Source organism: Mesorhizobium sp. M0830 (assembly GCF_040319965.1).
In the GTDB taxonomy this organism is placed as follows: domain Bacteria; phylum Pseudomonadota; class Alphaproteobacteria; order Rhizobiales; family Rhizobiaceae; genus Mesorhizobium.
Window position 1 is genome coordinate 56,581 of record NZ_JAMYOR010000014.1, and the last position, 53,561, is coordinate 110,141.

Annotated in this window: 63 protein-coding genes, 1 tRNA gene and 1 pseudogene (2 of these 65 only partly in view); 34 read left to right on the top strand and 31 right to left on the bottom strand. The window is 63.0% G+C overall.

From position 1 onward, the window contains the following. From NKI20_RS11235 to NKI20_RS11250, 4 genes are all read left to right on the top strand, one after another. Positions 1-484 carry the 3' portion of a tetratricopeptide repeat protein gene (locus NKI20_RS11235; protein WP_352599519.1) on the top strand. It extends 359 nt beyond the left edge of the window, so the window shows 484 of its 843 coding nt (coding positions 360-843); its start codon lies off the left edge, out of view; the stop codon is at positions 482-484. 192 nt (positions 485-676) lie between these two features. Then, positions 677-1,153 carry a DUF992 domain-containing protein gene (locus NKI20_RS11240; RefSeq protein WP_352830587.1) on the top strand — a complete coding sequence of 159 codons (477 nt, stop codon included), beginning with the start codon at positions 677-679 and terminating at the stop codon, positions 1,151-1,153. A gap of 90 nt (positions 1,154-1,243) precedes the next feature. Then, complete coding sequence (locus NKI20_RS11245) at positions 1,244-1,726, top strand: DUF992 domain-containing protein (RefSeq protein ID WP_352830590.1); 483 nt, start codon at positions 1,244-1,246, stop codon at positions 1,724-1,726. A gap of 203 nt (positions 1,727-1,929) precedes the next feature. Further along, entirely contained in the window at positions 1,930-3,366 is a 1,437-nt protein-coding gene (locus tag NKI20_RS11250; RefSeq protein ID WP_352830593.1) for an MFS transporter, read from the top strand. Between the two features lie 11 nt (positions 3,367-3,377). Here NKI20_RS11250 and NKI20_RS11255 read toward each other — a convergent pair whose 3' ends face one another. From NKI20_RS11255 to NKI20_RS11300, 10 genes are all read right to left on the bottom strand, one after another. Then, positions 3,378-4,070, bottom strand: a complete 693-nt coding sequence (locus tag NKI20_RS11255) for a response regulator transcription factor (protein WP_352830596.1) — start codon at positions 4,068-4,070, stop codon at positions 3,378-3,380. Then, entirely contained in the window at positions 4,067-6,796 is a 2,730-nt protein-coding gene (locus NKI20_RS11260; RefSeq protein WP_352830598.1) for a DUF4118 domain-containing protein, read from the bottom strand. Before NKI20_RS11260 ends, NKI20_RS11255 begins: the two co-directional genes overlap by 4 nt. A gap of 54 nt (positions 6,797-6,850) precedes the next feature. Next, the gene (gene kdpC, locus NKI20_RS11265; RefSeq protein WP_352830601.1) at positions 6,851-7,420 is read right to left on the bottom strand and encodes a potassium-transporting ATPase subunit KdpC; all 570 of its coding nucleotides are present in this window, start codon (positions 7,418-7,420) and stop codon (positions 6,851-6,853) included. An 11-nt stretch (positions 7,421-7,431) separates the two neighbouring features. Further along, on the bottom strand, positions 7,432-9,525 hold the full coding sequence (kdpB, locus tag NKI20_RS11270) for a potassium-transporting ATPase subunit KdpB (RefSeq protein WP_352830604.1): 2,094 nt from the start codon (positions 9,523-9,525) through the stop codon (positions 7,432-7,434). After that, on the bottom strand, positions 9,522-9,737 hold the full coding sequence (locus NKI20_RS11275) for a hypothetical protein (protein WP_352830606.1): 216 nt from the start codon (positions 9,735-9,737) through the stop codon (positions 9,522-9,524). The genes kdpB and NKI20_RS11275 overlap by 4 nt, the downstream gene beginning before the upstream one ends. A 7-nt stretch (positions 9,738-9,744) precedes the next feature. Then, entirely contained in the window at positions 9,745-11,448 is a 1,704-nt protein-coding gene (gene kdpA, locus NKI20_RS11280; RefSeq protein ID WP_352830609.1) for a potassium-transporting ATPase subunit KdpA, read from the bottom strand. Between the two features lie 20 nt (positions 11,449-11,468). Further along, positions 11,469-11,558: a K(+)-transporting ATPase subunit F gene (gene kdpF / locus NKI20_RS11285; RefSeq protein ID WP_023759665.1), complete on the bottom strand. Its 90-nt coding sequence runs from the start codon at positions 11,556-11,558 to the stop codon at positions 11,469-11,471. 468 nt (positions 11,559-12,026) lie between these two features. Then, the gene (locus tag NKI20_RS11290; protein ID WP_352830610.1) at positions 12,027-12,191 is read right to left on the bottom strand and encodes a hypothetical protein; all 165 of its coding nucleotides are present in this window, start codon (positions 12,189-12,191) and stop codon (positions 12,027-12,029) included. Positions 12,192-12,348: 157 nt separating this feature from the next. Further along, entirely contained in the window at positions 12,349-12,573 is a 225-nt protein-coding gene (locus tag NKI20_RS11295; protein ID WP_352599825.1) for an alkylphosphonate utilization protein, read from the bottom strand. Between the two features lie 193 nt (positions 12,574-12,766). Beyond that, a tRNA-Ser gene (locus NKI20_RS11300) sits at positions 12,767-12,856 on the bottom strand. Positions 12,857-13,255: 399 nt separating this feature from the next. Between NKI20_RS11300 and NKI20_RS11305 the strand changes: the two genes are divergently transcribed. The 3 genes from NKI20_RS11305 (at position 13,256) to NKI20_RS11315 (ending at position 15,460) form a co-directional block, all read left to right on the top strand. Next, positions 13,256-13,576, top strand: a complete 321-nt coding sequence (locus NKI20_RS11305) for a hypothetical protein (protein WP_023759662.1) — start codon at positions 13,256-13,258, stop codon at positions 13,574-13,576. Between the two features lie 22 nt (positions 13,577-13,598). Then, the gene (gene msrA, locus NKI20_RS11310; protein ID WP_352830611.1) at positions 13,599-14,258 is read left to right on the top strand and encodes a peptide-methionine (S)-S-oxide reductase MsrA; all 660 of its coding nucleotides are present in this window, start codon (positions 13,599-13,601) and stop codon (positions 14,256-14,258) included. Positions 14,259-14,470: 212 nt separating this feature from the next. Beyond that, positions 14,471-15,460, top strand: a complete 990-nt coding sequence (locus NKI20_RS11315; protein WP_023759659.1) for a BMP family lipoprotein — start codon at positions 14,471-14,473, stop codon at positions 15,458-15,460. Positions 15,461-15,518: 58 nt separating this feature from the next. Here the strand turns inward: NKI20_RS11315 and NKI20_RS11320 are convergent, their stop codons facing one another. Then, positions 15,519-15,902, bottom strand: coding sequence for a hypothetical protein (locus NKI20_RS11320; RefSeq protein WP_352830612.1), 384 nt, complete (start codon positions 15,900-15,902; stop codon positions 15,519-15,521). A gap of 24 nt (positions 15,903-15,926) precedes the next feature. Continuing rightward, positions 15,927-16,136, bottom strand: a complete 210-nt coding sequence (locus NKI20_RS11325) for a SlyX family protein (protein WP_352830613.1) — start codon at positions 16,134-16,136, stop codon at positions 15,927-15,929. A gap of 214 nt (positions 16,137-16,350) precedes the next feature. Between NKI20_RS11325 and NKI20_RS11330 the strand changes: the two genes are divergently transcribed. The 6 genes from NKI20_RS11330 (at position 16,351) to deoA (ending at position 22,590) form a co-directional block, all read left to right on the top strand. Continuing rightward, positions 16,351-17,883, top strand: coding sequence for an ABC transporter ATP-binding protein (locus NKI20_RS11330; RefSeq protein ID WP_352830615.1), 1,533 nt, complete (start codon positions 16,351-16,353; stop codon positions 17,881-17,883). Then, entirely contained in the window at positions 17,880-19,019 is a 1,140-nt protein-coding gene (locus NKI20_RS11335) for an ABC transporter permease (RefSeq protein WP_023759654.1), read from the top strand. The genes NKI20_RS11330 and NKI20_RS11335 overlap by 4 nt, the downstream gene beginning before the upstream one ends. Before the next feature lies 1 nt (position 19,020). Beyond that, positions 19,021-19,992 (top strand): ABC transporter permease, encoded by a 972-nt coding sequence (locus tag NKI20_RS11340; RefSeq protein WP_352830617.1) that lies wholly within the window; start codon positions 19,021-19,023, stop codon positions 19,990-19,992. 63 nt (positions 19,993-20,055) lie between these two features. Then, a complete protein-coding gene (gene cdd / locus NKI20_RS11345; RefSeq protein ID WP_352725142.1) occupies positions 20,056-20,448 on the top strand; it encodes a cytidine deaminase in 393 nt (130 codons plus the stop codon). 13 nt (positions 20,449-20,461) lie between these two features. Further along, a complete protein-coding gene (locus tag NKI20_RS11350; protein WP_352830620.1) occupies positions 20,462-21,271 on the top strand; it encodes a purine-nucleoside phosphorylase in 810 nt (269 codons plus the stop codon). Beyond that, entirely contained in the window at positions 21,271-22,590 is a 1,320-nt protein-coding gene (gene deoA, locus NKI20_RS11355) for a thymidine phosphorylase (protein WP_352830622.1), read from the top strand. The genes NKI20_RS11350 and deoA overlap by 1 nt, the downstream gene beginning before the upstream one ends. Here deoA and NKI20_RS11360 read toward each other — a convergent pair whose 3' ends face one another. The 3 genes from NKI20_RS11360 to NKI20_RS11370 form a co-directional block, all read right to left on the bottom strand. After that, on the bottom strand, positions 22,591-23,154 hold the full coding sequence (locus NKI20_RS11360; protein WP_352725138.1) for a TIGR02281 family clan AA aspartic protease: 564 nt from the start codon (positions 23,152-23,154) through the stop codon (positions 22,591-22,593). A 222-nt stretch (positions 23,155-23,376) separates the two neighbouring features. Continuing rightward, positions 23,377-24,006, bottom strand: a complete 630-nt coding sequence (gene upp, locus NKI20_RS11365) for a uracil phosphoribosyltransferase (RefSeq protein ID WP_023759649.1) — start codon at positions 24,004-24,006, stop codon at positions 23,377-23,379. Positions 24,007-24,152: 146 nt separating this feature from the next. Then, positions 24,153-25,127, bottom strand: coding sequence for an adenosine deaminase (locus NKI20_RS11370; RefSeq protein WP_352830625.1), 975 nt, complete (start codon positions 25,125-25,127; stop codon positions 24,153-24,155). A gap of 133 nt (positions 25,128-25,260) precedes the next feature. On the opposite strand from NKI20_RS11370, the gene ubiE reads away from it, so the two are divergent. The 3 genes from ubiE to coaBC all read left to right on the top strand — a co-directional run bounded on the left by ubiE (position 25,261) and on the right by coaBC (position 29,245). Beyond that, the gene (ubiE, locus tag NKI20_RS11375; protein ID WP_352725134.1) at positions 25,261-26,037 is read left to right on the top strand and encodes a bifunctional demethylmenaquinone methyltransferase/2-methoxy-6-polyprenyl-1,4-benzoquinol methylase UbiE; all 777 of its coding nucleotides are present in this window, start codon (positions 25,261-25,263) and stop codon (positions 26,035-26,037) included. Positions 26,038-26,107: 70 nt separating this feature from the next. Beyond that, positions 26,108-27,682: a 2-polyprenylphenol 6-hydroxylase gene (gene ubiB, locus NKI20_RS11380; RefSeq protein WP_352830627.1), complete on the top strand. Its 1,575-nt coding sequence runs from the start codon at positions 26,108-26,110 to the stop codon at positions 27,680-27,682. A 93-nt stretch (positions 27,683-27,775) separates the two neighbouring features. Continuing rightward, positions 27,776-29,245: a bifunctional phosphopantothenoylcysteine decarboxylase/phosphopantothenate--cysteine ligase CoaBC gene (gene coaBC / locus NKI20_RS11385; protein ID WP_352830629.1), complete on the top strand. Its 1,470-nt coding sequence runs from the start codon at positions 27,776-27,778 to the stop codon at positions 29,243-29,245. Positions 29,246-29,343: 98 nt separating this feature from the next. Here coaBC and NKI20_RS11390 read toward each other — a convergent pair whose 3' ends face one another. Further along, positions 29,344-29,919 carry an invasion associated locus B family protein gene (locus NKI20_RS11390; protein ID WP_023759644.1) on the bottom strand — a complete coding sequence of 192 codons (576 nt, stop codon included), beginning with the start codon at positions 29,917-29,919 and terminating at the stop codon, positions 29,344-29,346. Continuing rightward, positions 29,919-30,131, bottom strand: a complete 213-nt coding sequence (locus tag NKI20_RS11395) for a hypothetical protein (protein WP_156938556.1) — start codon at positions 30,129-30,131, stop codon at positions 29,919-29,921. The genes NKI20_RS11390 and NKI20_RS11395 overlap by 1 nt, the downstream gene beginning before the upstream one ends. Positions 30,132-30,286: 155 nt before the next feature. Here NKI20_RS11395 and NKI20_RS11400 point away from each other — a divergent pair, with 155 nt between their 5' ends. Continuing rightward, positions 30,287-30,556 (top strand): hypothetical protein, encoded by a 270-nt coding sequence (locus tag NKI20_RS11400; RefSeq protein ID WP_245266640.1) that lies wholly within the window; start codon positions 30,287-30,289, stop codon positions 30,554-30,556. Positions 30,557-30,682: 126 nt separating this feature from the next. Continuing rightward, on the top strand, positions 30,683-31,159 hold the full coding sequence (locus NKI20_RS11405; protein ID WP_352599467.1) for an NUDIX hydrolase: 477 nt from the start codon (positions 30,683-30,685) through the stop codon (positions 31,157-31,159). A 153-nt stretch (positions 31,160-31,312) separates the two neighbouring features. Here the strand turns inward: NKI20_RS11405 and NKI20_RS11410 are convergent, their stop codons facing one another. Further along, a complete protein-coding gene (locus tag NKI20_RS11410) occupies positions 31,313-32,413 on the bottom strand; it encodes an OmpA family protein (protein WP_352830633.1) in 1,101 nt (366 codons plus the stop codon). Positions 32,414-32,597: 184 nt separating this feature from the next. Next, positions 32,598-33,131: a GNAT family N-acetyltransferase gene (locus NKI20_RS11415; protein WP_352599463.1), complete on the bottom strand. Its 534-nt coding sequence runs from the start codon at positions 33,129-33,131 to the stop codon at positions 32,598-32,600. A 198-nt stretch (positions 33,132-33,329) separates the two neighbouring features. On the opposite strand from NKI20_RS11415, the gene NKI20_RS11420 reads away from it, so the two are divergent. Further along, complete coding sequence (locus NKI20_RS11420) at positions 33,330-33,785, top strand: DUF2214 family protein (RefSeq protein ID WP_352599461.1); 456 nt, start codon at positions 33,330-33,332, stop codon at positions 33,783-33,785. Positions 33,786-33,802: 17 nt separating this feature from the next. On the opposite strand, the gene nth is transcribed toward NKI20_RS11420, so the two are convergent. Then, a complete protein-coding gene (gene nth / locus NKI20_RS11425; protein ID WP_352599460.1) occupies positions 33,803-34,597 on the bottom strand; it encodes an endonuclease III in 795 nt (264 codons plus the stop codon). Between the two features lie 22 nt (positions 34,598-34,619). Here nth and NKI20_RS11430 point away from each other — a divergent pair, with 22 nt between their 5' ends. Continuing rightward, a complete protein-coding gene (locus NKI20_RS11430; protein ID WP_352599458.1) occupies positions 34,620-35,114 on the top strand; it encodes a DUF2244 domain-containing protein in 495 nt (164 codons plus the stop codon). 34 nt (positions 35,115-35,148) lie between these two features. Here NKI20_RS11430 and NKI20_RS11435 read toward each other — a convergent pair. After that, positions 35,149-35,247 (bottom strand): annotated as a pseudogene (locus tag NKI20_RS11435) (class I SAM-dependent methyltransferase); the annotation flags it as partial. A gap of 113 nt (positions 35,248-35,360) precedes the next feature. On the opposite strand from NKI20_RS11435, the gene NKI20_RS11440 reads away from it, so the two are divergent. From NKI20_RS11440 to NKI20_RS11475, 8 genes are all read left to right on the top strand, one after another. Further along, positions 35,361-36,236, top strand: coding sequence for a methylated-DNA--[protein]-cysteine S-methyltransferase (locus NKI20_RS11440; protein WP_352599456.1), 876 nt, complete (start codon positions 35,361-35,363; stop codon positions 36,234-36,236). 222 nt (positions 36,237-36,458) lie between these two features. Next, positions 36,459-36,929, top strand: coding sequence for a hypothetical protein (locus tag NKI20_RS11445; RefSeq protein ID WP_023759633.1), 471 nt, complete (start codon positions 36,459-36,461; stop codon positions 36,927-36,929). Positions 36,930-36,951: 22 nt separating this feature from the next. Then, a complete protein-coding gene (locus NKI20_RS11450) occupies positions 36,952-37,344 on the top strand; it encodes a hypothetical protein (RefSeq protein ID WP_352599454.1) in 393 nt (130 codons plus the stop codon). Further along, positions 37,311-37,823: a hypothetical protein gene (locus NKI20_RS11455; RefSeq protein ID WP_023759631.1), complete on the top strand. Its 513-nt coding sequence runs from the start codon at positions 37,311-37,313 to the stop codon at positions 37,821-37,823. Before NKI20_RS11450 ends, NKI20_RS11455 begins: the two co-directional genes overlap by 34 nt. Continuing rightward, entirely contained in the window at positions 37,798-38,280 is a 483-nt protein-coding gene (locus NKI20_RS11460; protein ID WP_023759630.1) for a hypothetical protein, read from the top strand. The genes NKI20_RS11455 and NKI20_RS11460 overlap by 26 nt, the downstream gene beginning before the upstream one ends. Before the next feature lie 155 nt (positions 38,281-38,435). Then, the gene (locus NKI20_RS11465) at positions 38,436-39,341 is read left to right on the top strand and encodes a ribokinase (protein ID WP_352599452.1); all 906 of its coding nucleotides are present in this window, start codon (positions 38,436-38,438) and stop codon (positions 39,339-39,341) included. A gap of 1 nt (position 39,342) precedes the next feature. After that, positions 39,343-40,794: an amidase gene (locus NKI20_RS11470; protein WP_352599450.1), complete on the top strand. Its 1,452-nt coding sequence runs from the start codon at positions 39,343-39,345 to the stop codon at positions 40,792-40,794. 159 nt (positions 40,795-40,953) lie between these two features. Continuing rightward, a complete protein-coding gene (locus NKI20_RS11475; RefSeq protein ID WP_352599448.1) occupies positions 40,954-41,568 on the top strand; it encodes a LysE family translocator in 615 nt (204 codons plus the stop codon). Between the two features lie 56 nt (positions 41,569-41,624). Here the strand turns inward: NKI20_RS11475 and NKI20_RS11480 are convergent, their stop codons facing one another. Next, on the bottom strand, positions 41,625-42,566 hold the full coding sequence (locus NKI20_RS11480; protein ID WP_352830637.1) for a nucleoside hydrolase: 942 nt from the start codon (positions 42,564-42,566) through the stop codon (positions 41,625-41,627). Positions 42,567-42,882: 316 nt separating this feature from the next. Here NKI20_RS11480 and NKI20_RS11485 point away from each other — a divergent pair, with 316 nt between their 5' ends. Together NKI20_RS11485 and NKI20_RS11490 are read left to right on the top strand one after the other, a co-directional pair. Continuing rightward, on the top strand, positions 42,883-43,308 hold the full coding sequence (locus tag NKI20_RS11485; protein ID WP_023760739.1) for an Hsp20 family protein: 426 nt from the start codon (positions 42,883-42,885) through the stop codon (positions 43,306-43,308). 65 nt (positions 43,309-43,373) lie between these two features. Then, positions 43,374-43,628 (top strand): BQ00720 family protein, encoded by a 255-nt coding sequence (locus NKI20_RS11490; RefSeq protein ID WP_023760740.1) that lies wholly within the window; start codon positions 43,374-43,376, stop codon positions 43,626-43,628. A 64-nt stretch (positions 43,629-43,692) separates the two neighbouring features. Here NKI20_RS11490 and ptsN read toward each other — a convergent pair whose 3' ends face one another. The 6 genes from ptsN to lptC form a co-directional block, all read right to left on the bottom strand. Continuing rightward, entirely contained in the window at positions 43,693-44,157 is a 465-nt protein-coding gene (gene ptsN / locus NKI20_RS11495) for a PTS IIA-like nitrogen regulatory protein PtsN (protein ID WP_013529589.1), read from the bottom strand. A 104-nt stretch (positions 44,158-44,261) separates the two neighbouring features. Next, a complete protein-coding gene (gene hpf, locus NKI20_RS11500; protein WP_352599444.1) occupies positions 44,262-44,846 on the bottom strand; it encodes a ribosome hibernation-promoting factor, HPF/YfiA family in 585 nt (194 codons plus the stop codon). A gap of 265 nt (positions 44,847-45,111) precedes the next feature. After that, entirely contained in the window at positions 45,112-46,638 is a 1,527-nt protein-coding gene (rpoN, locus tag NKI20_RS11505; RefSeq protein ID WP_352830639.1) for an RNA polymerase factor sigma-54, read from the bottom strand. A 201-nt stretch (positions 46,639-46,839) separates the two neighbouring features. Then, positions 46,840-47,658, bottom strand: a complete 819-nt coding sequence (gene lptB, locus NKI20_RS11510) for an LPS export ABC transporter ATP-binding protein (RefSeq protein WP_023760743.1) — start codon at positions 47,656-47,658, stop codon at positions 46,840-46,842. After that, positions 47,658-48,242: an LptA/OstA family protein gene (locus NKI20_RS11515; RefSeq protein ID WP_352599441.1), complete on the bottom strand. Its 585-nt coding sequence runs from the start codon at positions 48,240-48,242 to the stop codon at positions 47,658-47,660. Before NKI20_RS11515 ends, lptB begins: the two co-directional genes overlap by 1 nt. Then, positions 48,229-48,942 (bottom strand): LPS export ABC transporter periplasmic protein LptC, encoded by a 714-nt coding sequence (gene lptC, locus NKI20_RS11520; protein WP_352599439.1) that lies wholly within the window; start codon positions 48,940-48,942, stop codon positions 48,229-48,231. The genes NKI20_RS11515 and lptC overlap by 14 nt, the downstream gene beginning before the upstream one ends. Positions 48,943-49,346: 404 nt before the next feature. Here lptC and sppA point away from each other — a divergent pair, with 404 nt between their 5' ends. The 4 genes from sppA (at position 49,347) to lhpI (ending at position 52,095) form a co-directional block, all read left to right on the top strand. Continuing rightward, positions 49,347-50,303, top strand: a complete 957-nt coding sequence (gene sppA, locus NKI20_RS11525; protein WP_023760746.1) for a signal peptide peptidase SppA — start codon at positions 49,347-49,349, stop codon at positions 50,301-50,303. An 82-nt stretch (positions 50,304-50,385) separates the two neighbouring features. After that, positions 50,386-50,670 (top strand): integration host factor subunit beta, encoded by a 285-nt coding sequence (locus NKI20_RS11530; protein WP_006200394.1) that lies wholly within the window; start codon positions 50,386-50,388, stop codon positions 50,668-50,670. A gap of 56 nt (positions 50,671-50,726) precedes the next feature. Beyond that, complete coding sequence (locus NKI20_RS11535) at positions 50,727-51,092, top strand: DUF1049 domain-containing protein (RefSeq protein ID WP_023760747.1); 366 nt, start codon at positions 50,727-50,729, stop codon at positions 51,090-51,092. Between the two features lie 37 nt (positions 51,093-51,129). Then, positions 51,130-52,095 carry a bifunctional Delta(1)-pyrroline-2-carboxylate/Delta(1)-piperideine-2-carboxylate reductase gene (gene lhpI, locus NKI20_RS11540; RefSeq protein WP_023760748.1) on the top strand — a complete coding sequence of 322 codons (966 nt, stop codon included), beginning with the start codon at positions 51,130-51,132 and terminating at the stop codon, positions 52,093-52,095. Here lhpI and NKI20_RS11545 read toward each other — a convergent pair. From NKI20_RS11545 to NKI20_RS11555, 3 genes are all read right to left on the bottom strand, one after another. Next, positions 52,092-52,529 carry an EVE domain-containing protein gene (locus NKI20_RS11545; protein ID WP_352599433.1) on the bottom strand — a complete coding sequence of 146 codons (438 nt, stop codon included), beginning with the start codon at positions 52,527-52,529 and terminating at the stop codon, positions 52,092-52,094. The genes lhpI and NKI20_RS11545 overlap by 4 nt on opposite strands. Beyond that, the gene (locus NKI20_RS11550; protein ID WP_352725100.1) at positions 52,526-52,921 is read right to left on the bottom strand and encodes a VOC family protein; all 396 of its coding nucleotides are present in this window, start codon (positions 52,919-52,921) and stop codon (positions 52,526-52,528) included. Before NKI20_RS11550 ends, NKI20_RS11545 begins: the two co-directional genes overlap by 4 nt. Positions 52,922-52,995: 74 nt before the next feature. Further along, on the bottom strand, positions 52,996-53,561 hold the 3' portion of the coding sequence (locus tag NKI20_RS11555; protein WP_352830643.1) for a helix-turn-helix transcriptional regulator. 121 nt of this gene lie beyond the right edge of the window; only the last 566 of its 687 coding nucleotides appear in the window; the start codon falls outside the window, past its right edge; the stop codon is at positions 52,996-52,998.

Genomic DNA, 53,561 nt, shown 5'->3' on the forward strand with positions numbered 1-53,561 from the left:
CGAGGACTACAACCGTTCGATCCAGATCAATTCAAACTATGACGCCGCCTACATTGGGCGCGGCAACCTTTATCGCAAGGCGGGCCGCACCCAGGACGCTTTCAACGACTTCCAAAAGGCGATCCAACTCGACACGACCGACGCGCGCGCCTACCACAATCGTGGCCTGATCTATCAGAGCCAGGGTCAGCACAAATTCGCTATCGAGGACTTCTCGACGGCGATCTCGCTGGCGCCGGACGCTGCCGAACCCTACAATGGCCGCGGCCTTTCCTATCTGGCAACCAACGACGAAGACAACGCCTTCTCCGACTTCAACATGGCGATCAAGCTCGACGGCAACAATGCCGAAGCCTGGGCCAATCAGGCGTTGATCTACGAGCGGCGCGGCGACAAGGCCAAGGCGGCGAAATCCTATCGCGAAGCCGTTCGCCTGAACCCGGCCTACCAGCCGGCCAAGGACGGCCTCGCCCGCGTCAGCTGATCGGTTTCGGCAGCATTCCGACACAATCTGCGTGGCATCCAAGTGCCGCGGCGTCCTTTGCGTGTCAGGAAAGACGCACCTCGGCAACTGTGCGTTAACCCCGGCAGCAAGGGGTTGACCCGTGCCTTGTTCGCGCCAAGTTTTCTGCCCACCCAATCCGTTGTCAAAAAGCTATTTGCGAAAGGACCTCCCATGATCAAGAAACTCGCCTGCGCCGCTGTCCTCGCCATGACGGCATTTACCGTCGCCCCGGCCAGCGCCGGCAAGCTGCAACTCGGCACGCTCGACTGCACAATCGATGGCGGCACCGCTTATATCGTCGCGTCCAACAAGGGTGTGTCCTGCGTCTTCCGCCCCCATCATCACGGACCGTCCGAGGTTTACACCGGCGTGATCTCCAAGGTCGGCCTGGATGTCGGCAAGACGCATCAGGGCCAGCTCGTCTGGGCCGTGCTGGCGGCAACGCGCGACCGCGACGGAGGCGATCTCGCCGGCAGCTACTACGGCGTCAACGCCGAGGCGAGCGTCGTGACCGGCGGCGGCGCCAACCTGCTGGTTGGCGGCCTGGACAGCGCCTTCATGCTGGAGCCGCTCAGCGTCCAGGCGCAGACCGGCGTCAACCTTGCCGTGGCCGTGACCTCGCTCCAGCTCATCCACTCGTTCAAGTAAACGCAGGAGCCATGCGCTCCATGCCCCCTCACCCTGCGGCGCGGAACCAGATAGGATGGTTCCGCGTCGTTTGTTTTTGAGGGGACCGCCATGCCGAAGACAGCCATTGCCGCTGCCGTGATCGCCACTGTGCTTGTCGGCGCGGCGCGAGCCCAGGACCAGGGCATAGAACTCGGTACGCTTGATTGCGCCATCGGCGGCGGCACCGGTTTCATTTTCGGCTCGAGCAAGGATTTGAGCTGCACGTTCAACCCCGCCGACAAGAGCTTCGCGCCGGAAGCCTATTTCGGCGCCGTCAACAAATACGGCCTCGATATCGGCACGACGAAGCAGACGGTCATACAGTGGATCGTGCTAACGCCGCTGAAGAACATCTATGCGCCGGGCGCGCTGGCCGGCGACTATATCGGCGCCAGCGCCGAAGTGACGGCTGCCGTCGGAGCCGGCGCCAATCTGCTGGTCGGAGGATCCTCGCAGGCCTTCACCCTGCAGCCGCTCAGCCTGCAGACGCAGACCGGCATGAACCTCGCGATCGGCGTCAGCCAGTTCCAGTTGCGCAGCACCGAGAATTGACCGTGCCACCCGACCGCAATCCTATCTCGAAAAATTCGCTTGAGCTCAACCCCGGTTGAGGTTTTACAAGCCTGCCCCGACCGGAGCAGCGCGCCCGATGCGGTGCGCGATACACGCTCCTGCCTGCGCATGGTCCTGCCGGAAACCGGTACTGGCTTCTGGCGTCCTGCTCTGGCGTCAGGATATGGAAAGCAGGGGTGGACATGACCGAAATCAGCACAAACAGGGTCGACTGGCGCGCTTTGTGGGCAAGCGGCGACCTGGCGCGCTTCTGCTTCATCAGCCTCGGCATCCTGCTGCACGCCACCAACGAAACCATGGTGGCCACGGTGATGCCGGCCATGGTCGGCGAACTGGCCGGTGTGCAACTCGTCGGCTGGTCGCTGGCTATCTACGAACTCGGCGCCATCGTCGCCGGTGCGGCCGCTGGACGTCTGGTGAGCTATGTCCCGCTGCGCACCAACATGGTGGTCGCCGCGCTCCTTTACGCAGCCGGAGCGCTGATCTGCTCCACCTCGCCTTCCATGCAACTGTTCCTTGCCGGCCGCCTGATCGAGGGGCTTGGCGGCGGTGCGCTGGTGTCGCTGGCCTTCGTCTCGGTCGAGCGGCTGTTCTCGCGCGCCATCTGGCCACAGCTTTTCGGCATCATGTCGGCGATCTGGGGCGTCGCCGCCTTCAGCGGACCATTGCTCGGCGCGATCATGACCGAGCTGTTGTCATGGCGCTGGGCCTTCGGCGTCTTCACCCTCGGCGGCACCGCCATGGCGCTGGCAAGCTTCATCGTGCTCGACACGCCGGAGGCGACGAAACCCAGGACGAGCATAGGCAAGGCGCCGCCCTTCCCGTTCGCAGCCCTTGGCTGCCTTGCCGTCGCCGTGGTGCTGATCGCCTCGGCCGGCGTGGACATCGCCTTGCTGCGCTCCTCGCTGCTGATGGTCCTTGGCCTGGCTGGCCTGGTGCTGTTCTTCTCCATCGACGCGTTGAAGCCGCGCTCGCGGCTGTTTCCGGCGCGGCTGTTCTCGTGGCGCACGCCGGTCGGCGCCGGCATGACCATGGTTGCCGCCTTTTCGGTGGCGACCTGTTCCTTCGGCGTCTACGGCCCGCTGCTGCTCACCAGCCTGCACGACATTCCGCTGCTGACCACCGGCTACATCATCGCCGCCGAATCGATCGCCTGGTCGATCCTGTCGATCCTGGTCGCCAACGCACCACCGCAACGCGAGCGGCTGGTCATCGTCGGCGGCGCGGCGATGATCGCGGCCGGTATTGCCGGCTTTGCCTATACGATACCCCTAGGCTCCATCCCGCTGATCCTGATCTGCGCCCTGCTGCAAGGCGGCGGCTTCGGCGTCTCATGGCCCTTCCTGACGCGCGTCATCGTCGCCTCCGCGCCGGAGGGCGAGCAGACCATCGCCTCGGCCGCGGTTCCGACCATGCAGCGGATCGGCTATGCCGTGGGTGCCGCACTTGCCGGCATCGTCGCCAACGCCAGCGGCTTTTCGCGGGGTTTGAACCACGACGCGGCGGCGAATGTCGCGTCCTGGCTGTTTCTTGCCTTCGTGCCGCTCGGCATTGTCGGCTGCCTGGCGGCCTTCCGGGCATCCACGCCCTTCGGTCAGCCGCGGGAAGCGATCGGCTAGACCTTGGCCGCTCAGTCGACCTCGCGCAGACGGTAACCAACGCCGGTCTCGGTGGTGATATAGCGCGGCTGGTCGGGGGTCTTCTCGATCTTCTGCCTGAGCTGCCGGACATAAACCCTGAGATACTGCACGTCGGTCGAATCGCCCCAGACCTGCTTCAACAGGAAATGATGGGTCAGCACCCTGCCGGCGTGCTGCACGAGAATGCGCAGGATGTCGTATTCCTTCGGCGAGAGCTTTACGTCCTTGCCCTCGACCTTGACGATGCGCTTGACCAGATCGACGGACAGGTCGCCGGTCTGGAAAACAGGCTTCTCGCCCTGTTGCTGGAATTTGTGCCGCAGCGCCACGCGGATGCGCGCGACCAGTTCGTTCATGCCGAACGGTTTGGTGACATAGTCGTCGGCGCCGAGTTCCAGAGCCTGGACGATGCCGACCTCGTCGGTGCGGCTGGACAGGATGACCACCGGAATGTCGAGGCCGTCGTCGCGCCATTTGCGCAACAGCTCATGGCCGCTCATGCCGGGCAGGCCTAGGTCGAGCAGGACAAGGTCCGGCCTCTCAGTCTCCATCAGCTCGATCGCTGCTTTGGCGTTCGGCGCCTCGCTGATCGCGTAGCCCTGGCTGCCGAGCCCGACACGCAGCAGCTTTCGGATCGGCGGCTCGTCATCGACGACCAGTATCCTGACGTTCGAGTTTGTCATGCCAAGTCGCCCCCATCATCCGTGGCAGTGGCGTCGAGATCGGGCGTGTTGGCCGGCTTCGGCATCTTGATGGTGAAGACCGCGCCCGAGCGATCGGTCCGGTTTGCCGCCGTGATCGTCCCGCCCATCGCCTCGATGAAACCACGACAAATCGACAGCCCGAGCCCGGTGCCGGCGCGAACCTGGTCGCCCTTGCGCACCCGGTAGAAGGTGTCGAAAATCCGTTCCAGATCGCCGGTGGGAATACCCGGCCCTTCATCCATGACCTGCAGGAGGACAGAACCATTGTCGGTCCAGCCCTGAACGCGGATCGTCGAGCCGGATGGCGCGTATTTCGCTGCATTGTCGAGAAGATTGAACAGCGCCTGCTCGAACAGGACGGGATCAACCTTCAACATCGGCAAATCCGAGGTGATGTCCGTCTCGATCTTGTGCTCGGCGATGATCTTCCTGGCCCGCTGCAGGGCGGAGCCGACGATGTCGCCGACATAGTGGAAGGCGTAGTTCGGCTCCATCGCGCCGGACTCGATCTTGGTCATGTCGAGCAGATTGGCGATGAAGCGGTTCAGCCGCTCGGATTCGTCGAGCACGGTCGACAAAAGCTCCGCCCGGTCCTGTTCGGGAAGTGCCGGGGCGAATTCCCGCAGCGTACCGGCCGCACCCATGATGGCGGCGAGCGGCGTCTTCAAATCATGGGAGATCGAGGTGAGAAGGGCCGAGCGCAGCCTGTCCGCCTCGGCGGCAAGCTTTGCGCGGTCGACGTCGGCGACCAGCTGGATGCGCTCGATGGCGACCGCTGCCTGATCGGCCAGTGCGTCGAGCAGGCGCCGTTGTTCAGGCGTCAGCAGCGGCCCCTGTTTGTCATTGTCGAGGCCGACGACTCCGATTGCTGTGCGCCCCGTGCGCAAGGGAAGATAGAGGCGCTTGGCGCCGGGAAGCGTGTCGGCGCCACGTCCGGCGGCCCGATTGTGCTCCCAGGCCCAGCGGGCGGCGGCGATGTCGGCTTCGGCCAGCGTGTCGTCTGGCGGATAGCCGGCCTTGACGGTGATCGTTCCGTCTTCCGGCAAGAGCAGCACCACCCGCAGCTTCAGCATCGAGGCGATCTGGAAAGCGGTGGCCCAGAGTACGTCGTCGAGCGTGCCGGCACCGGCAAGCTTCTTCGAAAAGAGGTAGATGTCCTCGGTGGCCCTCGCCCGTGAGCGGGCGGCAACCGCCTGGCGCTGCACGCGCGCTGTCAGATTGCTGGCGATAACGGCGACAACCAGGAAGACGCCGAGCGCGACAATGCTTTCCGGATCACGGATGGTGAGCGTGTAGCGCGGTTCCAGGAAGAAATAGTTGAAGGCAAGGGCGCTGACGAAACAGGCATACAGAGCCGGCCATAGGCCACCGGTCACCGCCGATGCCAGCACCGCGATGAGAAAGATGATCGCCAGATTGCGAACGTCGAGAAACTGGTCGAGAACGACGGCGAAGGCGAGCGAGCCCATGAGATAGGCCGTGGCCTTGAGATAGGGCCAGATCTCGAACTGCCACTGCTCGTCCGCCGCCCTGACGCTCCTCGACGTCGCCTCGGTGCCGCGTTCGTTTCCCGAAATGACATGGACGCTGATGTCGCCGGCATTGCGGATGAGATCATACGTGAGCGAGCCTTCGATCAATTCCCGCCAGCGCGACCGGGTCGGCCTGCCGACCACGATGTGGGTGAAGTTGTTCGCCGTCGCGTAACGCACGATGTCCTGCGCCACATTCTGACCCGGTATGGTCGTCACCTCGGCGCCAAGCTGCTGGGCGAGGCGCAGGTTGTTTGCGAGCCGGTCTTTGTCCTCCTCGGGCATACTGGCCAAGCGCGGGCTATCGACATGCAGCGCCGTCCAGGGGGCACGCAGCCGGTCGGCCAGCCTGCGCGCATAGCGGACGCGGGCCGCTCCTCCAGGACGCGCGTCGAGGCAGACGAGAACCCTTTCCCCGGCTGCCCATGGTCCGGGAATGGCATGGGCCTGCATATGGATCAGCAACTGGTCGTCGACGCGCTGCGCGGTGCGGCGCAGCGCCAGCTCCCTGAGCGCCGTCAGATTGCCTGATGAGAAATAGTTCTCGATCGCGCGCTGGGCGGTGTTGGGGAAATAGACCTTGCCTTCCTCGAGCCGTTTGATCAGGTCGTCAGGGGTAAGATCGATGATCTCGACATCGTCGGCCTGGTCGATGATGGAATCGGGAACCGTTTCGCGCACCCTGACCTTGGTGATCTGGGCGACGACGTCGTTCAGGCTTTCGACATGCTGGATGTTGAGCGTCGTGTAGACGTCGATGCCGTGCGTCAGGATTTCCTGAACGTCGAGATAGCGCTTGGGGTGGCGACTGCCGGGCGCGTTGGTGTGGGCGAGTTCGTCGACGAGAACCAGCGCCGGGCGCCGGGCAAGGATGGCGTCGATATCCATCTCGTCGAGGATGCGCCCTTTGTAGTCGACCTTGCGGCGCGGAATGACCTCATAGCCCTCGACCAGGGCCAGCGTTTCCTTGCGGCCATGCGTCTCGACGATGCCGATGATCACGTCCACGCCGTCGGCCACCCTGGCGCGGCCAGACATCAGCATTTCGTAGGTCTTGCCGACGCCCGGTGCCGCGCCGAGGAATATCCGCAGACGGCCGCGCCCTTCCCGCTCGGCATGATCGAGCAGTGCGTCGGGAGAAGGTCTGGTGTCGTTGCTTCTGTCGTCCGGCATCATTATCGATCATGGATGGAGCCGGGGATACTGTCGATCCCCGGCCCGAGCCATTCACTCTTTCGCTGCGTCCAGTGCAAGATTGAGACCCAGCACATTGACCACCGGTTCGCCCATGAAGCCGAGCTCCCTGCCCTCGACACGGGCGTCGACCAGCGCCTTGATCCTCGCCTCGTCGATCCCCCTGGCCTTGGCCACCCTTGCGACCTGGAAGTACGCGGCTTCCGGGCTGATGTCAGGATCGAGGCCGCTGCCTGAGGTGGTTACAAGGTCGATCGGCACTGGCTGGCTCGGATTCTGCTCCTTCAGCTTTTCAGCATCGCCCTTGATGCGGTCGATCAGCTTGGGATTGGTCGGACCTAAATTGCTGCCGCCCGAGGCGGAAGCGTCATAGCCGTTGCTGCCGGCTGCCGAGGGGCGGCCGTGGAAGTAGCGGTCGCTGGCAAAGCCCTGGCCGATCAGTTCGGAGCCGACGACCTTGCCGTCCTTTTCGATCAGGCTGCCATTGGCCTGCCGCGGGAACAGCGCCTGGGCGATGCCGGTCATGCCGATCGGGTAGATCAGGCCGGTCAGCACCGTGAAGAAGACGATCATGATGATCGCGGGTCTTATCTGGGTGAGCATGGGGATATTCCTTAAGCGAGGCCGAGCGCTGTGACGATCATGTCGATCGCCTTGATGCCGACGAAGGGGACGATGATGCCGCCGAGTCCGTAGACGAGCAGGTTGCGGCTGAGCAGCGCGCCGGCGCCGATGGCACGATATTTGACGCCTTTCAGCGACAGCGGGATCAGTGCGATGATGATCAGCGCGTTGAAGATGATGGCCGACAGGATGGCGCTCTGCGGTGTCGCCAGATGCATGACGTTGAGCGCCTGCAACGGACCGGTGGTTTGGCCCGGCGCTATGTAGAAGGCAGCGAACATCGCCGGGATGATGGCGAAATACTTGGCCACGTCGTTGGCGATAGAGAACGTCGTCAGCGAACCGCGCGTCATCAGCAGCGCCTTGCCGATCTCGACGATCTCGATGAGCTTGGTCGGATCGCTGTCGAGGTCGACCATGTTGCCGGCTTCGCGCGCGGCGACGGTGCCGGTGTTCATGGCGACACCGACATCGGCCTGGGCAAGGGCCGGCGCATCGTTGGTGCCGTCGCCGCACATGGCGACCAGCTTGCCCTTGGCCTGCTCGTCACGGATCAGCTTCAGCTTGTCCTCGGGCGTCGCCTGGGCGAGGAAGTCGTCGACGCCGGCCTCCGCGGCAATGGCCGCCGCCGTCATCGGGTTGTCGCCGGTGATCATCACCGTGCGGATGCCCATCTTGCGCAGTTCGGCGAAGCGTTCCCTGATGCCGCCCTTGACGATATCCTTGAGGTGGACGACGCCGAGCAGGCGCCCGTCGCGCTCGACCGCCAGGGGCGTGCCGCCCGACTTGGCGATCTCGTCGGCGATCGCCTGAAGGTCGCGGACGGTATCGCTGCCGGGCCGCGTCGCGTGGGCGGCGAGCGTCGACTGGCTGACATGGGCAAGCACGGAATCGACCGCGCCCTTGCGCACCGAGGAGCCATCGATGTCGACGCCGCTCATGCGGGTCTGCGCGGTGAAGGGCACGAAGGTGGCGTGCAGCGTTGCCATGTCGCGGGCGCGGATGGCGTATTTCTCCTTGGCCAGCACGACGATCGAGCGGCCCTCCGGCGTTTCATCGGCAAGCGAGGCGAGTTGTGCCGCATCGGCCAGCTCCTGCTCGGTGACGCCCTTGACCGGGCGGAACTCGGTTGCCTGGCGGTTGCCGAGCGTGATCGTGCCGGTCTTGTCGAGCAGCAGCGTGTCGACGTCGCCGGCCGCCTCGACGGCGCGGCCCGACATGGCCAACACGTTGAAGCGCACCAGGCGGTCCATGCCTGCAATACCGATGGCCGACAGCAACGCCCCGATGGTGGTCGGGATCAGAGTGACGAACAGGGCGACGAGCACCGTGACCGAGATATAGCCGCCCGAATAGGTCGCAAAACTCGGGATCGTTGCGGTGGCCAGCACGAAGATCAACGTCATGCCGACGAGCAGAATGTTGAGCGCGATCTCGTTCGGCGTCTTCTGGCGCTCCGCACCTTCGACCAGCGAAATCATCCGATCGAGGAAGGTGTGGCCGGACGCCGCCGTGATGCGCACGCGGATCCAGTCGGACAGCACCTGCGTGCCGCCGGTGACCGCCGAACGGTCGCCACCGGATTCGCGGATGACCGGCGCGGACTCGCCCGTGATCGCCGCCTCGTTGACCGAAGCGACGCCTTCGATCACCTCGCCGTCGGACGGGATGATATCGCCGGCTTCGACCAGCACCGCATCGCCGACCTTGAGGCTGGTGCCGGGCACGAGTTTGTATTTCGTGCGGTCTTCGCCGGTCAGAAGCTTGGCCTGGGTCTCGGTGCGCGCCTTGCGCAGCGAATCCGCCTGCGCCTTGCCCCGGCCTTCGGCGACGGCTTCGGCGAAATTGGCGAACAGCACGGTGAACCACAGCCAGATGATGATCTGCAGCGTGAAGCCGAGATTGCCGCCGCCAGTGACCAGATCCTTGACGAACAGCACCGTGGTGAGCGCCGAGACGACGGCGACGACGAACATCACCGGGTTCCTGGCCAGCGTGCGCGGGTCGAGCTTGCGGAAGGCGCCGCCGATGGCGGGAAGCAAGATACGGGCATCCATGATGCTTGCTGATTTCGAGCGGCTCATTTTGAAGCTCCGGCTTCGGTGTTGTTGGACGGCACCCGATGATCGGATGCTGAAAAGAAGTGCGGCGGCCCGTAGGCCAGCAACCAGAGGACGAGCATGACCGCCGCGAGGCCGAGAAAGGTCGACAGGGTCGGGAAAGGAGGAGGTCTCTCCTCCTTCCCGTGATCGCCATTGTGGCTGGCGTTGCGGCGCTTGGTGCTGAACCAGGGCATGACAGCCTCAGAAGGTCTGCCCGTGAATGCCAGCCAGGTGCTCGATGATCGGCCCTACGGCGAGCGCCGGGAAGAAGGTCAGACCACCGACGATGAGGATGACGCCGACCAGCAGCCCAACGAACAGCGGGCCATCGGTCGGGAAGGTGCCGGCGGAAGCCGGAACCGTCTTCTTCGCCACCAGCGAGCCGGCGATGGCCAGCGCCGGGATGATGACCAGGAAGCGGCCCATCAACATTCCGATGCCGATGGTGATGTTGTACCAGGGCGTGTTGCCGCTGAGGCCGCCGAAGGCCGAGCCATTGTTCGCCGCAGCCGACGTGTAGGCATAGAGAACCTCGGAGAAGCCGTGCGGGCCGGCATTGCCCATCGACGCCACACCGGTCGGCAGCACGACCGCGATGGCGGTGAAGATCAGCATCGCCAGCGGCAGGCACAGGATGGCCAGCATCGCCATCTTGACCTCCTTGGCCTCGACCTTCTTGCCGAGATATTCGGGCGTGCGGCCGACCATCAGGCCGGCGACGAAGACGGCGATGACGATGTACATCAGGATGCCGTAGAGACCGGCGCCGACACCGCCGACGATGACTTCGCCAAGCTGCATGTTGATGATCGGGATCATGCCGCCGAGCGCGGTGAAGGAACCGTGCATGGCATTGACGGCGCCGCAGGAGGCGGCGGTGGTGATGACGGCAAACAGCGCCGACAAGGCGACGCCGAAGCGCGTCTCCTTGCCTTCCATGTTGCCGCCGTCGATGCCGAGCGCATGCACCAGCGGGTTGCCGGCGGCTTCCGCCCAGTAGCAGACGATGACGCCGGCGATGAACATGACGCCCATGGCCGACAGGATTGCCCAACCCTGGCGCTGGTTGCCAATCATGCGTCCGAAGACGTTGGTCAAGGCTGCACCAATGGCGAAGATCGACACCATCTGGATCAGGTTGGAGATCGCGTCGGGGTTCTCGAAGGGGTGCGCGGCATTGGCGTTGAAGAAGCCGCCGCCATTGGTGCCGAGCATCTTGATTGCAACCTGCGAAGCGACCGGGCCGACGGCGATGGTCTGCTGTGCCCCTTCGAGCGTGGTGGCGTTGACGTAGGCGCCAAGCGTCTGCGGCATGCCGAGCCAGACAAAGACCACCGTCAGCACGATGCTGAACGGCAACAGCAGATAGAGTGTTGAACGGGTCATATCGACCCAGAAATTGCCGATCGACTTGCCGGAAGCCCGGGCAAAACCGCGGATCAGAGCGATGGCAATGGCGATGCCCGTGGCCGCCGAAAAGAAGTTCTGCACCGTCAGGCCAGCCATCTGCACGAGGTAGGACATCGTGCTCTCGCCGCCGTAGTTCTGCCAGTTGGTGTTGGTCATGAAGCTGGCAGCGGTGTTGAAGGCCAGACCTGGCTCGACCGCGGTCATGCCGGCGGGATTGTAGGGCAGGCTGCCTTGCAGGCGCTGCAGGACATAAAGCACCAGGAAGCCGGCAAGGTTGAACAGCAGCAGCGCCGCCGCGTAGGCGGTCCAGTGCTGCTCGTCGCGTTCGCTGGTTCCGCACACGCGGTAGAGCCCGCGCTCGAGCGGGCCGAAGAGTGGCGAGAGCAGCGTGCGGTCGCCCTTGAAGACGCGGTGCATGTAGCCGCCGAGCGGCTTCACCAGCAAAATGATGATCCCGCAATAGACCAGGATCTGTATCCAACCGTTCAGGGTCATGGCTGTGGCTTTCCGTGCCTTCAGAAGCGTTCTGGACGAACGAGCGCGTAGGTCAGGTAGGCGAGCAGGAACAAGGTCACGCCACCACTGAGGATGTAGTCGAGAAGCATGGTCCTATCCTCAGCTCAAATTCTGTCGCATGCTTTGACGAAGGTGAAGAACAGGGCGAAAAACAAAACCCCGATCCCGAGAACAATGATGTCCATTGTGTTTGTTCCTTGCGCCTGTCTGTACTTTGCGCCCTTGACGAAAAGGTGCGCAAAATCGTGGCCCGCCGCACACTTTGCCGCCGACGAACCGGTTGTGTTTTCTCAAGGGGAATATGGACCCGATCGCCATAAAAGTTCGAGACGGAGCGGGGCGGAAAGAAATAGGAATTTCATAAAGGTTTTGGCCTGGCGACCATCCGAGGGGCCGCGGTCGGTGCGTCGTGTACGCTCTACCGGCTGGCCGTCACGCCGGCCATGCGGGGCATCATCGTGTAGCCGGCCCGAAACACCGAAAAGGCCCGGAGGCAAACCGAGCCGGGCTTTCCGTGGTCGGGATGTGGCTTTTACCCCCAACGATGGCAGGCGCCGTCATTGCTGAACGGATTTGGCCGGCATTCCAATGTCGTTCTGTATTCCTATGGCATCCGAGGCCCATTCCCGCATTTCCGGGGAAGCATCGCTGGACTTGAGGATCGACACCGCCAGCGCTGCCATATCGGCCGGCGGTTTTTGGTTGGCGGCCATAGCGGTCATATAGGCGAAATAGCCGACTGTGACGGCACACCCTATCGAACGATGTACTGCTCGCAGCCAGTGGGCTGGACGGAAGGCAGCAGACAGAGGCGATTAGCAACAATCACCCCGCCTTGTGCGCTGTTTGGCAGGGACGTGGCGGTTGCCGTCTTGAGGGTCACGCCTTCTTCACGAACTCGGTTTTGAGCACCAGGCCCTTCACTTGCTTGGTGTTGCATTCGATCTCGCCGGGATTGCCGTTGAGGCGAACGTTCTTCACCAACGTGCCCCGCTTGATCGTCTCCGAAGTGCCTTTGACTTTGAGGTCCTTGATCAGCGTGACGGAATCGCCGTCATTCAATTGAGCTCCATTGCTGTCGCGCACGACTACATCGTTTGGCATGCCGTCTCCTGTGATTTGGATCACCACTACCAGATCGCGCAACAATTCCAAAACCGGCTTGTGGGCGTTCACACATGCACCCTTGCTAGCCGACAAGATCACCGCGAATTTGGACACCAGAATAGGGCATTGATCCTTCTGGCGCCCCTTACGAAACGCAACGATATCAGACGATTCTACCATTTTTGTGGAATGGCGGAGAGAGCGGGATTCGAACCCGCGTTACGGTCTCCCGTAAACACACTTTCCAGGCGTGCGCCTTCAACCACTCGGCCACCTCTCCGTCCATGCATGTCACGCCGGCCGGTTTCGCCGCGCGGGTTGGGGAGATGCACCTCCCTTGGGGCGGAGGCGGAACTTCCGCCATCGGCGTCGCCAACCAGCGAACGCCCTTCCCCTGTACCTGAGCCGTCGAAGCAACAGGTGCGGGGCTCATCTAGTCGATCCGGCGCCGAATGCCAAGCCATAACGGCAGTCTATTCGCTTTGCCGGCCACACAGCGTTTCGCGAAGCCGCCAGCGCCGCGCAAACGCAAGCCGGCGGTATAGCTACGACCGGACAAAGCGCCGGAATTCGCACAGGACGATTGCGAAGTGGGCAGACCCATTCTATCTCTCGTTTCGAAACGTGCCGGAAGGCCCTCCGGAGGAGCTTGAGGACTGACCCGGGAGGAAGGTCGCTGATGTTTCGCTTCATCTTTCGTCTTGCCGCCATGGTCGCCCTGTCGATTTCCGTCATCATGGCGGTGCTCGACGCGACGCGTACCGTGGCGGCCTCAGCACTGGTGCTGACGCCGCTCAACACCAGTTGGCTGGCGGTCTCGCCGGACACTCGGGCCGAATTCGAAACCTTCGTGCGAACCAAGGCCAGCCCTCTGCTGTGGGATGGCGCCGTCGCCTGGGTGCTCAACCAGCCGGGCTTCGCCGTGTTCGCGGCGCTGGCCTTCCTGCTCTATGCGATCGGCTACAGACGGCAACCGCGCGGACGGTTCGCCGCGAACTGATTCACTCTGAGGAAACCCGCGCATGTTCTTTCTCAGCGACATGCTGAACAAGAAGCTCAATCTGCCTAAGCCTTCCGAGGCCCTGCCGGGCCGCGCCAGGGCGATCCCGACCGCATCAAGGCACAAGGTCTTGAAAAGACCGCTCAAAGGTCCCTATCCCGAGGGGCTGGAGACGGCGATGTTCGGGCTCGGCTGTTTCTGGGGTGCGGAGCGGCTGTTCTGGCAGATCGAAGGCGTCTGGGTCACGGCGGTCGGCTATGCCGGCGGCATCACGCCCAATCCGACCTACCAGGAAACTTGCACCGGCCTCACCGGCCATGCCGAAGTGGTGCTGGTCGTCCATGATCCCAGGATCGTCTCCTATGTAGCGCTTCTGAAGCTGTTCTGGGAAAGCCACGACCCGACACAAGGCATGCGCCAGGGCAATGATGTCGGCACCACCTACCGCTCCGCAATCTACACGCTCAGTGATGCGCAACTGCAGGCGGCGAGCGCCTCACGCGATGCCTATGAGGCTTCGCTGCGCGGCGCCGGCCACGGCGGGATCACCACCGAGATCGCGCCGGCGACCGAATTCTACTTCGCCGAAGGCGATCACCAGCAATATCTGGCGAAGAACCCTTACGGCACATGCAACTTGAAAGGCACGGGCGTCGCTTACAGCATTCCGGCCGCCGCCTGAGGTCTTTGGCGCAAAGATCAAGCTGCTGCGCGGCTGGCCTTCGCCATGCTTTTCCAAAAGGTCAAAATTCCGCGTGAATTTTGTTTCGGGCCGTGCCAGATTGCCGCCGAGCGGGAGGGGAATACACTCCTGGCTGATGTCGCATGCCTGCCGGAGAACCGGGCCGGTATGCGGTGCATAACGGAAAAAATAACCGACAGGGTGTGGATCACATGAAACGTATCGTTCTCGGCCTCCTGGCCGCAACCGCAATGGTTCTTCCGGCTTTCGCCGCGGATGTCCAGCCGGCCATCCTCTATGATCTCGGCGGCAAATTCGACAAATCCTTCAACGAAGCTGCCTTCCACGGCGCCGAAAAGTTCAAGACCGAAACCGGCACGGCCTATGTCGAGTTCGAGGTTTCCAACGCCTCGCAGCGCGAGCAGGCGCTGCGCCGCTTCGCCGAGGACGGCCGCAACCCGATCGTCATGGCCGGCTTTGCCTGGGAGGACGCGCTGAAGAAGGTCGCGGCCGAATATCCTGACCTCAACTTCGCCATCATCGACGACGCCGTCGATCTGCCCAATGTCCGCTCGCTGGTATTCAAGGAGAATGAAGGCTCCTATTTGGTCGGCATCCTGGCGGGGATGGCTTCGAAGTCGAAGAAGGTCAGCTTCATCGGCGGCATGGACATTCCGCTGATCCGCAAGTTCGAATGCGGCTATGTCGGCGGCGCCAAGGCGGCCGGCGCGACGGACGTCATCCAGAACATGACCGGTGACACGCCGGCCGCCTGGAACGACCCGGCCAAGGGCGGCGAGATCGCCAAGACGCAGATCGACCAGGGCTCCGACGTGGTCTACGCCGCGGCCGGCGGCACCGGCGTCGGCGTGCTGCAGGCGGCGGCCGATGCCGGCAAGCTTGGCATCGGAGTCGATTCCAACCAGAACGGCCTGCAGCCCGGCAAAGTGCTGACCTCGATGATGAAGCGCGTCGACGTTGCCGTCTACAACGCCTTCATGGACGGCAAGAACGGCACCTTCAAGGGCGGCCTGCAAAACCTCGGCCTCAAGGAAGGCGGCGTCGACTACGCCATGGACGACAACAACAAGGCGCTGGTGACCGACGAGATGAAGGCAGCCGTCGAAAAGGCCAAAGCCGACATCATCTCCGGCAAGATCCAGGTGCACGACTACACCGCCGACAACGCCTGCCCCTATTGAGCGGCATCCGGCCATGATCTGCAAACCGCCGGGCGCAAGCCTGGCGGTTTTTCGTTGCCTATAGTTTGCCCGCCAGATACCCCAGCGCAAAAGCCACGATCAGGCCGACGGCCACGGCAAATCCGCGCCGGCCGCCAAGCGCGTGCAAGCCGATGCCGTGCGGCCGCTGCGACAGGCTTTGGATCACGGCTGGCGACCCGGCATCGATGAGCCCAGAGCTGCGCATCTGCGGCAGGTCGCCGATGCGCTGCGTGATCTGCTTCCAGCGCTCTTCAGGTTCGGCATGGTCGAAGACATGCATGCGTTCGGCAAGCTGCACGACCGCGTCGCGGAAGGCCGGGTCGATTTCCAGATCGCGCTCGGCTCGTTCACGTTCCGTGTCGTTCATCAGGCCGAGGACATAGTCGCCGGCCCGCGCGATGCGATCGCTTTCACTGGCCACGGCGTGCACCCTCCCCCTCTTTCCTCACCAGTGCGGCGGCTTGGTTACAGGCACTTCGTCTCCTGCCTGCTCCTCCAGCGCCAGGAACCGTTCGGCCAGCGCATCGAGCTTTCGCTGCATGCGCTCGATCACCTTCCACTGCTCGGCAATCTGACCGGACAGTTCCTCGATGGTCTTCTCCTGTTCGGCTGCGCGGATCTCCAGCGTCGTCAGCCGGTCGGCGGGCATGGTCATTCAAATCCTCAGTCTTGCAGCGTAAAGCCTTTGCGCCGTGACGCGAATTTCGGCTTCGCCATATTAGCGAATGTGAAGGCCCCGGACACGTTGGAAATTGACAAGCGCACCGGGATTTGTCGAGAGTGGCCCTGCTCCAGCCAATTGGCACGGACGGAGCGTCATGCTAGGCGTTTTGACCAAGCGATAAAAAAATAAGAGTGGGACAGGCTGCATGGCGCAAGCCGCAATCGAGCTGATCGGCATCAACAAGAGTTTTGGCGCCGTGCGCGCCAACCGGGACATCAATCTGGAGATCGCGCGCGGCACCATCCACGGCATTGTCGGCGAGAACGGCGCGGGCAAGTCGACGCTGATGTCGATCCTCTATGGCTTCTACCAGGCCGATAGCGGCGAGATCCGAGTCGGCGGTCAGCCGGCGGCGATCAAGACGCCCAATGACGCCATCGCGCTCGGCATCGGCATGGTGCACCAGCATTTCATGCTGGTCGACAACTTCTCCGTGCTGGAAAACGTCATCCTCGGCGCCGAAAGCGATGCCCTGCTGAAGAAGAGCATCGCCAAGGCGCGCTCCGAACTGGAGCGGCTGGAGCGCGAATACGGACTGGAAGTCGATCCCGATGCGGTCATCGAGGAACTGCCGGTCGGCCTGCAGCAGCGTGTCGAGATCCTCAAGGCGCTTTATCGCGGCGCCGAGATCCTGATCCTCGACGAGCCGACGGGCGTGTTGACACCGGCAGAGGCCGACCATCTGTTCCGCATTCTCAGGCAGCTGAAGAACCAGGGCAAGACGGTGGTGCTGATCACTCACAAACTGCGCGAGATCATGGACATCACCGACACCGTGTCGGTCATGCGCCAGGGCACGATGGTGGCGACGCGCGAGACCGCCAAGACCACCGTCGAGGAACTGGCGGAGCTGATGGTCGGACGGCGGGTGCTCCTGAGGGTCGAAAAGGGCGCGGCGGAAGCCGGCGGCGTCAAGCTGGCGGTCAAGAACCTGACGGTGAAGGACACACGCGGCGTCACCATGGTCGACGACATCTCCTTCGATATCAGGGCCGGCGAAATCGTCGGGATCGCCGGCGTCGCCGGCAACGGACAATCCGAACTGCTCGAGGCTATTTCCGGCATCAGGCGAGCCGTCTCCGGCTCGGTCATGCTCGACGGCAAGCCGATCGACCTGACCGGTGCCGCCGATCCAGGCGAATTGCGTGACCGCGGGCTCGCGCACGTGCCGGAGGATCGCCATCACGTCGGGCTGGTGCTTGCCTTCGAGGAGAATGAGAATTCCATCCTCGGCTATCATGACGATCCGCGCTACCTGAAGGGTCCCTTCCTCAACATCGATGCCATCCGCAACGATGCCAAGGACAAAATCGCCAAATACGATATCCGCCCGACGGACTGCCGGCTCAAGACCGCCAATTTTTCCGGCGGCAACCAGCAGAAGATCGTGCTCGCGCGCGAGATGGAACAGGATCCCGGCGTGCTGATCGTCGGCCAGCCGACACGCGGCGTCGACGTCGGCGCCATCGAATTCATCCACAAGCGCCTGATCGCCATGCGCGACCAGGGCAAGGCAGTGCTGGTTGTGTCGGTCGAACTGGACGAGATCCGTTCACTCTCCGACCGAATCCTGGTGATGTTTGCCGGCCGCATCGTCGGCGAGCGCGGCCCGGAGGCGACCGAAGGCGAACTCGGCCTGCTGATGGCCGGCGTCGAACACCAGGAGGCCGCAGAGTGAGCACGCCTTACGCCAAGCTGCCGGCTTGGGCCGACTACGGCCTGATCCCGCTGATCAATCTGTTCGTTGCCTTCGTGGTCGCCGGCTTCGTCGTGCTTCTGGTCGGCGAAAACCCGCTGCGCGCCGCCGTCATCCTGGTCGAGGGTGCCTTCGGCAAGGGCACAGGCATTGCCTTCACCCTTTTCTATGCCACCACGTTCATCTTCACCGGGCTTTCGGTGGCCGTGGCGGCACATTGCGGCCTGTTCAACATCGGCACCGAGGGACAGGCCTACATCGCGGGCCTCGGCATAGCCGTCGTCTGCCTCAGCTTCGACACGACGCTGCCCTGGTGGTTGACCTTTCCGCTGGCCATCGTCGCGGCAGCGGTCGTGGGCGCTTTGTGGGCACTGATCCCCGCCTATCTGCAGGCCAAGCGCGGTTCACACATCGTCATCACCACCATCATGTTCAACTTCATCGCCGCCTCGATCATGGTTTACCTGCTGGTCGGCCCGTTGAAGCCGGCAGCCTCGCAAGCGCCGCAGACACGCAACTTCTTCGCCGGCGCGGAATTGCCGAAGCTCAACTGGATCATCGAACTGTTCGGCGCCAAGATCCGTTCGGCGCCGCTCAACATTTCCTTCCTGCTGGCGCTGGCCATGGCCTTCCTGGTCTGGCTGCTGATCTGGCGCACCAAGCTCGGCTATGAGATGCGCACCTATGGCCACAGCCCCAAGGCGGCGCGTTATGCCGGCATTTCCGAAACGCGCATCATCATCACCGCCATGATGATCTCGGGCGCGCTGGCCGGCATGATGGCGCTCAATCCGGTGATGGGCGACCAGCACAATGTTGCGATCGACTTTGTTTCAGGCGCCGGCTTCGTCGGTATCGCGGTGGCGCTGATGGGCCGCCTGCACCCGGTCGGCATCGTGCTGGCGGCAATTCTGTTCGGCATGCTCTACCAGGGCGGCGCCGAACTCGCCTTCGAGATGCCGGCGATCAGCCGCGACATGATCGTCATCATCCAGGGGTTGGTGATCCTGTTTGCCGGCGCTCTCGAGCACATGTTCAGGCCCTACATCCAGGCGCTGTTCGCCTCGTTCAACCCGAGGTCGGTCGGCATGGAAGCGATCAAGGGAAAGGGTGCCTGAGATGGATGTGTTCAACGCAATCGTCCAGACACTGGACTCGACCATCCGGCTCTCGGTGCCACTGCTGCTCGCTTGCCTCGCCGGCCTTTATTCGGAACGTGCCGGCATCTTCGACATCGGCCTCGAAGGCAAGATGCTGGTCGGCGCCTTCGCCGGCGCGGCGGCGGCTTCCGTGTTCCATTCGGCCTTTCTCGGCCTCGGCATGGCCATCCTGATCTCGGTCGCCTTTGCCATGATCCACGGCTTTGCCTCGATCACCCATCGCGGCAACCAGATCGTCTCCGGCGTGGCGATCAATTTCATCGCCGCCGGATCGACCATCATTCTCGGCCAGGCCTGGTTCCAGCAGGGCGGGCGCACTCCGGCGCTGCAACCGGCCGAGCGCTTCGAGGCCATCATCTGGCCCGGCGCCGATGCCATCCACGATGTGCCGATCATCGGACCGATCTATGCCGAGCTGCTGTCTGGCCACTCGATCCTGGTCTATCTCGCCTTCCTGATGGTGCCGTTCTCCTGGTGGGTGCTGTTTCGCACCCGATTCGGCCTGCGCCTGCGCGCCGTCGGCGAGAACCCGGCCGCCGTCGACACCGCCGGAATTTCGGTCGCCTGGCTGCGCTACCGGGCGCTGATCTGCACCGGCATCCTCACGGGCATTGCCGGCGCCTATCTGTCGATGGTGCAAAATGGCGGCTTCGTGAAGGACATGACCGCCGGCAAGGGCTACATCGCGCTGGCAGCCCTGATCTTCGCCAAGTGGAAGCCGGTCAACGCCATGTTCGCTTGCTTGCTGTTCGGCTTCCTCGACGCGCTGTCGATCCGCCTGCAAGGCTCGCCGCTGCCCATCATCGGCAAGGTGCCGGTGCAGTTCATGCAAGCGCTGCCCTACATCCTCACCGTCATCCTGCTCGCCGGCTTCATCGGCAAGGCGATCCCGCCCCGCGCAGGCGGCGTCCCCTACGTCAAGGAACGCTAAGGTCGAAACGCCGCTCGGCGCAAGCGCCGGTTTTTGGACATGATCCTCGGAGAGAACACCTGAATGTCGCATGATCTGTTCGAGGCCGCCAAGACCGCCATGGCCAAGGCCTACGCGCCCTATTCGAAGTTTCCCGTGGGCGCTGCCTTGCGCACCGAGGACGGTCGCGTCTTTGCCGGTGCCAATATCGAGGTCGCTTCCTATCCGGAAGGCTGGTGCGCGGAGACCACCGCGCTCGGCCATTACATCATGGGCGGCGGCGGCAAGATCGTGGAAATCGCCGTCATCGCCGAGCGTATGGCCAAATGCTCGCCCTGCGGCGGCTGCCGGCAGCGGCTGGCCGAATTCTGCCAGCCCGAAACCAAGCTCTATCTCTGCGACGATGCCGGCGTGGCCGAGACCGTGACCATGGGCGACATGCTGCCTTACGGCTTCCGGGGCGACATTTTGAAATGAAGAGGCGGCTGCGATGACGGAAAAGGCGCTGGATCATCTCATCGAAAGACTGGACGGCCTGGCGCCGTTGACTGCGCTTGTGCTGGGTTCGGGCCTGGGCGGGCTGGTCGACCGGATCGAGGATCCGATCCGCATCTCCTATGGCAAGCTGCCGGGTTTTCCCCGAAGCGGCGTCACCGGCCATGCCGGCGAAGTGGTGGCGGGGTTGTTTGCCGGCGTGCCGGTGCTGATGCTGTCCGGCCGCGCCCACTATTACGAGCACGGCAACGCGGCGGCGATGCGGCCGGTGCTGGAAGTGCTTGCCGGCATCGGCATCACGAAACTGATCCTCACCAATGCCGCCGGCTCGGTCGATCCGGAAATGCCGCCGGGATCGGTGATGCTGATATCGGACCACATCAATTTCTCGGGCAGCAATCCGCTGATCGGCGAACCCAGCGACCGCCGCTTCGTTGGTCTTACCGAAGCTTATGATGCCAGCATCCGCAGGGCGCTCGAACACGCGGCGAAGGCGACCGGCACCGCATTGCACACGGGCGTCTACATGTGGTTCTCCGGCCCGTGCTTCGAAACACCGGCCGAGATCCGGATGGCGCGCATCATGGGCGCCAACGCGGTCGGCATGTCGACCGTACCGGAGGTCATTCTCGCCCGCTTCCTCGGGCTGCGCGTCGCCGCCTGCTCGGTCATCACCAACCTGGCAGCCGGCATGACCGGGGCCGAGCTCTCGCACCAGGAGACCAAGGATATGGCACCGGTTGGAGGCGCGCGGCTGGCAACGATCCTGAAGCGCGTGTTCCGCGACGGCCTGCTGGAGAGCTGATGCTTCCGCAGGAAATCATCCGCCGCAAGCGCGATGGCCTGAGGCTGTCGGAGCAGGAGATCGCCGGCTTCGTCGAAGGCGTGACATCAGGCGCCGTTTCGGACGGCCAGGTCGGCGCCTTCGCCATGGCGGTGTTCTTCAACGGCATGAACCGAGACGAAGCGGTCGCTCTGACGCTCGCCATGCGCGATTCCGGCGATGTGCTCGATTGGTCGGACTTGCCCGGCCCGGTTACCGACAAGCATTCGACAGGCGGCGTTGGTGACAACGTCTCGCTGATGCTGGCGCCGATCGTCGCCGCCTGCGGCGCTTATGTGCCGATGATATCGGGCCGTGGCCTTGGCCACACCGGCGGCACGCTGGACAAGATGGATGCGATCCCAGGCTATGTCAGTCAGCCTGACATCGCCCTGTTTCGCAAGGCGGTGCTTGAAACCGGCTGCGCCATTATCGGCCAGACCGCCGACCTCGCACCCGCCGACCGCCGGCTCTATGCGATCCGCGATGTCACCGGCACGGTCGAATCAGTGCCCTTGATCACCGCTTCGATCCTGTCGAAGAAGCTGGCGGCCGGGCTGCAGTCGCTGGTGCTCGATGTCAAGGTCGGCAACGGCGCCTTCATGGAGAAGTCGCGCGACGCGACGGCTCTGGCCAACAGTCTGGTCGAGATCGCCAATGGTGCCGGGCTGAAGGCCTCGGCATTGATCACCGGCATGAACGAGCCGCTGGCCTCGGCCGCCGGCAACGCCGTCGAGGTGCGCAATGCCGTCGACTTCCTCACCGGCCGGTTTCGTGACCATCGGCTGGAGGACGTGACGCTGGCGCTGGCCGCCGAAATGCTGCAGTCGGCGGGACTGGTGTCGTCCAATCAGGATGGCATGCGGCGCGCCACCGAGACGCTCGCCAGCGGCCGTGCCGCCGCCACGTTCGCGCGCATGGTGGCCGCGCTCGGCGGCCCCGCCGATTTCATCGAGAAGCCGGAAAAATACCTCGCTCCGGCTGCGACCGAATTTGCCGTCAAGGCGACCGCGAACGGCTTCGTCACCGGCATTGCCACCCGCGACATCGGTCTCGCCGTGGTTGCCCTGGGCGGCGGACGCACGCGGCCGGACGACAAGGTCGACCCTGCGGTCGGCATCACCAGGCTGTTGCCTGTCGGAGCGGAGGTCAGGCTCGGCGAGCCCTTGGCTCTGATCCATGCCCGCACGATGTCGGATGCCGAGGCTGCCGCGGCAGCCGTGCTTTCGGCCTACGCGATCGGGGCCTCGAAGCCAGCGGCCGACAAGTCGGTCATCCGCCGGATTCTGCCGCGCGGCTAATTACTGAACAAGCAGCAGCGTGCCGTTCTCGACCTGGTATTTGTCGAGCCGGTTGAGGAAGCTCATGCCGATCAGGTTGGTGCGCAGCGCCTTGTCGTCGAGCACGATGGTCTGGACGTCGTTGACGGTGATGCTGCCGATCTGCAGGCGGTCGATCACTGCCACGGCTGCCTTGATGGTGCCGTTGGCGGTGCTGACCTCGTGCGTGAACTCGGAAGGGTTCAGCGACAGGCCGATCCTGCGCGCCGTCGAAATGTTGATGGCGACCAGCGTGGCGCCGGTGTCGATCATGCCGTCGATCTGACGTCCGTTGAGCTTGAAGGCCGACGAGAAGTGTCCGCGATCGTCTGCCGCAACGACCACCCTGCGGCCCATCGGCAGCGGCGCCGCCGGCTTGTCGGGCACCGAAGCCAAATTGACGTCAGGCCGGGCTCCGACCGCCTGTTTGCCCGGTGCCGCCGATCTCAGCAAATTTTCAACGAGTTGCGGATTCGACTGATACACGATCGGTATCGATGCCGACGTGCCGGCGAAAACGCCAAGGATGAGAAGTTTGCGCAGCATGGATCGGCCTCGCCGCATGACCCCGAAAATCGGGGGCGATTTTCGGAAAGGATCATGCACAAAATCAAAAGTGCTACGGCGTCCTTTGCGCACCGAATGAACGCGTGGCGCTGTAGTGAGAGCCGATCCTTAAGCCCGGATGGTTTTTGCCGCTTTAACGGTCGCCAAAACCGCGTCTTTGCGTAAACATTCGGTAAATCGCACCAGGCAAGTTGCCGGGTACTACTTGGTCCCGTACATGCGGTCGCCGGCATCGCCGAGGCCGGGCATGATGTAGCCCTTCTCGTTGAGCTGGCGGTCGATGGAAGCCGTGAAGACGGGAACGTCCGGATGCGCCTTGGTGAAGCGCTCGATGCCTTCGGGCGCCGCCAGCAGGCAAAGGAAGCGGATATTGGTGGCGCCGCGCTCCTTCAGCTTGTCGATCGCCGCGATCGCCGAATTGGCGGTTGCCAGCATCGGATCGACGACGATCACCAAACGGTCGGCGAGGTCGCTCGGCGCCTTGAAGAAATATTCCACCGCTTCCAGCGTTTCGTGATCGCGATAGAGACCGACATGGGCGACGCGGGCCGCCGGCACCAGGTCGAGCAGGCCTTCCAGCAAGCCGTTGCCGGCGCGCAGCACCGAGGCGAAGACCAGCTTCTTGCCCTCCAGCGTCGGCGCCTCCATCGTTTCCATCGGCGTTTCGATCGTCGTCGTCGTCAGTTCGAGGTTGCGGGTGACCTCGTAGCCAAGCAGCAGCGAGATTTCGCGCAGCAGCCGGCGGAAGCCGGCCGTCGAGGTCTCCTTCTTGCGCATGATTGTCAGCTTGTGCTGGACAAGCGGATGATCGATGACGGTGACGCCCTGCATGGTGCTCTCCTGATGCTGCGCCCGAAAGTGCGCGCATGGTCCTTGTGAGACGCGCCGCGCTTCAAGCTGTTTGAGCGAACCCTAGCGACAATGCGGCGGCCAAGGAACCGCCTGGCCTAACCCGACCACAGTTTTGTCGGCAGAAATCAGCGTGCCGCGCTGTTTAACCTGGCAAGAAGTGCTGACTTGGTTTTTTTGTCGACGAAAGCAGCTTCGATGGCGGTCCGGGTAACGGCGACCAGCGCCTTTTCGCTCATCGCGAAATGCTCGGCCGCGATGTCGTATTCGCGCTTCAGCGAGGTCCAGAAATAGGGCGGATCGTCGGAATTGAGTGTCACCTTGCAGCCGGCCGCCTGCAGCGCCGGAAACGGATGGTCGGCAAAACTGTCGAACACCTTGAGCGCGACGTTGGAGCCGGGGCAGCATTCGAGCACGACGCCCTCGTCGGCAATGCGCCGGACAAGGTCCGGATTCTCGATGGCACGCACGCCGTGGCCGATGCGAGAGGGACGGATGTGATCGAGCGCCGCCTGGACAGTCTCCCAGCCCGTCAGTTCGCCGGCATGGATGGTGATGCCGAGCCCAGCCTCGCGCGCGATCTCGAAAGCCCTGACATAGTCATCCATCTCGCCGATGCGCTCATCTCCGGCGACGCCGAAACCGGTGACCAGCGGGTGCTCGCAGCGCGCCGCGAAACGCGCCGCCTGTTCGATCGACTCGACGCCGACATGGCGCACGCCGGTGACGATCATGCGGCCCTCGATGCCGGTCTTTGCCTTGGCACGCGCCATGCCTTCGCCAAGCGCGTCGGTATAGGCCTTGGGCGAAAGCCCGGCCTTCCTTGCATGGTCCGGCGAGGTGAATATCTCGGAATAGATAGCCCCGTCGCGGGCAAGGCTGGTCAGATAATGATCGGCCAGCCGCGCATAGTCCTCCTCGGTCCGGAACAGATCGGACGAAAAGTCGTAAGCGGCGAGGAAGGACGTGAAATCGTGCCAGACGAACGAACCGTTCTGGATATAGGGCGAGGTGTCCTTGCCGTATATCTGCGCTTGGCGGATGACGAGCTCTGGCGACGCTGCCCCTTCGATGTGGCAGTGCAGTTCCGCTTTCAAAGGCATTCAATCATCCCGTCGGTCAGTCCAGGTCTCGAAAACCGCCACCTGGAAGCGCGGCTGAACACCGCGCCTTAAACAATAGCGCCCACACTATCGATCGGCTATGGTCCCGCCGGTTTTATGACGGATCAAAAAAATGTCAGTTGAGAGAACCACGGCCGCGGGCGGCATGGAAACCTCCTATGGTTTCAAGCGTGTAGGGGCTGGCGACAAGCAGTCTCTGGTCAACGATGTTTTCCACAAGGTCGCCAACCGCTACGACCTGATGAACGATCTGATGTCGGCCGGCCTTCACCGGCTGTGGAAGGATGCCATGGTGACATGGCTCAATCCTCCAAAAAGGATCGGCTGGCGCGTGCTCGACGTTGCCGGCGGCACCGGCGACATCGCCTTTCGCATCGTCGATGCCAGCCACGGCAATGCCCATGTCACGGTGCTCGACATCAATGGCTCGATGCTGGCCGTCGGCCGCGATCGCGCCGAAAAGAAAGGCCTGTCCGGCAACACCGATTTCGTCGAGGCCAATGCCGAGGAACTGCCCTTCCCTGACGCCTCATTCGACGCCTACACCATCGCTTTCGGCATTCGCAACGTGCCGCGCATCGATGTCGCGCTCAGCGAAGCGTTTCGGGTGTTGAAGCCGGGCGGGCGATTCCTGTGCCTTGAATTTTCCGAAGTCGAGATGCCGCTGCTCGACAAGGTCTACGAAGCCTGGTCATTCAACGCCATTCCGAAGATCGGCAGGATGGTGACCGGCGACGGCGAGCCCTATTCCTATCTGGTCGAATCGATCGCCAGGTTTCCCAACCAGCAGAATTTCGCGACGATGATTTCCCGCGCCGGCTTCGATCGCGTTTCCTTCCGCAACTATTCCGGCGGTATTGCCGCGCTTCATTCGGGCTGGAAGCTTTGAGGCCGGGGCGCATTTCTCACATTCGATATGCGCTGTGCCGGTTCGAAGAGCCGGCAGGACGAGCGCGGCCATGAGCACCGCCGGCGCTGGATTTCGGCTTATGCGCGCCGGCTGGGTGCTTATGCGCGAGGGCGTCGTTGCCGCCTTGCCAGGCGAGGAACTGTCCGGCCTGCCGAAATTCGGCTGGCGACTGGCGCGGCTGTTCACCCGCCGCCGCGCGCTTGCCTATGAGCGCAGCGACCGGCTGGCCAAGGCGGTTGTCCGGCTCGGACCGTCCTATGTCAAGCTCGGCCAGTTCCTGGCGACACGGCCCGACGTTGTCGGCAACGACATGGCTCTCGATCTCGCCATGTTGCAGGACAAGATGCACACCTTCCCGAAGGTCGAGGCTATCGCGGCTATCGAGGCTTCGCTCGGGCGCAAGATCGGCGATCTCTATTCGCAGTTTGGTGATCCGGTCGCTGCCGCCTCCATCGCCCAGGTCCATGCCGCCGACGCGGTCCATGACGGCGTTGCCACCAAGGTGGCGGTCAAGGTGATTCGGCCGGGCGTGCGCCGCCGCTTCTTCCAGGATCTCGAAAGCTATTTCCTCGCCGCCCGCCTGCAGGAAAAATACATCGCGTCGTCCCGTCGTCTGCGGCCGGTCGAGGTCACCGAGACGCTGGCGCAGACCACCAAGATCGAGATGGATCTTCGCCTCGAGGCGGCCGCGCTTTCCGAGCTCGGCGAAAGCACCAGGAACGACCCCGGCTTTCGTGTGCCATCTGTCGACTGGGAGCGCACCGGCCGCGATGTGCTGACGATGGAATGGGTCGACGGCGTCAAGATGAACGACATTGCTGGCCTCGAAGCCGCCGGCCATGACCTGAAGGCGATCGCCGCCAACCTTATCCAGTCGTTCCTGCGCCACACGTTGCGTGACGGCTTCTTCCATGCCGACATGCATCCGGGCAACCTCTTCGTCGAGGCAAACGGCACCATCGTCGCCGTCGATCTCGGCATTGCCGGACGCCTCGGCAAGAAGGAGCGCCGGTTCCTCGCCGAAATCCTCTACGGCTTCATCGTGCGCGACTATCTGCGCGTCGCCGAGGTGCATTTCGAGGCCGGCTACGTGCCGCGCCAGCACAATGTCGCGGCCTTCGCGCAAGCGATCCGGGCGATCGGTGAGCCGATCCATGGCCAGCCGGCCGAGACCATTTCGATGGCCAAGCTTTTGACGCTGCTATTCGAGGTGACCGAACTCTTCGACATGGCGACGCGGCCGGAACTGATCCTGCTGCAGAAGACCATGGTGGTGGTCGAAGGTGTCGCGCGCACGCTCGACCCGGCCTTCAACATGTGGAAGACGGCCGAACCGGTGGTAAGCGGCTGGATCGCCGGTAACCTCGGGCCGCGCGGCATGATGCTCGATGCGCGCGACGGCGCCAAGGCGCTGCTGACGCTCGCCCGCCAGGCGCCCGAGCTTGCGGCGCGCACCGATCGCCTGTCGCGCGAGATCGATCTGATGGCCGAGCACGGCCTGCGCTTCGACGAGACCACCGCGCGCGCCATCGGCAAGGCCGAGGCGCATTACAGCCGCTCCGGCCGTCTGGCGCTGTGGGTGATCGCGCTGGCGCTGGTCTATATCGCTTGGAAGATCGTCTAGTACTTAGTCGCTTCGGACTCCGAGGCTGCAATTTGCGCCAATTTGATTGCATTGCTATCATTGCATTCGCCCATCTCAGCCGAGTGCAATCACATGGCCAGCATCACGATCCGCAACCTAGACGATGAGGTCAAGGGGCTGCTGCGCCGGTTGGCGGCGGAGAACGATCGCTCCATGGAAGAACAGGCACGGGTGATGATCCGTGCCGCCGTTGATGGGCAGATCGGCCCGGTGGGTCGCATCGACCAGATCGAGAAGACGCTGCGCGAACTGACCAGCGCGCACGGAGCGGCGGTCCCCGCTAACGCACCGGCAGGCAAGAGGCTGCAGCACGGTCTCTCCGGCAAGCGCATCCTGCTCATCATCGGCGGCGGCATCGCCGCCTATAAGGCGCTCGATCTGATACGTCGGCTGCGCGAGCGTGGGGCTGCGGTTCGGGTGGTTATGACATCCGCTGCACAGGAATTCGTTACCACGCTGTCGGTCGGCGCGCTCTCCGCCGATCATGTCTTCGCCGACCTGTTCGACCGCCAGGACGAGCACGATGTCGGTCATATCAGGCTGTCGCGCGAGGCCGATCTGCTGGTGGTGGCTCCCGCCACCGCCGACCTTATGGCCAAGCTTGCCAATGGCCACGCCAACGATCTTGCCTCCACCGTGCTCATCGCCACCGACAAGCCTGTGTTGATGGCGCCTGCCATGAACCCCAGGATGTGGGCGCATCCGGCCACCCGCCGCAACCGAGCGACGCTGCAGAAGGACGGCATTGCCTTCGTCGGCCCGGCCAAGGGCGAGATGGCCGAAAGCAACGAGGCGGGCGAAGGCCGCATGGCCGAGCCGCTGGAGATCGTCGCCGCCATCGAGGCGCTGCTCGATGTCGGCCCCAAGCCGCTGTCGGGGCGCAAGATCATCGTCACCTCCGGCCCGACGCATGAGCCTATCGACCCGGTGCGCTATATCGCCAACCGTTCCTCCGGCAAGCAGGGCCATGCCATCGCCGCGGCACTGGCGAGACTCGGCGCCGATGTCCGTCTCGTCTCCGGCCCGGTCGGCATTGCCGATCCCGCCGGTGTCAAGACCATCCATGTCGAACGAGCGCAAGAGATGCGCGATGCGGTCGAACAACTCCTGCCCGCCGACGCGGCGGTGTTCGTCGCCGCGGTTGCCGACTGGCGCAGCGAAAATTCGGCCGGTGAGAAGATCAAGAAGGTTGCGGGCGAAGGGCCGCCGGTGCTGCGCATGATCGAGAACCCCGACATTCTCGCCGGGATTGGGCATCACAGCCAGCGACCCGGCCTTGTGATCGGCTTCGCCGCCGAGACACAGGATCTCTTGCGCAACGCCGAGGCCAAGCTGCGGAAGAAAGGTGCCGATTTCATCGTTGCCAACGACGTGTCGCAGTCCAGCGGCGTTGGCCCTTCAGGCGTGATGGGCGGCGATCGCAATCGGGTGCGGATCGTATCGAAGTCCGGCGTCGAGGAATGGCCCGAGATGAGCAAGGACGAAGTGGCGGCGCGGCTCGCCGCCCTGATCGCCGAAAGGCTGAAAACGATCGTCGTTTGAGCCGACGCGAAGACGTCCGGCCACTGCGTTCTGCTGCGGCGACGCACCGCCTTCAAGCGCCGCGCTTCAGGTCCTGCGGCTCCACATGACCTTTGCGGTCAATTGGTCAAAAGCTCCGCGGTTCGGGCAAGCGCGCCGGCGAAGCCGTTGAGCGGAATGGAAAAGCTCACCGCCTGTCCGGTGTCGGCCGCGAAGGCATCGATCTTCAGTGTGGTGCCTGACTTCAGCAGCGGCGTGACCGTCGCATCGAGCGCCACCGGCACCAGACATCCGACGACCTGGCAGGTGTTGAATGCCAGGGTGCCGTCCAGCTTCTGGTCGTCGATGGACAGACTGACCCCCTTGGCCAACGCCAGCCCGAACGGCAGTGCAAGCGTTCCCGTGGCGTCCTCGCCGGTCTTGCTCGACAGCTCGATCGCCAGCAGGCGCTGGTTGGTTTGCTTGTTGAATTGCTGATGCGACAGACTGCAGATCTTGGTCGTGCCTGATATCTGGCAATTGACGGTCCAGTCGCCATGGGTTTCGGACAGGGCGGACGCTCCACCAGGCAACTGCGGCGCATCGGCGGCGGGCGGCGCCGCCACCTTGTCGCCCTTGGTCTGCGCCGCCGCGGCCGGCACGCCGATGGCACAGGCAACACCCAGCATCGCCATGAGATACGCGTACTTCCTCATCAAGTCCTCCCGCCCGGCTCCGCCTCGGGCCAGAAGCTGACCTTGAGAGACGCGCTGATCGCGTTCTGTTTAACCGTTTCGCCGAAGGCGCCATCATACCCGACGGCCACCATTGACGCATCCAGCACAAGGCTGACGCCGACCCGATAGAGCGGCGAATCGACGGCCTCCGTCAAGTGCAATGCGGGGTTGCCGGGCAGATTCTCCGCCACCGAGCGGGGTCACCCAACGGTCGACAAGCCGATGTCGCTTGGAACGGCGCCTGGATATGGCACGGCCGGGCAGATGCCCTATATTAAGGCGAGGATTTTTGCGCGGGAATGAATGGATGTTAGCACTTCGACCATCAATGATTTTCAGGTCGGCAATGCTGGCCACGGCAATGCTGGTGGGCGCTTGCCTGCCCACTTTCGCGCAAGCCATCGATTCCGCCGCCGGCGACAACGCGTTGATTCGGCAGAACGACCTGCAAATTCTGGAAAACAGGATACAGCGCCAACAATTCCAGCAGCAACAGCAGCAGTATCGCGCCCAGGACCGCCAGATCGTTCAGCAACCGCCACCGATGGTGCAGCAACTCAATCCAAGCTGCCAGACGCAGATAATCGGCACCACCGCGGTGCGCAATTGCCGCTGACATCCAGTCGTTTTTCGTTTATTTAGCCGACTTATGTATTCGGAGTGCCCTGCGGCACAAGCGAAATGTTTGGTTTGCAACGATGCCTGGTCGCGGCTATGCGGCATTGCATCGACTGGATGACGAATGGCAGCCCCCAAGAAAAAGGCCGTCCGCAAGGCAAAGAAGGGCGACAGGATCCGCCAGGTGGCGGCTATTCCCTTTCGGCTGAACGCGCGCGGCGATATCGAGGTCATGCTAGTCACGTCGCGAACCACCAGGCGCTTCATCGTCCCCAAGGGATGGCCTATGAAAGGCAAGAACGGACGCAAGGCGGCGACCATCGAGGCGCAGGAGGAAGCTGGCGTGCTCGGCAAGACGCTGAAGCAGCCGGCGGGCATCTATTCCTACTGGAAGCGGCTGGCCAACCGCTTTGTCCGCGTCGACGTCATCGTCTACCTGCTTGAAGTGACCGAGGAACTGGGCGACTGGCAGGAAGCAAAACGACGCCAGCGGGCCTGGCTGACGCCGGCCGACGCAGCCATGCTCATCGATGAACCCGACCTTTCGACGCTGGTGAAAACCTTGAAGGTCCCCCAGCCCGTGGCGGTCGATCAGGCCTAGATCAATCAGGCCCCGAGCAAAGAGCTCCGAGCCTCACTTGTCGGCCGCCGCCCGCGCCACCCGCGCCTTCGCGCGGACGCCTCCATGCTCGAGCAGGCGAGCCTCGCGGCGGACGCGCTGTCGTAGAACGCGCTTCTCGTTGGTAAGGCTCGCTCAGTTCAACTTGACCAGAACCACTCGGCGGTTCTTGGCGCGGCCCGCGTCGTCATCATTGCTGGCGACAGGCGCCATCATGCCGGCGCCGGCCGCGGTGAGCCGCGCCCCGTCGATGCCGTATTTCGCCACTAGCGCTGCCTTGACCGCTTGTGCCCGTCGCGACGAGAGGTCGAGATTGTAGTCGAAGGCGCCCTGGTTGTCGGTGTGGCCGACGACGATCACGGCCATCTTCGGCTCGTTGGCCAGCAGCGTCGAAATTTCCTTCAGTGTTGGTTCCGACTCCGGCTTGATGTCGGCCTTGTCGGTGTCGAAGAAGATGCCGTAGAGCGAAATGCTGCCGGTGGCGGAAAGGGAATCCGCCATCTTGGCCGCCTCGATGACCAGCATCTTCTTGTCGCGTGCCTTGGGTTCCAGCACCTGGACAATCGCTATGGTGCGGCCGTTGAGCTCCTTGCAGTAGAGATCGCCGGTCATCGAATAGGTCTGCACGGTCACATAGGCGTCGCCGCCTTCCTGCGGCACCTTGGCCGAGAAATAACGCTGGTCATTGATGCCGGAGGTCAGTGCGCAGGCGCCATTGGAGAAGGCTGCATCCTTCAGATCGCTCTCATGAAAGGAATACATCGTCAGGCTCATATCGCCACCGCCGCCACTCGACGAACGGTCGGCAGCGCCGCCGCATTCCTCCTTCTTGCATTCGAACAGGATTTCGCCGCCAGCTGCTGCAATCACATCCTGATAGTTGCGCAACACTTCGAGCGGCGAGCGCTCGGCCGGCAGCACATAGGCAATGCGGGTCAGGGCGCCTTCGACCTCGGCCTTCTTGTCAGGTGCGAAGACACGATTGTTCATCGCATCACGCGCGTCCGGGTCGGCGCTCGGCTTAAGTGGCGACAGCGGCACGCTGAAATCGGTGAAGGCTAGTTTCTCATAAGAGACGATGAATGAGCCCTCGTAGCGCTTGGCGAGATGGTTGTCGGCGGCGCCCTTGATATCGGCCGTCGGCACCGTCGCGTCGGCAGCGGCCAACCGCAATGTCAGCACGAGAACAAACCCCGCCCAGAAAAACACCATGGCTATCGTCTTGAATGCACGCATCGATCATCCCCCTTCGCACTATGATCGATGCTAGCAGACCGGGTATGTCCAGTCGATGACGCCGCCGAGAGCATGATGCCGAAAAGTGCGAAGCGGTTTTTCGGGCGACATCATGCTCTATCCCTTTAGCGTCAGATTCAGACCTCAGGTCGATTCGACCTGAGGTCTGACTCTGACGCTAAGGTCACCGCGCCAGCAGGATGGTCGGGGCGTTATGGTAAGTGGTCTGCACCACTTCCCGGTAGCCGCACTTTGCCGCAACCCTCAGCGAAGCGGCGTTCTCCGGATCGATGATGCAGACGGTCTTCGCCCGCCCGAACGCCTCTTCGCCCCATGCCAGCACGCGGCCTGCCACCTCGGTGGCGAAGCCTGCTCCGTGAACAGTCGGAACCAGCGCCCAGCCGGCCTCGGGAATGCCTTCGATGGACGGCTCCATATCGCGCTTCAGATCGTGAAAGCCGGCCTCGCCGATGAAACGGCCCGTCGCCTTCTCCTCGATTGCCCAGAAACCGTAGCCGAGCAACGACCACAGGCCGGCGTGACGCAGGAAGCGCATCCAGCTCTCTTCGCGCGTGCGCGGCTTGCCTCCGATGAAACGGGTGACGACGGGCTCGGTCCACATCGCGGCATAGGTGTCGAAATCGCCCAGCCGGTGCGCTCGCAGGATGGTTCGCTTCGTCTCGATGACCGGAGCGCTGGTCGCTTGTGGATTGTTCATGAGATCTGTCTCGCACGGATAGTCAGCGCTTAGCAAATAGCCGGCGCGGTGCAAGGGCCAGGGGCGATACGGGCCATCATCCACGCGCCGCTGCTGGGATTTTCGCGCGACGGTGTTACTTTGACCGCAGGCTGATTCAGCACCTGCCGACGCCTCCCCTTTTAGGCGCGGCGGTGCCGTCAAACCAAGGGATAGAGCATGGACACCACCGATCTTGTGCTTGCCATTGCCCATCATGTGCTGGTGTTTTCGCTGGCGGGGATCATCGGCGCCGAATTCGTACTGACCCGTGGCGATCTGGCCGCCGCGACGCTCAAGCGGCTCGCAGGCATCGACCGCCACTATGGCATCATCGCCGTGCTTATCATCGTCGTCGGCATCGGCCGTGTGTTCTATGGCCTCAAGGGCTGGGAATTCTACGTTTACAACTGGGTGTTCTGGGCCAAGATGACGGCGTTTGCCGTCGTCGGCCTGTTGTCGATCATCCCGACGATCCGCTTTGTTTCCTGGAACAGACAGGCGAGCGCCAGTCCCTCGTTCCAGGTGCCGGCGGCCGAGCTTGTGTCCGTGAAGAGCTACATCCGCGCCGAGGCCTTCATCTTCCTGCTCATCCCGGTCTTCGCGGCGGCGATGGCGCGCGGCTACGGCTATTAGAATCGCCGTTTGGGGAGTTATGCCGTTAATGCGAGCGGCGCGAGTTCGACCAGCGGTGCCGGCACATCGGTCGTCTTTACCTCTGCCTTGCAGATGTCGGCGATGATGCAGGCTGGGCAATCCGGCTTGCGCGCCTTGCAGACATAGCGGCCATGCAGGATCAGCCAGTGATGCGCGTGCCGCATATATTCGTCCGGGATGATCTTGAGCAGCCCCTGCTCGACCTGTTCCGGCGTATTGCCAGGGGCCAGCCCGAGCCGGTTGCCGAGGCGTAAAATATGGGTGTCGACCGCCATCGTGTGCTGGCCGAAGGCCATGTTGAGCACGACATTGGCGGTCTTGCGCCCGACGCCGGGCAGCTTGACCAATTCATCGCGCTCGTTGGGCACCTCGCCGCCATGGTCGCGGATCAACGCCTGCGACAGCGCAATCACATTCTTGGCCTTGTTGCGCCAGAGCCCGACGGTGCGGATATGCTCGCCGACCTTGGCTTCGCCCAGTGCCAGCATCTTCTGCGGCGTATCGGCGGCCCTGAACAGCGCCCGCGTCGCCTTGTTGACACCGGCGTCGGTTGCTTGCGCCGACAGCACCACCGCGACCAGCAGCGTGAACGCATTGACATGTTCGAGCTCACCCTTCGGCTCCGGCCGCTGGATCGAAAAGCGCCGGAATATCTCGTGCACTTCCGCCGGGCTGTAGCGCGAAGTGCGCCGCACCGGCTTCGGGCGCGGCTTGGCGTTCGACCCCTCGCGCCGGCCGGGCAGCAATTCTTTTTTGGACATGGAAGAATCTTTGGACTTGGGGCTCGCCATTTCCCTCCTATAATATCCTGCCATGAGCGACACAAACGCCTCGTTTCAGGCCGACGAACCATTCTTTCGCGCCCTGCTGACCCCGCACCGGTCGCTGGGCCGGACAGGCTTCTTCATCCTGATGGGCGCGCTGCTGTTCGGCTGGCTGGTGACAGGCGCGTTTTTCCTGTCGCGCGGCGCCTGGCCGGTGTTCGGATTCTTCGGCCTCGACGTGGCCGGTGTCTACATCGCCTTTCGCCTCAACTACCGTGCCGCCCGTGCACGCGAGGAAGTGTCGGTTTCGCGCACCAGCCTCGACATCCGCAAGACGGCACCATCCGGTAGATCGGAAGCGCATCGCTTCAATCCGTTCTGGACGCGGTTTTCAATCGCCCGTCATGCCGAGATCGGCATCACAAGGATGACGGTGGAAGGCCAAGGCCAGAACGTGCCGATCGGATCTTTCCTGGACCCGGACTCCCGAGAAAGCTTTGCCACTGCCTTTTCACGCGCGCTGGCCACAGCCAAGGCGCGCTAAAGCAACTCCGGGGAAAGCGTTGCGCGCTTTCCCCGAGCAGCGAATCCGGCATCCGGCTCTCCAGCGCCTTGGCGTAGAGCGTAATCAGCAAGGTTTCCTTGGCCCCGGTGAGAGCTACTTTTTCGCCAGCCATGAGCGACTCCTGGCTCAAAATCCGAGTCGATCTGGGTATGCGCGGCCAGAAGGCAAGTTTCGGGTGGCGGTCACCGCCCCAAGGGGCGATATTCCGGCTCAAGGAGATAGTCCATGAGCACACACACAGCGGTCCTCAAAAAGGACATCACGCCTGAAGGTAGCGACTACGAAATCGTGCGCCGCGCCATAGAGAAGATCAGCCTCGACTATCGCGATCAGCCTTCCCTAGAAGAGCTGGCAGAGGAGGTCGGCGAGACGCCGACCGGCCTGCAAAAGCTCTTCACCCGCTGGGCCGGCCTGTCGCCCAAGGCCTTCCTGCAGGCGGTGACATTGGATCATGCCCGCAGGCTGCTCGATTCAGGCATGCCGCTGCTTGAAACCTCGTTCGAATTGGGCATGTCGGGCCCTGGCCGGCTGCATGACCTTTTCGTCACCCACGAGGCGATGTCGCCGGGCGACTACAAGACGCGCGGCGCCGGGCTCACCATCCGCTACGGCTACCATTCCTCGCCGTTCGGCACGGCCCTGATCATGGCCACCGACCGCGGGCTTGCCGGCCTCGCCTTCAGCGACCCCGGCGAGGAACGTGCCGCCTTCGCCGACATGTCCAGCCGCTGGCCGAACGCCATCTACGTCGAGGACATGGCAGCCACCGGCCCCTATGCCGCGCGCATCTTCGACCCGACGCTGTGGCGTCCCGACCAGCCGCTGCATGTCGTCATGATCGGCACCGACTTCCAGGTTCGCGTCTGGGAGGCGCTGCTCAAGATTCCGATGGGCAAGGCGCGCACCTATTCCTCGATTGCCGCCAGCATCGGTGCGCCATCCGCCAGCCGTGCGGTCGGTGCGGCGAACGGCGCCAACCCGCTCTCTTTCGTGGTTCCCTGCCACCGCGCTATCGGCAAATCCGGCGACCTCACCGGCTATCACTGGGGATTGACGCGCAAGCGCGCTATCCTGGGCTGGGAAGCGGGACAGATGTCGTGAAATATCGATTTTTCGAGCTTTGCCGGAGAGATATATAGATACTGATAAATTGCCAAGTATAAGTGCGATATCCGCGTCAATTTTATTTCTTGCAACCGGGAGCAACCTCCGGTTTTCCTGTTTGTTGTTTTTAGCATTTATTTCAGTTAACTCAAAATTAACTACGACAAAGTGATGATGACCCCTATTAATTCGGGCGATCCGAATTGATAGGAGGTCTCGATGACATGGTTTCGCGCCGCCCTCGGCGCAGCAATGCTGTTTGCCTGTCTTGACCAACCCGTATTGGCCACGACGCAAAATGTCATTTTCAACGGCACGATCACGCCAACCTGCACGCTTGTCATTGCCACCAATGGCACGATGACAGTCAGCCCCGACCTGCAGTCACTCAGCTCTCACAACAGCGGCGGTTCTGCCGGAACCGTGACGCTGACGACAACCGGAGGCGTGTCGCTCAGCGTCGATCCGGTCACCACGACGACGGTACCTTCGGCGGACGTAACGTCGACGACCTGGACACCGACCTACTCCGCTGCGGGCACGCATTCTATCGTTGAAACCGGCTCGGCCACCAGCATCGGAACACCCGGCGCCGACCTCGTCTCGGTCAATCTCGCCGGCACCAAGGGTGGCAGCAACCGCTTCGCCTCCGGCAACTATCAGGCAACGGTAACGCTGCGCTGCGAATGACGCCGTAGCGATGGAGGGGTCCTTGAAACATGTTCGAATCCTGACGACGGCACTGGCCGTCGGATTGGCACCCATTGCCGCCGAAGCCCAGTCGATGTCGCCGATGCGTGGCGAGGTCAACAGCTTCAGTGACGCCTTCGCTGTCCGCATTTTCCCCGCCAATCCCTATGACCGGAAGATCCGGGTCGAAATCCACGTCTACGATCAGGATTTTCAGCCAGTAGACGCCAGGATCTCTCCGAAAGTCTTCCAATTGGCTTCGCAGGCTTCACGTCCTGTCCTTGTGGTCGTGCCTTTCGACGGTGCCCCCGAGCGTAAAGTGCGTATCTGTACCGAAAGCATCCCCTTCCCCAATCAACAGACGCAGATAAGGGCACAGATATGCGGAAAGTTCTTTGGGCGCCGCAAATCCTGATAGTCGCGCTCGCGGCTGCTTCGGCGGGCATCTCGCCTGCGGTGGCCGAGGATGTCTACAACCTCAACCAGAACGAGAGCGGTTTCAACCTGCCCGGCGTCACCTTGCCCCAGGGCCAGGACGAGGTCCATGCCGCGGACGGCACCACTTGCCGTTCCGCAGTCTCCGGCACCGGCGCCTATGTTGATCTCGGCGTCATCAGAGGTAACAGTCAGTCGGACAACAGCGTTGCCACCTATGGCCGGGTTGTGATCCCGATCGGGCGTACGCCGAAGCGCGTCGACTGCAGCCGGCTCTACGAACTCGAGGTCGACCGCCTGCAACTGGAACTGAAACTGCTGAAGATGGGCCTTGGCGCCGACGGCCAGACGGCGAGCGTGGCCGCCAGCGCTCCCGCGGCCGCATCACCCGGATGGGCAAACGAAGGCTGGAGCATCAGGACCGGAAACGGCGATGGCAAGAAAAAGAAGAAGAAATAACCGTGCGCTGCTTGCGATGGCAGCATTTGCCGGCTTCTGCCTTCCGGTGCAAGCGGCGATCACCGGCACCTGCACCATCATGGTCGGGACGTCGGGAACAATGACCGCAAATCCCGCTATCGGCATACTGGGCTCCAAACAGGCGGGTGGATCCAGCGCCAGCGCCACCATCGTGGCAAACTCACTGCTGTGCTCCTTGCTCAATCTGCTGGACTGCTATTCGGTTTCGGCGCCGGCGCCGGCCGCATTCACGTCCGCACCGAGCGGCGGCGACACCAACGTGACCTTCGCCTCAGTCTTCCGCCTCGATGGCTCGGGGGTCGACATCAACGGAAGTGCGCCGCAACGGGTCGTCAACGGCACTCACACCATGCAGGTCGACCTCACCGCCACCAAGTCGAGCGGTATCTTTCCCGCCGGCAACTATCAGGGAGCGGTCACTGTGCGCTGTGAATAGGCCATGACGCATCAAATCGAGGCGGACCCTTCGCGCGGTCTGGCAAGCTGCGGCCTTACAGGTTAGCTTTCGCGCACGATTGGAAACGACCTTCGCCCGCGCGGACCAACGAGGACGCTCCGACACTTTGAATTTGTACTGCCAGGAGGCCTTGCTTGATTATCGTCATCGGCTCGATAAACCTCGACCTTATCGCCAATGTCGACCGCCTGCCGCGCCCCGGCGAGACGGTGGCCGGCTCGGCCTTCACCACCGCGCCCGGCGGCAAGGGCGCCAACCAGGCGCTGGCCGCCGCGCGCGCCGGCGCCTCGGTGCGCATGGTGGGAGCCGTCGGCAAGGACAGCTTCGCTGCCGACGCGCTGGCGCTGCTGCGCGACGGCAAGGTCGACCTGTCCGGCGTCGCCGAGACCCACGCCTCGACTGGCACGGCGCTGATCATGGTCGGCGACGACGGCGAGAACATCATCGCCGTGATACCGGGCGCCAACGCGTCTGTGGTGCCCGGCGATCTCTCAAAGGCCTTTTTCAAACAGGGCGATGTCGTGCTGCTGCAGCATGAAATTCCGCTGGCGACCGTCGCAGCCGCCCTCGACCAGGCAAGAGCGGCCGGGGCCGTCACCGTGCTCAACACAGCACCCTTCCAGGGCGAAGCAGCCGGCTTTCTCGGCAAGGCGGACTATGCCGTCGCCAACGAGACCGAATTCGATCTCTATGGCGAAGCACTGTCACTGCAAGGCCGCGACCGGGCGGCGCGCATGCGCGACTTTGCCGGGAAAACCGGCCGCACCATCGTCGTCACGCTTGGCGGCGACGGCGTGATGGCGGCGACGCCAAGCGACTTCCTGACCGTTCCGGCACTGAAGATCACGCCTGTCGACACGGTCGGTGCCGGCGACACGTTCTGCGGCTATTTCGCCGCCGGTCTGTCGTCCGGCCTTACGCTCGAACAGGCACTGGCGCGCGCCGGCGCGGCCGGCTCGCTAGCTTGCCTGAAGCCGGGCGCTCAGCCGGCGATCCCGCTGGCCAAGGATGTCGATCAGGCGCTGCAGGAAACCCGTTGAGATGCTGCGCCCTCGGACAAAGCATGCCGTGACGCCGGCCGGTGACATCTGCCGCCTGTCCGCCATCGAGCTCGCCGACGCGATCCGCCGGAAGACACTTTCCGCGCGCGAGGTGGTCACGGCATTCCTCGACCGCATCGAGGCGGTCAATCCGCTCGTCAACGCCATCGTCTCTTTGCGCGATCGCGGCGACATCCTGCGCGAAGCCGATGCGGCCGATGCCCGGCGGCAAGCAGGTGTCGAAACCGGGGCGCTGTTCGGCCTGCCTATCGCCATCAAGGACCTCGCCTCGACCACGGGCCTCAGAACCTCCTTCGGCTCGCCGATCTTCGCTGACTTCGTGCCGCAAGACGACGATTTCTTCGTCGAACGCATCCGCGACGCCGGCGCCATCATCATCGGCAAGACCAACGTCCCCGAATTCGGGCTTGGCTCCAACACCTACAACACCGTGTTCGGGCCGACGCTCAACGCCTTCGATCCGGCCCTGACAGCCGGCGGCTCGAGCGGCGGCGCGGCGGTGGCGCTGGCGCTCGACATGGTGCCGGTCGCCGATGGCAGCGATTTTGGCGGCTCGCTGCGCAACCCGGCCGCCTGGAACAATGTCTTTGGCTTCCGCCCGTCACAGGGACTTGTTCCCGGCGGACCGGACTTCGAGGTCTTTCATGCGCAGATGGGCGTCGACGGACCGATGGGCCGCAGCGTTCGCGACATGGCGTTGCTGCTCGATGTGCAGGCGGGCTACCATCCGCAGGCGCCTTTGTCCTATGAGAAACCGACGTCATTCCTCGGAGGGCTTGCAGCAAAAGCGACTGGCGGCCGCATCGCCTGGTTTGGTGACCTCGGCGGTTATCTGCCGGTCGAACTCGGCATCCTCAGCCTGTGCGAGGCAGCACTTGGCCGCTTTGCGGATGCGTCCTTCCCCAGCGAACCCCTGCTGCCGGATTTCGATTTCGAAGCGTTGTGGCAGGCCTTCGTGACGCTGCGGCAAGCCAGCAGCGGCTGTGCGCTCAAGACACACTATGACGACCCCGCGAAACGCCGCCTGCTCAAGCCCGAAGCCATCTGGGAAGTGGAGAACGCGATACGGCTGACGGCGCCGCAGATCCGCGCCGCCTCCGTCATCCGCACCTCCTGGCATCGAACGCTGCTGTCGCTCTTCGACCGCTATGATCTCATTGCGCTGCCGACCGCGCAGGTCTTCCCGTTCGATGTAAGCACGCATTGGCCCCGTGAGGTCGCCGGACGCGCGATGGACAGCTACCACCGCTGGATGCAGGTATCGGCGTTCGCCACGCTGGGCGGCTGCCCGGCGGTCAACGTGCCGGTCGGCTTCGACGACAAGGGCCGGCCGATGGGCATGCAGTTGATCGGCCGGCCGCGCGGCGATCTCGCCGTGCTTAAGGCGGCGGCGGCCTACGAGGCAACGATGCCCTGGCAGGCCGGCGCCTGAGCAGCATCGCGGCGTTTCGCGCACCGGCTTGCACCGTCAGCGCTGCCATGCATTGATTATCCTCAGCTGCGCCGCATCGGCGGCATTCCTAGAGCATGATCCCGAAAAGTGGGAACCGGTTTTCGGAAAAGATCATGCTCCAACAAACAGGGAAAAATCATGTCGCTCGAACTCTACGCCGCCTATGTCGTCGCTTGCATCGTCATCATCCTGGTGCCCGGTCCGACGGTCACGCTGATCATCGCCAACAGCATCCGCCATGGCACCCGCGCCGGTCTCGCCAATGTCGCCGGCACGCAGGCCGGGCTTGCCGTGATGATCGCCATCGTCGGCATCGGCCTTAACACGCTGATTTCGGGCATGGGCCACTGGTTCGAATGGGTGCGGCTGATCGGCGCCGCCTATCTGATCTGGATGGGTGTCCAGATGTTCCGCTCAAAGGGCAAGTTGAACGCTGACGGGACCGCCAAGAAGCCGCGCGGGGGCTTCTTCCTGCAGGGTCTGCTGGTGGCGCTCAGCAACCCCAAGACGCTGATTTTCTTCGGCGCCTTCTTTCCGCAGTTCATTTCGCCACAAGGCAACTATTCGCTGCAGATCGCCGTCATGGGCCTCACCGCCATGATCTTCGCGGCCATGTCGGATTCGACCTATGCGCTGGCCGCCGGCCGCGCCGGACGCCTGCTATCGGCCAGCCGCATCAAGCTCATGTCCAGGATCAGCGGCAGCTTCATGGTCGGTGGCGGCCTGTGGCTGGCGTTCTCACGGTCGAAGTAGGACCGCCTCACCTTCTCCCCTTGTGGGTCCCATAAGGGGAGAAGGCAAAGAGGGCCCTAAAGCCGCCCCAATCTCTCCACCAGCAGGGCGAAAAACCCATCATGGTCGATGTCGCGCATCACCATGGCGTTCTTCGGCCGTTTGGTGACGCCCCACCAGTCGATCACGGTCATGCCCATGGTCAGTTCCGAGGCGGTTTCCACGCTGACATTGCAGTTGCGACCCCTGAAGAGTTCAGGCTTCAGAAGATAAGCGATGACGCAGGGGTCGTGCAGGGGTCCGCCATCGGTGCCGTATTTCTCCTCGTCGAAGCGCTCGAAGAATTCCAGCATTTCCGCGGTTGCGGTGCCGACCTTTGTGCCGAGCGCACGGAAAGTCTGCGTGCGCTTGGCGGTGGTCAGCGCCTTGTGGGTGACGTCGAGCGGCATCATCACGATCGGAATGCCGGATTTAAGCACGACATCGGCGGCATGCGGATCGACATAGATGTTGAATTCGGCGGCCGGCGTGACGTTGCCCCCTTCGAAGAAGCCGCCCCCCATCAGCACGATTTCCTTGATGCGCGGTGCGATGCGCGGCTCGCGGATCAGCGCCAGCGCAATGTTGGTCAGCGGACCGAGCGGGCAAAGCGTGATCGTGCCGCTCTCTTCCTTCATCAGCGTCTCGACGATGAAATCGACCGCATACTGGTCCTGCAGCTTCATCGTCGGTTCGGGGAGTTGCGGGCCATTGAGACCGGTTTTGCCATGCACTTCCTCGGCGGTGACCAGTTCGCGCATCAGCGGTCGGATAGCGCCGGCATAGACCTTGATATCCGGGCGGCCAGCCAGCTCGCAGATCTTGCGGGCACTCTTTTCGGTAAGTTTCAGCGGCACGTTGCCGGCAACGGCGGTGATGCCGACGATCTCCAGCTCGGAGCTGCCGAGCGCCAGCAAAATGGCGACGGCATCATCCTGGCCGGGATCCGTGTCGATGATGATCTTGCGTGATTGGGGCATTTCAATTCCTTGTTTGGCGAGGCCATGGACTTTGAATGGATCTGATCGAAACATCCAAACGACGCCGAAGCGGCCGCGAGCTGCCACGTCGAACCGCTCGACCTGGGAAGACAATCCCGGCCTGCGCGCTTCTCCCTGCATCTGCTCGCCGTTTCAAGCGCCATGCCGATCATTCCTGTGAGTCCACGACCTGGTCTTTTTGGGCGGGTCTATTGACGGCTTGAACTTGGTCGCGGGGCGGACCATATCAAGGCCATCGGGAAAAATGCCCTCTGGGTTTTTCCACTTGATGTCGCTCTTGAGAGGACAGTGTAACATGAGCCGAATGACGCCTTTTTCCAGCCCGCTTCTCCTTGGTTTCGACGCCATGGAAAAGACCCTGGAACGTTTGGCGAAGTCCGGTGACAGCTATCCTCCATACAACATCGAACGCCTCAGCGGCGCCGACGGCAAGACCGAAAGGTTACGCATCACATTGGCGGTCGCCGGTTTCGCCGAAAGCGATCTCGATGTCACAACGGAGGAAAACCAGTTGGTCGTGCGAGGCCGTCAGACTGACGACACCGAGCGCGAATTTCTTCATCGCGGCATCGCCGCGCGCCAGTTCCAGCGCTGTTTCGTGCTAGCCGACGGCATGCGGGTGATCGCGGCGGAGCTGAAGAACGGCCTTTTGTCGATCGATCTCGATCGGCCGGAGTCCGAACGGCTGGTACGGAAAATAAATATATCGGTGAAAGACTAATCTTTACCGATGGCTCTCATGCGGGATGGCCTTGAGCGGCGTCCTCGCGCCAAGGAGGCTTTGAAATGACCAGAACTGAAAATATCACCATGACCAATGGCGAATTCGCGCATCTCGGCGAGGGCTCGGTCGCTTATCTCAGAAAGGTCTCGAGCGACGAATTGCTCGGCCGGTTCCCCAACCTCGGCGAAATCGCGCCCGGCATGGAACTGTGGGCGCTGTTTGCCGCCAATGGTCAGCCGATCCTGCTTTCCGATGCGCGTGACCGTGCACTGGCCGGCGCCATGGAAAACGACCTGACCACGGTCGCCATTCACTGAGGTGATCCCAATCGAAACGAGCAGGGCCGTCCGTGGCGGCCCTTGCGAGGGTTTCGTCCTGAATTCAGGCCGCGTGTGAGGCCTGGGTGTCCGACAAAAGCGCGTGAATTGCCGCGGCGTCGCGCGTACCCCTGATCTTGGCCACAGTGTCGGCGTCGCGCAGCACCCGCGCGATGCGCGACAAGGCCTTGAGATGATCGGCCCCGGCACCTTCCGGCGCCAGCAGCAGGAACACCAGGTCGACCGGCTGATCGTCGAGCGACTCGAAATCCACCGGCGTCTCCAGCCGCGCGAAAACTCCCGCGATGCGCTTCACGCCGGCCAGCTTGCCGTGCGGAATGGCGATGCCGTTGCCGACGCCGGTCGAGCCCAGACGTTCACGCTGCAGGATGGTGTCGAACACCTCCCGTTCCGGAATGCCGGAAATCGCCGCTGCCCGTTCGGACAGCAGTTGCAGCAGCTGCTTCTTGGAGTTCGCCTTCAACGCCGGCAGTATCGCCGGAACGTTGATAAGATCGCTCAGATCCATGCTTGAAATCCCTTGTTCGCCTGCCGTCACCAGTCCCCACCCCTCGTGCGGCCGGCTCTTATCCCAGTGCGACCGTGGTCGTCACGTCCGTGCGACCCTTGTCGTCACGCTTGTGCGACCTTGGTCGTGAACGGGTCGATCCAGCCGATGTTTCCATCGGGCCGGCGATAGACGATGTTGAGATGGTCGTTTCCGGCATTGCGGAAGACGAAGACCGGGCTGTCCTTGTTGTCGAGCTCGATGACCGCCGACGCCACCGACATGGTCTTCAGCGTCATGGTCGATTCGGCGACGATAGCCGGTGCAAAATTCTCCGGAATTTCCTCGTCGTCGTCCGCAAGCGGCGCCATCACCGTGTAGGCAATGTCGGTCGGTTCGCCATTTGCGGCACCCGAACTGTGCGACTTCAGCCGCCGCTTGTAGCGCCTAAGGCGGGTCTCCAGACGATCCGCCGCGGCCTCGAAGGCCAATGTCGGATCCTGGGCATCGCCGGTAGCCTGCAGCGAAGCGCCGGAATCCAGCCGGATCATGCAATCCGCCGAATAGCGCGAGCCCGATTTGATGACCGTGACGTGACCGGCAAAGCCACGATCGAAATATTTGCCGATCGCTTCGCCGACACGATCATTGATGCGTGTGCGGAACGCATCGCCGATATCCATGTGTTTTCCCGATATGCGCAGATTCATCTGAAAACTGACCTTCCTTGCTCAGGCTTCAAACTGGCCCGAGTTTATACTCGTGATCCGTGCGCACAAGCTTTGCGGCGTCACTCGCGCCGATTTTAAATCCGAACTTTCCGGTTGATCACAAGCCGCCTTTTGACCGTCCCGAGGCCAACGTCGTGACGGACCATCCGCATGCAGGCATCTAGCCCGTCTCATGCGGGCGGGCTTCTAGCCACTTCACCGCGGCTTGTCAATGAAGTGCTGGCCTGAGGAAAGTCGAACCGCGTCAGCGCCCGGCGCTGGCCATTGCCCGTTTCTCGCGCCGGCGCTGCACCGAGGAGGGAATATTCATTCCTTCCCGGTACTTGGCGACCGTCCGTCTGGCAATATCGACGCCACTCTCCCGCAACATGTCGACGATCGCATCGTCCGACAGCACGTCGACGGGTTTTTCCTCATCGATCAATTGCTTGATGCGGTCACGCACAGCTTCCGAGGAATGCGCGTCACCACCGCCCGACGCCGCGATCGAGGCGGTGAAGAAGTAGCGCAGTTCGAACACGCCGCGCGGTGTCAGCATGTATTTGTTGGCGGTGACCCGGCTGACCGTCGATTCGTGCATACCGATGGCATCGGCCACCGTGCGTAGGTTGAGCGGCTTCAACTGGCGCACGCCATGGACGAGGAAGGCATCCTGCTGACGCACGATTTCCGAGGCCACCTTAAGGATCGTCTTCGCCCGTTGGTCGAGACTGCGTGTCAGCCAGTTGGCGTTTTGCAGGCATTCGGCCAGAAAATCCTTTTCGGCCTGATTCTTCGCCTGCGGCGAGACCTGGGCGAAATAGATATGATCGACCAGCACGCGCGGCAGCGTTTCGGCATTGAGTTCTACCGTCCAGCTGCCGTCATTGGCGGCACGCACCTCGACATCGGCGACGATCGCATCGCTGGCGCCACCCGAAAATGCCATACCGGGCCGGGGATCGAGCGCCCGGATCTCGGCCAGCATGTCGAGCAGATCCTCCTCGTCGACGCCGCAGATCCGTTTCAGCGCGTGGAAATCACGCCGCGCCAGGAGTTCGAGATTGGCGATCAGCGCCGTCATCGCCGGATCGAGCCGGTCCCGCACGGCAAGCTGCAGCGACAGGCATTCGGCAAGGTCGCGGGCAAACAGGCCGGCCGGCTCGAAGGTCTGGCACACCGCCAGTACCTTCCCCACTGCGGCGGCGTCTGTACCGATACGGGCGGCGATCTCGGCCAGGTCGGCGCGCAGATAACCGGCCTCGTCGAGGCCATCGGCCAGGTCGGCGGCGATCGACCGTGCCGTCGTATCGGCAAAGGCAAGCGCGACCTGTTCGCCGACATGGTCACGCAGCGTGATCGCCGCGGCCGCCATGTCGCCGGCGTCTAAACCTTCGGATGAGGAACTCGCGCCATTGCCGGAAGCCGATTTCCATTGCGCCGTCAGGTCGGGACCGAGCCGCTCGCTGGTTCCCGGGTCGTCGGGAAACAGGTTTTCCAGGGATGTGTCGAGCTTGTCCGAAATCGCTTCGGCGCTCCACTGCATTTCCTTTTCGAACCAGTCGCCTTCGGTGGTGGCCTGCGGCTCCGCCTCGACCTTCTGCGCCTGTTCGCCGGCGGCATCGTCCTGCGGCTCGGCGCGCTCAAGCAGCGGGTTGCGCTCGATTTCCTCGTCGATGAAATGCTCGAGTTCGACATGGGTGAACTGCAGCAGCCGAATCGACTGCATCAGCTGCGGCGTCATCACCAGCGACTGTGATTGTCGTAGCTGTAGTTTGGCCGCCAATGCCATGGTTCGGTTTCAAACGCCTCGTCTACGCATCCGGACTTCCGGAGAACAATTTTTGCAGCCGGCCATTAGAAACTGGCCCGGCTTTTGCTTGTCAAGGCAATTGCTAGCAAAACCCACTTACCGGAGCGTTATCGCGGCTCAAAATCGAGGAAAAAAGCCCCGCGAGTGCGAAAAAATCGTGTCAGGAAACAAATTTCACGCTCAGAGCGTAAAACCCTCGCCGAGGTAAAGCCGCCGCACATCGGCGTTCGCAACCACTTCGTCGGCCCGACCGTGGGTCAGCACCTGGCCGGCATGGATGATATAGGCGCGGTCGATCAGGCCTAGCGTTTCGCGCACATTGTGGTCGGTGATGAGGACGCCGATGCCGCGCGCTGTCAGGTGGCGCACCAATTGCTGGATATCGGCGACGGCGATCGGATCGATACCGGCAAAAGGCTCGTCGAGCAGCATGTAGGCCGGACGGGTCGCCAGCGCACGCGCGATTTCCAGGCGCCGCCGCTCGCCGCCGGAGAGCGACATGGACGGCGACTTGCGCAGATGGCTGATGTGGAATTCCTCAAGCAACTCGTCGAGATTGCGTTCGCGCACCTTGCGGTCTTTTTCGACCACTTCCAGCACGGCGCGGATGTTCTGCTCGACATTGAGGCCGCGGAAGATCGAGGCCTCTTGCGGCAGATAGCCGATGCCGAGGCGGGCGCGACGGTACATCGGCATCGAGGTCACGTCGAAGCCATCGATCTCGATCGTGCCTTCATCCACAGGCACCAGGCCCGTGACCATGTAGAAACAGGTCGTCTTGCCGGCGCCGTTGGGCCCGAGCAGTCCGACGGCCTCGCCGGCGCGCACGCCGATGGTGACGCCGCTGACGACCTTGCGGCCCTTGTAGCTCTTGGTCAGACCCTTGGCGATCAGGGTTCCCTTGAACTTTCCCGTATCGACGGTCACCGTGGTCGGCGCCGAAAGCTTGCCGGCGGCCCGTCCCGGAAGACGCGCCGTCAGCGACGACAGGCTGGCCATCAGGGGTTCGTCGCTCCCGATTTCGGCGGCGGGGTGATCGACATCTGGACGCGTTGACCAGCGCATGGATCGACCTGAGCCAGCCCGCTTTTCATCTGCACAGTGAGCTTGCAGCCGACCAGGACGTTGTCGTTTTGCGACAGAACGACCTTTTTGCCCGAAAGCACCAGAACCTGGCTCTTCATATCGAAGCTGCCTTGATCGCCGGTCGCGACCTGCGCATCCGACTTGATGTAGACCTTGTCGGATATCTCCATGTGATCGATGTTGGCCGAACCGGTCATCGCCGCCGCGCCGGCCGCTTCCGTGCCTTTGCCGCCGGCGTTGGAATCCTTGACGTAATAGACCATCATCTTGCCGGCCTTCATCAATGTCGGGCCCTGGACGACGCTGACATTGCCCGTGAAGATGGCGACACTGTCGGCCTGACGGACTTCCAGCTTGTCGCTTTCGATCTGGATCGGTTTGTCGCCGGACAGCTTGAGACCTGATTGGCTGGTGGTCTGCGCCAATGACGGCGCCAGTCCGAGCAGCAGCAACGCTGAAGTCGCAGCCGCGAGCCGCGTCGAACTACTGAGCCGCATTGGTTTCTCCGCTGTTTCCCTCTGCCGTCTTCAAGGCGGCGGAAGCGATATTGACGCGCACTTTGCTTTCGAAAACCAGAACCTTGCCATTGTCCCGGACCGACATCGAATCTGCTGTTATCCGCGAACCGCCTCGGCTGACATCGACGGGATCTCCCGTCTTCATAGTGCCTTTGCCCATGTCGAGGAAGACAGATTTGAAATTGGCCTGCATGCCGTCGCTTGTGGTGATCGTCACGTCGCTGGTCAGGTTCATCGTGTTGCCGTCACGATCGTAAGTGCCATGCGAAGCCTTGATCGCAGCGACATTGTCAGGCGCGATCGGCACCTTGGCATCGATGCCTTCCAGTTCGATGATGCCTTGCGTGCCGACATCCTGAATGGCCCGCAGCGCGGTCATCGAATAGGGCTGCTTCTGCTTGGTGAAACCGTTTAGCTTGGGATTGGCCATCACCAGCTTGCCGTTGGAAAAGGCCGTGCCTTCCGCCTGGACCGTGACGGAGACGGGTGCGGCGAGATAGGAATAGACCGGGAAAGCAATGGCGATCAGTGCAGCAGCCAGCGGCACGGCGAATTTGAGAACGCGCACGCGGCGCGAATGACGCCGCGCGCGGTCGAAAGCGTCGCCGCGCGTCCGGCCGTCCGCCGGGGGAGCCAACTCCATCTCGGCGTTGGTCGGTTCAATCGGTCGCGCTAACATTCACTGCTTTCTTCTAAACCCCTGCCCGCCCCGAGCACCGCCTATAGGTGGGACGCCGGCGCCTTCAAGCAAGCACAAGCCCACGAAAACTGCAAAAATGTGACAGCCGCTCTTGTACAGATGAAAACGAGATCCGCACAACCGCACGTTCTCCATAGCAGAAACAGACACGCGGCGTAAAATTATATCCGCCATCGGTCGCGCTGCGCGCCTCGGGGCGACTGCACAAATACGTGAGCAGAAAGGGGTGGGAGCCCGTCTAGCCGTCCTACTCGATTGCCGACGCGGGTGGCCATCTCGCCCCCTGCTGAATGAATTGTCTCGCCATGCACAAAAGAGAATTGCTTCCCGATGGGAGGATCATGGTCTAAAAGCGTCTCCTCCCGCCGACTGAAAGGCTGACCATGGCACCGAGAGCCGACGACCTGATCGACCGCCGCCGCTTACGGCGCAAGCTGACATTCTGGCGCGTTGCCGCGATCGGCATCGTAGCCCTCGGGGTGATCGCGCTTTCAGCCTGGTTCTATGGCGACGATTTCGGCGGCTCGGTGGTCGACCATATCGCCAAGGTCAAGATCGAAGGCACGATTACCGAGGACGAGGAACTGATCAAGCGGCTGGAAACCATTCGCCTGTCATCGAAGGTGAAAGGCGTGATCCTGTCGATCGATTCGCCTGGCGGCACCACGGTCGGCGGTGAATCGATCTATGACGAGGTGCGCAAGCTGGCCGCCGACAAACCTGTCGTGGCCGAGGTCGGCACGCTCGCCGCATCGGCGGGCTATATGATCGCCAGTGCCGCCGATCATATCGTTGCCCGCAAGACCTCGATCGTTGGCTCGATCGGCGTCCTGATCCAGTATCCCGACGTCAGCGGCCTGATGGACAAGCTCGGCGTCAAGCTGGAGGAAGTGAAATCCTCGCCGCTGAAAGCTGCGCCCTCTCCGTTCAAGGCGACCAATGACGACGAGCGCGCCATGGTCCGCAAGCTCATCCTCGACAGCTACGACTGGTTTGTCGGCATTGTTGCCGAGCGCCGCAAGATGACCCGCGAACAAGCGCTGGCACTTGCCGACGGCTCGATCTTCACCGGTCGCCAGGGTGTCGCCAACGGACTGATCGACGCCGTCGGCGGCGAGACCGAAGCCGTCAACTGGCTGGCGACCAAGGGCGTCGATGCCAAACTCGAGGTCGTCGAATGGAAAGACACCGGACGGCGGGGCGGCTTCCTATTCTCCAAGGCGATGGCGCAGACGATCGGCAGCGCGCTCGGCCTGCCGGCCTCCAGCGGCGACATCATCCATGAACTCGGCGCCGACCGCTTGTTTCTTGACGGTCTCGTTTCCGTCTGGCACCCTTGAGATGCCGCTTGGGGCAAGTGAAAAAAGCAAATAAAATCATCCTCATAATTTTGACCGCACTGCTTTCACGGGGATCCGTCTCATGATCAAGTCCGAACTTGTGCAGATTATTGCCACGCGCAATCCGCATCTTTTCCTACGCGACGTCGAAAACATCGTCGGCGCGATCTTCGATGAAATCACCGACGCCCTTGCCGAAGGCAACCGGGTCGAGCTGCGCGGCTTCGGTGCTTTTTCGGTGAAAAACCGTCCCGCCCGCACCGGCCGCAACCCGCGCACCGGCGAATCCGTCGAGGTTGAGGAGAAATGGGTGCCGTTCTTCAAGACCGGCAAGGAACTGCGTGAAAGGCTGAACGGCGGCAAGTAGGCGGGCGTCTGCGCCAGACGGCCTCTCGGAGAGGCCAGCTTCCGACGGAAAACATCATGTTCAATCGCTTCGTCCTCATCGTGATCTTCGTGCCCCTTGCGATCATCCTGATCGCACTCGCCGTTGCCAATCGCGAACTGGTTGCCTTCACGCTGGATCCGTTCAATCCCGGCAATCCGAAGCTGACGCTGACGCTGCCGCTGTTCATCTTTCTGTTCCTGGCCCTCGCCATCGGCATGATCGTTGGCAGCCTGGCAACCTGGGTCAAGCAGGGCCGCTATCGCAAGCTGGCGCGCCAGCGCGGCATCGAGGCCGAGAACCTGCGCCAGGCGGTCAGCCGCGTGCCGGCGGCGAAAGGCCCGGACCAAGGATCGGCCCAGGGATCGACCCAAGGGGCGGCATTGCCGAAGCCGACCACTTGAACCGCCCGTCGGCGGTTTTGTCCCCACGGAGTTTTTCATGCTGACCATTTCGGCCGCAGAGGTTGACCACGCGCTGAACTTTCCCGGACTGGTCGAGACGCTGCGCACGGCGTTTCGCGAGGGTGCGGTGCAGCCGGTCAGGCATCATCATACGATCGAGCGGCCCGATGGTGCGGCCTCCACCTTGCTTTTGATGCCGGCCTGGACCGATTTCAACGCGGCCGGAACGTCGGCTGGTGGTCACATCGGCGTCAAGATCGTCACCGTCTCGCCCGACAACAACACCGTCGGCAAGCCTGCGGTGATGGGACTCTACCTGCTGCTCAATGGCGCCACCGGCGAGCCCGAGGCGTTGATCGACGGCCAGCGGCTGACTCAGTGGCGCACCGCCTGCGCTTCGGCGCTCGCGGCCTCCTATCTGGCCCGCGGCGATGCCTCGCGGCTGCTTGTGGTCGGAGCCGGCGCGCTGTCGCCTTTCCTCGCCAAGGCGCATAGCGCCGTGCGGCCGATCAAATCCATCCGCATCTGGAACCGCACCCCGGCCAATGCCGAGAAGGTCGCAGCCGATTTGCGGGCCGAAGGCTTCGCCGCCAGCGCCGCCACCGATCTCGATGCCGAGCTTCAGCAGGCCGACATCGTCTCGTCGGCGACGATCACGACGACGCCGCTGATCAAGGGCACACTGTTGCGGCCGGGAACACATGTCGACCTAGTCGGCGGCTTTACGCCGACGATGCGCGAAAGCGATGATGACGCGATCGCGCTTGCCCGCGTCTTTGTCGACACCCGCGCCGGCGCCACCAAGGAGGCTGGCGACATCGTCCAGCCGCTCGCCTCCGGCGTATTGAAGCCGGAAGCCATTGTCGCCGATCTGCATGAACTCGCACGCGGCCAGAAGAAAGGCCGCGAGAGCGCTGGTGAGATCACGCTGTTCAAATCGGTCGGCGCAGCGCTCGAAGACCTTGCCGCCGGCATAGCGGTCTATGACGTGCTCAAGCCCTAGTTCGCCGATACAGCCATTTTGGCGCCCATCGCTTCGGCGATCAGCGAAAAATCATGCGCGCTGATCGGGAAGAGGCCAAACCGAAGCTGATAGCCCCAATTCGACTTCCCCGCGCTGAAGTCCAGCCTGTCGAGCAGCGGCTTGATCGGCGTCTCCTCGGCCTTTGCCCACTCGACATCGCGACGGAACGGCGTGAAGCCGCCGCCCATGTCGCCCTGATAGGGTTCGCCTTCCCGCACCGTGCCGATCGCGGTGAAAGCTTGCAAACCGTCCTTTTCGCCGAAAATGGTGGTCGGCGAATAATAGACGATGCCATCACCGGGCCGGACCCGGCGCAGCGGTGACGCCTTGCCGTGGTTGACCTGCATGAAGCCGACCTGGCGGCCGCGCCTGACATGTTCAGCCGAGGCTACGGCGATCCAGTATGCTCTCATTTCTGTCCTCCATTGGCCTGTTCCCCGTCGGACAGCCAGCAGACGCGCAGCCGATGATTATCGGGATCGAGCGCAACGAAGGTGCGGCCGAAATCCATGTCGGTCGGCGTCTGCAGGATCTTCAGCCCGCGACCGGACCAGTCGGCATGGGCGGCATCGACCGCGTCGGATGTATCCAGCGCAAAGACGAGCTCGGCGCCGCCACCTGCCGCGGCCGCTGCCGGTTCGACTGTGTGGCGCGACCAGAGGCCGAGCTTAAAACCCGCATCGAGCACGAACAGCACGAAAGTGGGCGAACTTTCGACCGGCTCGCGGCCGAGCAGCGCACTGTAGAAGGCGCCGCTCTGCTGCGGCTGGTCGACATAGAGGATGACGAAATTCGGGGTGGTCATGTCCGTTCTCCAAGGTTCAGGGTTTCGATCTGCCGAACATAGGATGCCATACTGTCAGTTTCTGGCAGTAGCCGTCATGGACAGCGCGATTTGTCGAGCGTCGCCCGCCATTCCTTGAGCAGCACTTGGCGGCGGCGCGGATAGCGCAAGTCTGTTGCCTGAAGTGCTTCGATGCGATCGGCGCGAAAATGCCGGAAATCCTGGCGCATCTCACACCAGGCCACCACCACCCGCACCTTGTCGAAGAAGCCAACGGCAAACGGCCAGACCACGCGCTCGGACGCGGCGCCGGCCGCGTCGCGGTAGAGGAAGCCGAGCTTGCGCTCGTTGCGGATGGCCTGCCGCACGATACCGAGATCGATGCCCTCGACGGCCGCGGCCGGAGGCCCGACCAACAACGTGCTCGCGTCGAGATCCTCGCGCAGATCGTCCGGCAGCACGGCGGCGATCTTGGCCAGCGCGTTGGCGGCAGCAGCCGAGAGACGCTGGTCCGGCTGCTTGGCGACCCAGCGCGAGCCAAGCACGATGGCTTCGATCTCCTCGTCGCTGAACATCAGCGGCGGCAGCAAGCCTGGCTTGAGCACATAGCCCAGCCCCGCCTCACCCTCGATCGGCGCACCCTGGCCCTGCAGCGTCGCGA

Excerpts from the sequence above, each read along its gene's own strand:
- NKI20_RS11240 (WP_352830587.1), top strand. The coding sequence starts at position 677 with ATGATCAAGAAACTCGCCTGCGCCGCTGTCCTCGCCATGACGGCATTT.
- NKI20_RS11245 (WP_352830590.1), top strand. The coding sequence starts at position 1,244 with ATGCCGAAGACAGCCATTGCCGCTGCCGTGATCGCCACTGTGCTTGTC.
- NKI20_RS11250 (WP_352830593.1), top strand. The coding sequence starts at position 1,930 with ATGACCGAAATCAGCACAAACAGGGTCGACTGGCGCGCTTTGTGGGCA.
- NKI20_RS11255 (WP_352830596.1), bottom strand. The coding sequence starts at position 4,070 with ATGACAAACTCGAACGTCAGGATACTGGTCGTCGATGACGAGCCGCCG.
- NKI20_RS11260 (WP_352830598.1), bottom strand. The coding sequence starts at position 6,796 with ATGCCGGACGACAGAAGCAACGACACCAGACCTTCTCCCGACGCACTG.
- kdpC (WP_352830601.1), bottom strand. The coding sequence starts at position 7,420 with ATGCTCACCCAGATAAGACCCGCGATCATCATGATCGTCTTCTTCACG.
- kdpB (WP_352830604.1), bottom strand. The coding sequence starts at position 9,525 with ATGAGCCGCTCGAAATCAGCAAGCATCATGGATGCCCGTATCTTGCTT.
- NKI20_RS11275 (WP_352830606.1), bottom strand. The coding sequence starts at position 9,737 with ATGCCCTGGTTCAGCACCAAGCGCCGCAACGCCAGCCACAATGGCGAT.
- kdpA (WP_352830609.1), bottom strand. The coding sequence starts at position 11,448 with ATGACCCTGAACGGTTGGATACAGATCCTGGTCTATTGCGGGATCATC.
- kdpF (WP_023759665.1), bottom strand. The coding sequence starts at position 11,558 with ATGCTTCTCGACTACATCCTCAGTGGTGGCGTGACCTTGTTCCTGCTC.
- NKI20_RS11290 (WP_352830610.1), bottom strand. The coding sequence starts at position 12,191 with ATGACCGCTATGGCCGCCAACCAAAAACCGCCGGCCGATATGGCAGCG.
- NKI20_RS11295 (WP_352599825.1), bottom strand. The coding sequence starts at position 12,573 with ATGCCAAACGATGTAGTCGTGCGCGACAGCAATGGAGCTCAATTGAAT.
- NKI20_RS11305 (WP_023759662.1), top strand. The coding sequence starts at position 13,256 with ATGTTTCGCTTCATCTTTCGTCTTGCCGCCATGGTCGCCCTGTCGATT.
- msrA (WP_352830611.1), top strand. The coding sequence starts at position 13,599 with ATGTTCTTTCTCAGCGACATGCTGAACAAGAAGCTCAATCTGCCTAAG.
- NKI20_RS11315 (WP_023759659.1), top strand. The coding sequence starts at position 14,471 with ATGAAACGTATCGTTCTCGGCCTCCTGGCCGCAACCGCAATGGTTCTT.
- NKI20_RS11325 (WP_352830613.1), bottom strand. The coding sequence starts at position 16,136 with ATGACCATGCCCGCCGACCGGCTGACGACGCTGGAGATCCGCGCAGCC.
- NKI20_RS11330 (WP_352830615.1), top strand. The coding sequence starts at position 16,351 with ATGGCGCAAGCCGCAATCGAGCTGATCGGCATCAACAAGAGTTTTGGC.
- NKI20_RS11340 (WP_352830617.1), top strand. The coding sequence starts at position 19,021 with ATGGATGTGTTCAACGCAATCGTCCAGACACTGGACTCGACCATCCGG.
- cdd (WP_352725142.1), top strand. The coding sequence starts at position 20,056 with ATGTCGCATGATCTGTTCGAGGCCGCCAAGACCGCCATGGCCAAGGCC.
- NKI20_RS11350 (WP_352830620.1), top strand. The coding sequence starts at position 20,462 with ATGACGGAAAAGGCGCTGGATCATCTCATCGAAAGACTGGACGGCCTG.
- deoA (WP_352830622.1), top strand. The coding sequence starts at position 21,271 with ATGCTTCCGCAGGAAATCATCCGCCGCAAGCGCGATGGCCTGAGGCTG.
- NKI20_RS11360 (WP_352725138.1), bottom strand. The coding sequence starts at position 23,154 with ATGCTGCGCAAACTTCTCATCCTTGGCGTTTTCGCCGGCACGTCGGCA.
- upp (WP_023759649.1), bottom strand. The coding sequence starts at position 24,006 with ATGCAGGGCGTCACCGTCATCGATCATCCGCTTGTCCAGCACAAGCTG.
- NKI20_RS11370 (WP_352830625.1), bottom strand. The coding sequence starts at position 25,127 with ATGCCTTTGAAAGCGGAACTGCACTGCCACATCGAAGGGGCAGCGTCG.
- ubiE (WP_352725134.1), top strand. The coding sequence starts at position 25,261 with ATGTCAGTTGAGAGAACCACGGCCGCGGGCGGCATGGAAACCTCCTAT.
- ubiB (WP_352830627.1), top strand. The coding sequence starts at position 26,108 with ATGAGCACCGCCGGCGCTGGATTTCGGCTTATGCGCGCCGGCTGGGTG.
- coaBC (WP_352830629.1), top strand. The coding sequence starts at position 27,776 with ATGGCCAGCATCACGATCCGCAACCTAGACGATGAGGTCAAGGGGCTG.
- NKI20_RS11390 (WP_023759644.1), bottom strand. The coding sequence starts at position 29,919 with ATGAGGAAGTACGCGTATCTCATGGCGATGCTGGGTGTTGCCTGTGCC.
- NKI20_RS11400 (WP_245266640.1), top strand. The coding sequence starts at position 30,287 with ATGCTGGCCACGGCAATGCTGGTGGGCGCTTGCCTGCCCACTTTCGCG.
- NKI20_RS11405 (WP_352599467.1), top strand. The coding sequence starts at position 30,683 with ATGGCAGCCCCCAAGAAAAAGGCCGTCCGCAAGGCAAAGAAGGGCGAC.
- NKI20_RS11410 (WP_352830633.1), bottom strand. The coding sequence starts at position 32,413 with ATGCGTGCATTCAAGACGATAGCCATGGTGTTTTTCTGGGCGGGGTTT.
- NKI20_RS11415 (WP_352599463.1), bottom strand. The coding sequence starts at position 33,131 with ATGAACAATCCACAAGCGACCAGCGCTCCGGTCATCGAGACGAAGCGA.
- NKI20_RS11420 (WP_352599461.1), top strand. The coding sequence starts at position 33,330 with ATGGACACCACCGATCTTGTGCTTGCCATTGCCCATCATGTGCTGGTG.
- nth (WP_352599460.1), bottom strand. The coding sequence starts at position 34,597 with ATGGCGAGCCCCAAGTCCAAAGATTCTTCCATGTCCAAAAAAGAATTG.
- NKI20_RS11430 (WP_352599458.1), top strand. The coding sequence starts at position 34,620 with ATGAGCGACACAAACGCCTCGTTTCAGGCCGACGAACCATTCTTTCGC.
- NKI20_RS11440 (WP_352599456.1), top strand. The coding sequence starts at position 35,361 with ATGAGCACACACACAGCGGTCCTCAAAAAGGACATCACGCCTGAAGGT.
- NKI20_RS11445 (WP_023759633.1), top strand. The coding sequence starts at position 36,459 with ATGACATGGTTTCGCGCCGCCCTCGGCGCAGCAATGCTGTTTGCCTGT.
- NKI20_RS11455 (WP_023759631.1), top strand. The coding sequence starts at position 37,311 with ATGCGGAAAGTTCTTTGGGCGCCGCAAATCCTGATAGTCGCGCTCGCG.
- NKI20_RS11460 (WP_023759630.1), top strand. The coding sequence starts at position 37,798 with ATGGCAAGAAAAAGAAGAAGAAATAACCGTGCGCTGCTTGCGATGGCA.
- NKI20_RS11470 (WP_352599450.1), top strand. The coding sequence starts at position 39,343 with ATGCTGCGCCCTCGGACAAAGCATGCCGTGACGCCGGCCGGTGACATC.
- NKI20_RS11475 (WP_352599448.1), top strand. The coding sequence starts at position 40,954 with ATGTCGCTCGAACTCTACGCCGCCTATGTCGTCGCTTGCATCGTCATC.
- NKI20_RS11480 (WP_352830637.1), bottom strand. The coding sequence starts at position 42,566 with ATGCCCCAATCACGCAAGATCATCATCGACACGGATCCCGGCCAGGAT.
- NKI20_RS11485 (WP_023760739.1), top strand. The coding sequence starts at position 42,883 with ATGAGCCGAATGACGCCTTTTTCCAGCCCGCTTCTCCTTGGTTTCGAC.
- NKI20_RS11490 (WP_023760740.1), top strand. The coding sequence starts at position 43,374 with ATGACCAGAACTGAAAATATCACCATGACCAATGGCGAATTCGCGCAT.
- ptsN (WP_013529589.1), bottom strand. The coding sequence starts at position 44,157 with ATGGATCTGAGCGATCTTATCAACGTTCCGGCGATACTGCCGGCGTTG.
- hpf (WP_352599444.1), bottom strand. The coding sequence starts at position 44,846 with ATGAATCTGCGCATATCGGGAAAACACATGGATATCGGCGATGCGTTC.
- rpoN (WP_352830639.1), bottom strand. The coding sequence starts at position 46,638 with ATGGCATTGGCGGCCAAACTACAGCTACGACAATCACAGTCGCTGGTG.
- lptB (WP_023760743.1), bottom strand. The coding sequence starts at position 47,658 with ATGGCCAGCCTGTCGTCGCTGACGGCGCGTCTTCCGGGACGGGCCGCC.
- NKI20_RS11515 (WP_352599441.1), bottom strand. The coding sequence starts at position 48,242 with ATGCGGCTCAGTAGTTCGACGCGGCTCGCGGCTGCGACTTCAGCGTTG.
- lptC (WP_352599439.1), bottom strand. The coding sequence starts at position 48,942 with ATGTTAGCGCGACCGATTGAACCGACCAACGCCGAGATGGAGTTGGCT.
- sppA (WP_023760746.1), top strand. The coding sequence starts at position 49,347 with ATGGCACCGAGAGCCGACGACCTGATCGACCGCCGCCGCTTACGGCGC.
- NKI20_RS11530 (WP_006200394.1), top strand. The coding sequence starts at position 50,386 with ATGATCAAGTCCGAACTTGTGCAGATTATTGCCACGCGCAATCCGCAT.
- NKI20_RS11535 (WP_023760747.1), top strand. The coding sequence starts at position 50,727 with ATGTTCAATCGCTTCGTCCTCATCGTGATCTTCGTGCCCCTTGCGATC.
- lhpI (WP_023760748.1), top strand. The coding sequence starts at position 51,130 with ATGCTGACCATTTCGGCCGCAGAGGTTGACCACGCGCTGAACTTTCCC.
- NKI20_RS11545 (WP_352599433.1), bottom strand. The coding sequence starts at position 52,529 with ATGAGAGCATACTGGATCGCCGTAGCCTCGGCTGAACATGTCAGGCGC.
- NKI20_RS11550 (WP_352725100.1), bottom strand. The coding sequence starts at position 52,921 with ATGACCACCCCGAATTTCGTCATCCTCTATGTCGACCAGCCGCAGCAG.